This window comes from Mesorhizobium sp. B2-6-4 (genome assembly GCF_006441495.1).
GTDB lineage: Bacteria > Pseudomonadota > Alphaproteobacteria > Rhizobiales > Rhizobiaceae > Mesorhizobium.
The window spans coordinates 55,912-112,075 of record NZ_VFUE01000010.1 but is presented as its reverse complement, the minus strand read 5'-3'; the positions used below and the strand labels follow the sequence as shown (position 1 = coordinate 112,075).

Annotated in this window: 56 protein-coding genes and 1 tRNA gene (2 of these 57 running past the window's edge); 36 read left to right on the top strand and 21 right to left on the bottom strand. The window is 62.7% G+C overall.

Going from position 1 to position 56,164, the window contains the following annotated elements:
- Positions 1–239, bottom strand: partial view of an iron-sulfur cluster insertion protein ErpA gene (gene erpA / locus FJ426_RS15575; protein WP_140495759.1) — the 5' portion only. The gene continues 109 nt to the left of window position 1, outside the view; only the first 239 of its 348 coding nucleotides appear in the window; it begins with the start codon at positions 237–239; its stop codon lies beyond the left edge, outside the window.
- Positions 240–365: 126 nt separating this feature from the next.
- Here erpA and FJ426_RS15570 point away from each other — a divergent pair, with 126 nt between their 5' ends.
- The 14 genes from FJ426_RS15570 to FJ426_RS15505 all read left to right on the top strand — a co-directional run bounded on the left by FJ426_RS15570 (position 366) and on the right by FJ426_RS15505 (position 17,080).
- Positions 366–1,580: a deoxyguanosinetriphosphate triphosphohydrolase gene (locus FJ426_RS15570; protein WP_140561520.1), complete on the top strand. Its 1,215-nt coding sequence runs from the start codon at positions 366–368 to the stop codon at positions 1,578–1,580.
- 62 nt (positions 1,581–1,642) lie between these two features.
- A complete protein-coding gene (gene argS / locus FJ426_RS15565; protein WP_140561518.1) occupies positions 1,643–3,400 on the top strand; it encodes an arginine--tRNA ligase in 1,758 nt (585 codons plus the stop codon).
- A gap of 103 nt (positions 3,401–3,503) precedes the next feature.
- Positions 3,504–6,872, top strand: a complete 3,369-nt coding sequence (locus tag FJ426_RS15560) for an SPOR domain-containing protein (RefSeq protein WP_140561517.1) — start codon at positions 3,504–3,506, stop codon at positions 6,870–6,872.
- Between the two features lie 125 nt (positions 6,873–6,997).
- Positions 6,998–8,017, top strand: coding sequence for a beta-N-acetylhexosaminidase (gene nagZ, locus FJ426_RS15555; protein WP_140517130.1), 1,020 nt, complete (start codon positions 6,998–7,000; stop codon positions 8,015–8,017).
- A 60-nt stretch (positions 8,018–8,077) separates the two neighbouring features.
- A complete protein-coding gene (locus FJ426_RS15550) occupies positions 8,078–8,881 on the top strand; it encodes a ScpA family protein (RefSeq protein ID WP_140561539.1) in 804 nt (267 codons plus the stop codon).
- The gene (scpB, locus tag FJ426_RS15545; RefSeq protein ID WP_140555278.1) at positions 8,878–9,657 is read left to right on the top strand and encodes an SMC-Scp complex subunit ScpB; all 780 of its coding nucleotides are present in this window, start codon (positions 8,878–8,880) and stop codon (positions 9,655–9,657) included. Before FJ426_RS15550 ends, scpB begins: the two co-directional genes overlap by 4 nt.
- Before the next feature lie 179 nt (positions 9,658–9,836).
- Positions 9,837–10,058 carry a twin-arginine translocase TatA/TatE family subunit gene (locus FJ426_RS15540; protein ID WP_015317533.1) on the top strand — a complete coding sequence of 74 codons (222 nt, stop codon included), beginning with the start codon at positions 9,837–9,839 and terminating at the stop codon, positions 10,056–10,058.
- Between the two features lie 86 nt (positions 10,059–10,144).
- A complete protein-coding gene (gene tatB, locus FJ426_RS15535; protein WP_140495765.1) occupies positions 10,145–10,879 on the top strand; it encodes a Sec-independent protein translocase protein TatB in 735 nt (244 codons plus the stop codon).
- On the top strand, positions 10,876–11,739 hold the full coding sequence (gene tatC / locus FJ426_RS15530) for a twin-arginine translocase subunit TatC (protein ID WP_140495766.1): 864 nt from the start codon (positions 10,876–10,878) through the stop codon (positions 11,737–11,739). Before tatB ends, tatC begins: the two co-directional genes overlap by 4 nt.
- Before the next feature lie 375 nt (positions 11,740–12,114).
- Entirely contained in the window at positions 12,115–13,419 is a 1,305-nt protein-coding gene (serS, locus tag FJ426_RS15525) for a serine--tRNA ligase (protein WP_140495767.1), read from the top strand.
- Positions 13,419–14,177, top strand: coding sequence for a 5'/3'-nucleotidase SurE (gene surE, locus FJ426_RS15520; protein WP_140495768.1), 759 nt, complete (start codon positions 13,419–13,421; stop codon positions 14,175–14,177). The genes serS and surE overlap by 1 nt, the downstream gene beginning before the upstream one ends.
- Positions 14,174–14,827 (top strand): protein-L-isoaspartate(D-aspartate) O-methyltransferase, encoded by a 654-nt coding sequence (locus FJ426_RS15515; RefSeq protein WP_140551462.1) that lies wholly within the window; start codon positions 14,174–14,176, stop codon positions 14,825–14,827. Before surE ends, FJ426_RS15515 begins: the two co-directional genes overlap by 4 nt.
- Before the next feature lie 177 nt (positions 14,828–15,004).
- Positions 15,005–16,537 carry a LysM peptidoglycan-binding domain-containing M23 family metallopeptidase gene (locus tag FJ426_RS15510; protein ID WP_140825250.1) on the top strand — a complete coding sequence of 511 codons (1,533 nt, stop codon included), beginning with the start codon at positions 15,005–15,007 and terminating at the stop codon, positions 16,535–16,537.
- 237 nt (positions 16,538–16,774) lie between these two features.
- Positions 16,775–17,080 carry a hypothetical protein gene (locus FJ426_RS15505; protein ID WP_140825249.1) on the top strand — a complete coding sequence of 102 codons (306 nt, stop codon included), beginning with the start codon at positions 16,775–16,777 and terminating at the stop codon, positions 17,078–17,080.
- Positions 17,081–17,157: 77 nt separating this feature from the next.
- On the opposite strand, the gene FJ426_RS15500 is transcribed toward FJ426_RS15505, so the two are convergent.
- Positions 17,158–18,033, bottom strand: a complete 876-nt coding sequence (locus FJ426_RS15500) for an ATP-binding protein (protein WP_140825248.1) — start codon at positions 18,031–18,033, stop codon at positions 17,158–17,160.
- Between the two features lie 287 nt (positions 18,034–18,320).
- Here FJ426_RS15500 and yajC point away from each other — a divergent pair, with 287 nt between their 5' ends.
- From yajC to FJ426_RS15465, 7 genes are all read left to right on the top strand, one after another.
- Complete coding sequence (gene yajC, locus FJ426_RS15495; RefSeq protein WP_140495773.1) at positions 18,321–18,659, top strand: preprotein translocase subunit YajC; 339 nt, start codon at positions 18,321–18,323, stop codon at positions 18,657–18,659.
- 52 nt (positions 18,660–18,711) lie between these two features.
- Entirely contained in the window at positions 18,712–19,782 is a 1,071-nt protein-coding gene (locus tag FJ426_RS15490) for a hypothetical protein (RefSeq protein ID WP_140623387.1), read from the top strand.
- 89 nt (positions 19,783–19,871) lie between these two features.
- Complete coding sequence (gene secDF / locus FJ426_RS15485) at positions 19,872–22,424, top strand: protein translocase subunit SecDF (RefSeq protein WP_140517115.1); 2,553 nt, start codon at positions 19,872–19,874, stop codon at positions 22,422–22,424.
- A 29-nt stretch (positions 22,425–22,453) separates the two neighbouring features.
- The gene (locus tag FJ426_RS15480) at positions 22,454–22,843 is read left to right on the top strand and encodes an Mth938-like domain-containing protein (RefSeq protein WP_140495776.1); all 390 of its coding nucleotides are present in this window, start codon (positions 22,454–22,456) and stop codon (positions 22,841–22,843) included.
- Positions 22,844–22,868: 25 nt separating this feature from the next.
- The gene (locus FJ426_RS15475) at positions 22,869–23,684 is read left to right on the top strand and encodes a phytoene/squalene synthase family protein (RefSeq protein WP_140825247.1); all 816 of its coding nucleotides are present in this window, start codon (positions 22,869–22,871) and stop codon (positions 23,682–23,684) included.
- A gap of 82 nt (positions 23,685–23,766) precedes the next feature.
- A complete protein-coding gene (locus FJ426_RS15470; protein WP_140555290.1) occupies positions 23,767–24,201 on the top strand; it encodes a type II secretion system protein in 435 nt (144 codons plus the stop codon).
- A complete protein-coding gene (locus FJ426_RS15465; RefSeq protein WP_181176939.1) occupies positions 24,201–25,151 on the top strand; it encodes a sterol desaturase family protein in 951 nt (316 codons plus the stop codon). The genes FJ426_RS15470 and FJ426_RS15465 overlap by 1 nt, the downstream gene beginning before the upstream one ends.
- Positions 25,152–25,168: 17 nt before the next feature.
- Here the strand turns inward: FJ426_RS15465 and FJ426_RS15460 are convergent, their stop codons facing one another.
- From FJ426_RS15460 to FJ426_RS15440, 5 genes are all read right to left on the bottom strand, one after another.
- On the bottom strand, positions 25,169–25,369 hold the full coding sequence (locus FJ426_RS15460) for a type II toxin-antitoxin system RelE/ParE family toxin (RefSeq protein WP_140825245.1): 201 nt from the start codon (positions 25,367–25,369) through the stop codon (positions 25,169–25,171).
- 113 nt (positions 25,370–25,482) lie between these two features.
- Positions 25,483–25,773 carry a type II toxin-antitoxin system ParD family antitoxin gene (locus tag FJ426_RS15455; protein WP_140825244.1) on the bottom strand — a complete coding sequence of 97 codons (291 nt, stop codon included), beginning with the start codon at positions 25,771–25,773 and terminating at the stop codon, positions 25,483–25,485.
- 64 nt (positions 25,774–25,837) lie between these two features.
- Complete coding sequence (gene trmFO / locus FJ426_RS15450) at positions 25,838–27,247, bottom strand: methylenetetrahydrofolate--tRNA-(uracil(54)-C(5))-methyltransferase (FADH(2)-oxidizing) TrmFO (protein ID WP_140825243.1); 1,410 nt, start codon at positions 27,245–27,247, stop codon at positions 25,838–25,840.
- Between the two features lie 570 nt (positions 27,248–27,817).
- Complete coding sequence (locus tag FJ426_RS15445) at positions 27,818–27,958, bottom strand: DUF1127 domain-containing protein (RefSeq protein WP_013531314.1); 141 nt, start codon at positions 27,956–27,958, stop codon at positions 27,818–27,820.
- 48 nt (positions 27,959–28,006) lie between these two features.
- Positions 28,007–28,147, bottom strand: a complete 141-nt coding sequence (locus FJ426_RS15440; RefSeq protein ID WP_013531315.1) for a DUF1127 domain-containing protein — start codon at positions 28,145–28,147, stop codon at positions 28,007–28,009.
- Positions 28,148–28,382: 235 nt separating this feature from the next.
- Between FJ426_RS15440 and FJ426_RS15435 the strand changes: the two genes are divergently transcribed.
- The 3 genes from FJ426_RS15435 to FJ426_RS15425 all read left to right on the top strand — a co-directional run bounded on the left by FJ426_RS15435 (position 28,383) and on the right by FJ426_RS15425 (position 30,495).
- Complete coding sequence (locus FJ426_RS15435) at positions 28,383–29,501, top strand: DUF2157 domain-containing protein (RefSeq protein ID WP_140555293.1); 1,119 nt, start codon at positions 28,383–28,385, stop codon at positions 29,499–29,501.
- A complete protein-coding gene (locus FJ426_RS15430; protein ID WP_140825242.1) occupies positions 29,498–30,082 on the top strand; it encodes a GDYXXLXY domain-containing protein in 585 nt (194 codons plus the stop codon). The genes FJ426_RS15435 and FJ426_RS15430 overlap by 4 nt, the downstream gene beginning before the upstream one ends.
- Positions 30,083–30,276: 194 nt before the next feature.
- The gene (locus FJ426_RS15425; protein WP_140495784.1) at positions 30,277–30,495 is read left to right on the top strand and encodes a hypothetical protein; all 219 of its coding nucleotides are present in this window, start codon (positions 30,277–30,279) and stop codon (positions 30,493–30,495) included.
- Positions 30,496–30,558: 63 nt separating this feature from the next.
- Here the strand turns inward: FJ426_RS15425 and FJ426_RS15420 are convergent.
- Positions 30,559–30,643, bottom strand: a tRNA-Leu gene (locus tag FJ426_RS15420).
- A gap of 475 nt (positions 30,644–31,118) precedes the next feature.
- Between FJ426_RS15420 and tig the strand changes: the two genes are divergently transcribed.
- From tig to FJ426_RS15395, 5 genes are all read left to right on the top strand, one after another.
- Positions 31,119–32,594 carry a trigger factor gene (tig, locus tag FJ426_RS15415; protein ID WP_140495785.1) on the top strand — a complete coding sequence of 492 codons (1,476 nt, stop codon included), beginning with the start codon at positions 31,119–31,121 and terminating at the stop codon, positions 32,592–32,594.
- Between the two features lie 163 nt (positions 32,595–32,757).
- Entirely contained in the window at positions 32,758–33,276 is a 519-nt protein-coding gene (locus FJ426_RS15410; protein ID WP_140555296.1) for a hypothetical protein, read from the top strand.
- Positions 33,277–33,468: 192 nt separating this feature from the next.
- Entirely contained in the window at positions 33,469–33,849 is a 381-nt protein-coding gene (locus FJ426_RS15405) for a cytochrome c family protein (protein ID WP_140495787.1), read from the top strand.
- Positions 33,850–34,001: 152 nt separating this feature from the next.
- Positions 34,002–34,937, top strand: a complete 936-nt coding sequence (locus tag FJ426_RS15400) for a heme o synthase (protein ID WP_140555298.1) — start codon at positions 34,002–34,004, stop codon at positions 34,935–34,937.
- 312 nt (positions 34,938–35,249) lie between these two features.
- Positions 35,250–36,071, top strand: coding sequence for a DUF2189 domain-containing protein (locus FJ426_RS15395; protein WP_140495789.1), 822 nt, complete (start codon positions 35,250–35,252; stop codon positions 36,069–36,071).
- Between the two features lie 59 nt (positions 36,072–36,130).
- On the opposite strand, the gene FJ426_RS15390 is transcribed toward FJ426_RS15395, so the two are convergent.
- The 7 genes from FJ426_RS15390 to FJ426_RS15360 all read right to left on the bottom strand — a co-directional run bounded on the left by FJ426_RS15390 (position 36,131) and on the right by FJ426_RS15360 (position 42,277).
- A complete protein-coding gene (locus FJ426_RS15390) occupies positions 36,131–36,604 on the bottom strand; it encodes an aminoacyl-tRNA deacylase (RefSeq protein ID WP_140495790.1) in 474 nt (157 codons plus the stop codon).
- 190 nt (positions 36,605–36,794) lie between these two features.
- A complete protein-coding gene (locus FJ426_RS15385) occupies positions 36,795–37,193 on the bottom strand; it encodes a cytochrome C oxidase subunit IV family protein (RefSeq protein ID WP_140495791.1) in 399 nt (132 codons plus the stop codon).
- 9 nt (positions 37,194–37,202) lie between these two features.
- The gene (locus FJ426_RS15380; RefSeq protein ID WP_140495792.1) at positions 37,203–37,922 is read right to left on the bottom strand and encodes a heme-copper oxidase subunit III family protein; all 720 of its coding nucleotides are present in this window, start codon (positions 37,920–37,922) and stop codon (positions 37,203–37,205) included.
- 13 nt (positions 37,923–37,935) lie between these two features.
- On the bottom strand, positions 37,936–38,640 hold the full coding sequence (locus tag FJ426_RS15375) for a cytochrome c oxidase subunit 3 (protein ID WP_140495793.1): 705 nt from the start codon (positions 38,638–38,640) through the stop codon (positions 37,936–37,938).
- A complete protein-coding gene (gene ctaD / locus FJ426_RS15370; protein ID WP_140495794.1) occupies positions 38,637–40,406 on the bottom strand; it encodes a cytochrome c oxidase subunit I in 1,770 nt (589 codons plus the stop codon). The genes FJ426_RS15375 and ctaD overlap by 4 nt, the downstream gene beginning before the upstream one ends.
- Positions 40,407–40,427: 21 nt before the next feature.
- On the bottom strand, positions 40,428–41,312 hold the full coding sequence (gene coxB, locus FJ426_RS15365) for a cytochrome c oxidase subunit II (RefSeq protein ID WP_140495795.1): 885 nt from the start codon (positions 41,310–41,312) through the stop codon (positions 40,428–40,430).
- A gap of 284 nt (positions 41,313–41,596) precedes the next feature.
- On the bottom strand, positions 41,597–42,277 hold the full coding sequence (locus FJ426_RS15360) for a GntR family transcriptional regulator (RefSeq protein WP_140495796.1): 681 nt from the start codon (positions 42,275–42,277) through the stop codon (positions 41,597–41,599).
- Between the two features lie 215 nt (positions 42,278–42,492).
- Between FJ426_RS15360 and FJ426_RS15355 the strand changes: the two genes are divergently transcribed.
- From FJ426_RS15355 to FJ426_RS15325, 7 genes are all read left to right on the top strand, one after another.
- Positions 42,493–43,620, top strand: a complete 1,128-nt coding sequence (locus tag FJ426_RS15355) for a sugar ABC transporter substrate-binding protein (RefSeq protein WP_140561503.1) — start codon at positions 42,493–42,495, stop codon at positions 43,618–43,620.
- Between the two features lie 75 nt (positions 43,621–43,695).
- On the top strand, positions 43,696–45,237 hold the full coding sequence (locus tag FJ426_RS15350; protein ID WP_140561536.1) for a sugar ABC transporter ATP-binding protein: 1,542 nt from the start codon (positions 43,696–43,698) through the stop codon (positions 45,235–45,237).
- Positions 45,234–47,300: an ABC transporter permease gene (locus FJ426_RS15345; protein ID WP_140561501.1), complete on the top strand. Its 2,067-nt coding sequence runs from the start codon at positions 45,234–45,236 to the stop codon at positions 47,298–47,300. The genes FJ426_RS15350 and FJ426_RS15345 overlap by 4 nt, the downstream gene beginning before the upstream one ends.
- A gap of 13 nt (positions 47,301–47,313) precedes the next feature.
- Positions 47,314–48,120 carry an SDR family oxidoreductase gene (locus FJ426_RS15340; RefSeq protein WP_140561499.1) on the top strand — a complete coding sequence of 269 codons (807 nt, stop codon included), beginning with the start codon at positions 47,314–47,316 and terminating at the stop codon, positions 48,118–48,120.
- A 10-nt stretch (positions 48,121–48,130) separates the two neighbouring features.
- Positions 48,131–49,078, top strand: coding sequence for a 3-hydroxyacyl-CoA dehydrogenase (locus FJ426_RS15335; protein WP_140561497.1), 948 nt, complete (start codon positions 48,131–48,133; stop codon positions 49,076–49,078).
- Positions 49,075–50,037 (top strand): 3-keto-5-aminohexanoate cleavage protein, encoded by a 963-nt coding sequence (locus FJ426_RS15330; RefSeq protein WP_140495801.1) that lies wholly within the window; start codon positions 49,075–49,077, stop codon positions 50,035–50,037. Before FJ426_RS15335 ends, FJ426_RS15330 begins: the two co-directional genes overlap by 4 nt.
- A gap of 41 nt (positions 50,038–50,078) precedes the next feature.
- On the top strand, positions 50,079–50,957 hold the full coding sequence (locus FJ426_RS15325; RefSeq protein WP_140561495.1) for an SMP-30/gluconolactonase/LRE family protein: 879 nt from the start codon (positions 50,079–50,081) through the stop codon (positions 50,955–50,957).
- Positions 50,958–51,025: 68 nt separating this feature from the next.
- Here the strand turns inward: FJ426_RS15325 and FJ426_RS15320 are convergent, their stop codons facing one another.
- From FJ426_RS15320 to FJ426_RS15295, 6 genes are all read right to left on the bottom strand, one after another.
- A complete protein-coding gene (locus FJ426_RS15320) occupies positions 51,026–52,342 on the bottom strand; it encodes an ArgE/DapE family deacylase (RefSeq protein ID WP_140561493.1) in 1,317 nt (438 codons plus the stop codon).
- A gap of 2 nt (positions 52,343–52,344) precedes the next feature.
- Positions 52,345–53,301 carry an ABC transporter permease gene (locus FJ426_RS15315; protein ID WP_140561491.1) on the bottom strand — a complete coding sequence of 319 codons (957 nt, stop codon included), beginning with the start codon at positions 53,299–53,301 and terminating at the stop codon, positions 52,345–52,347.
- The gene (locus FJ426_RS15310; protein ID WP_246675550.1) at positions 53,298–54,224 is read right to left on the bottom strand and encodes an ABC transporter permease; all 927 of its coding nucleotides are present in this window, start codon (positions 54,222–54,224) and stop codon (positions 53,298–53,300) included. The genes FJ426_RS15315 and FJ426_RS15310 overlap by 4 nt, the downstream gene beginning before the upstream one ends.
- A gap of 68 nt (positions 54,225–54,292) precedes the next feature.
- Positions 54,293–55,279 (bottom strand): autoinducer 2 ABC transporter substrate-binding protein, encoded by a 987-nt coding sequence (locus tag FJ426_RS15305; protein WP_140495805.1) that lies wholly within the window; start codon positions 55,277–55,279, stop codon positions 54,293–54,295.
- Between the two features lie 31 nt (positions 55,280–55,310).
- Positions 55,311–56,081, bottom strand: a complete 771-nt coding sequence (locus tag FJ426_RS15300) for an ATP-binding cassette domain-containing protein (RefSeq protein ID WP_140495806.1) — start codon at positions 56,079–56,081, stop codon at positions 55,311–55,313.
- Positions 56,082–56,108: 27 nt separating this feature from the next.
- Positions 56,109–56,164, bottom strand: partial view of a glutamine amidotransferase gene (locus FJ426_RS15295; RefSeq protein ID WP_140495807.1) — the 3' end only. It continues 721 nt past the right edge of the window; only the last 56 of its 777 coding nucleotides appear in the window; the start codon falls outside the window, past its right edge; it ends in the stop codon at positions 56,109–56,111.

Below are 56,164 nucleotides of genomic sequence, written 5' to 3'. Positions count from 1 at the left end.
ATATAGACCAGCGACAGATCATCGATCAGAACCGTGGCGCCGTCCTTCTCGATGGCGACATCGTCGTCGTTGCGCGCGTCGACCAGATCGAACTTGTAGGAAAAGCCGGAGCAGCCGCCGCCTTCGACGGAAACGCGCAACGCCGTCTTGCCGGCCTCGTCCGACACAATCTTGGCGATCCGCCTTGCGGCGGCATCGGTCATCTCGACTTTCATGGCGGTCTTGGCATCCGCGCCCATGGGCGTCACCTTGCTTTCCGTTTCACATGATAGGTATGAAGCGCGAAGGGCCAAGTCAACCGGCCAAGTCAACCGGCCATAGTCTGGCGGCCAAAGTCAGGCGGCCAAAGTCAGGCGGCATCGACCATGACCAACGAGTTGGGCGACATCGGATTCGGCTATAGGCCCCGCGCGGCCTATGCCAGCGATCCGGCGCGCTCGCGCGGGCGCCTGTTCGAAGAGGTCGAAAGCCCGACCCGTACGCCGTTCCAGCGCGACCGCGACCGCATCATCCATTCCACCGCGTTCCGGCGGCTGAAACACAAGACGCAGGTCTTCATCGCCCATGAAGGCGATCATTATCGCACCCGGCTGACCCATTCGATCGAGGTGGCGCAGATCGCACGCGCTCTGGCGCGGGCGCTGCGCGGCGACGAGGATCTGGCTGAAGCGGTGGCGCTGGTGCATGATTTCGGCCACACGCCCTTCGGCCACACCGGCGAGGACGCCCTCAACGAGAAGATGGCTGATTGGGGCGGCTTCGACCACAACGCGCAATCGCTGCGCATCGTGACAAGGCTGGAAGCGCGCTATGCCGAGTTTGACGGACTGAACCTGACCTGGGAAACGTTGGAAGGCCTGGTCAAGCACAATGGTCCGCTGACCGATGCCAACGGCAAGGGCCTGAAGGGTCCGGTGCCGCAGGCGATCCGCGACTATTCGGAACTGCACGACCTCGAACTCGACCGGTTCGCCGGCATAGAGGCGCAGTGTGCTGCGATCGCCGACGATATCGCCTACAACACGCACGACATCGACGACGGCCTGAGGGCGGGGCTGCTGACGCTGGACATGCTGAAGGCCGTCTCGCTGCCGGGGACCATCCTGGAGGGGGTGCGCGCGCGCTATCCCAATCTCGACGAGGTGCGCACCGGCCACGAGCTGATGCGGCGCCAGATCACCGCCATGGTCGAGGACGTGATCAGGTCGACCACCGCCAACCTGGAACGCACCGGGCCGCGGAGCGCCGATGCGGTGAGGGCGGCGGGCGAGACGATGGTGACCTTTTCCGCCGAAATGGCCGTCGCCGAGAAAGAGCTGAAGGCCTTTCTCTACAAGCACCTCTACCGACACAAGGAAGTCATGCGCGTGCGCGCCGATGCGGAGCGGATCGTCAGGAACCTGTTCGACGTCTATTTCGCCGATCCGCGCGCCATGCCGGACGGCTGGCGCGAGGGGCTCGACCGGGCCGAGGATCGCATCAAGGCGCGCAGCGTGGCCGACTTCCTGGCGGGGATGACCGACACCTACGCGCTGAAGGAACACCGGCGTTTGTTTGACCGTACGCCGGATTTGAGCTAGGGCGGGCTCGATTTTGCCGGCCAACAAGCCGGATTCCCTGCAAAGCCGCCAGAGTCATACCCATGAACATCTTCGCCGACTTCACCGCGCGAATCATAAAAGCCGTCGAAGCGCTTGATCTGAAAGCCAGTGACGGTGTTTCGCCCGATCTGTCGCGCATCGCCGTCGAGCCGCCGCGCGATGCCAGCCATGGCGATCTCGCGACCAATGCGGCAATGGTGCTGGCCAAGCCCACCGGCCAGAACCCGCGGGCGCTGGCTGAGCGCCTGGCGCTCGCGCTGCGGGACGACAAGGATGTCGCGGCCGCGGAGGTCGCGGGCCCGGGCTTCGTCAATTTGCGGCTCAGGGACGGTTTTTGGCAGGCACATCTCACGACGCTTCTGGGCGAGGGCCGCAATTACGGCCGCTCCAGCATCGGCGGCGGCAGGAAGGCCAATGTCGAATATGTATCGGCCAACCCGACGGGACCAATGCATGTCGGCCATTGCCGTGGCGCCGTGGTTGGCGATGCGCTTGCCAATCTGATGGCCTTTGCCGGTTACGACGTGATCAAGGAATATGTCATCAACGACGCCGGCTCGCAGATCGACGTTCTCGGGCGCTCGGCGATGCTGCGTTATCGCGAAGCGCTTGGCGACGAGGTCGGCGAGATCCCGGCCGGGCTCTATCCAGGCGACTATCTGGTCCCGGTCGGGCAGGCGCTGGCCAAGGAATTCGGCCGGTCCTTGCTGCAGATGCCGGACGAAGAGGCGCTCGCCATCGTCAAGGACCGCACCATCGACGCGATGATGGCGATGATCCGCGAGGATCTGGCGCTGCTCAACGTGCATCATGACGTGTTCTTCTCCGAGCGCACGCTGCACGCCGACAATGCCAGGAAGATCCGCTCGGCGATAAACGACCTGACGCTGAAGGGCCATATCTACAAAGGCAAGCTGCCGCCGCCCAAGGGCGAGAGGCCGGACGACTGGGAAGATCGCGAACAGACCCTGTTCCGTTCGACGGCGGTCGGCGACGACATGGACCGGGCGCTGGTTAAGTCGGATGGTTCGTTCACCTATTTCGCCGCCGACGTCGCCTATCTCAAGGACAAGGTCGATCGCGGCTTCGTCGAACTGATCTACGTGCTCGGCGCCGATCATGGCGGCTACGTCAAGCGGCTGGAAGCGCTGGCGCGGGCGATCGCCGGCGACGAGGTGAAGCTCACGGTTCTTCTGTGCAACCTGGTAAAGCTGTTTCGCGATGGCGAGCCGGTGCGCATGTCCAAGCGGTCCGGCGATTTCGTGACGCTGCGCGAGGTTGTGGAGGAAGTCGGCCGCGACCCCATCCGCTTCATGATGCTCTATCGCAAGAACGATGCGCCGCTCGATTTCGACTTCGCCAAGGTGACCGAGCAGTCCAAGGACAATCCGGTGTTCTATGTGCAGTACGCTTCGGCGCGCTGCCATTCGGTATTCCGGCAGGCGAGCGAGCAGTTGGGAGAGGCCAATTTCGATCGCAACAGTCTGGCGGCTGCCGTGGCGTTGCTGACCGACGAAGGCGAGATCGGCCTGATCAGGAAACTCGCTGAATATCCACGGTTGATCGAGTCGGCGGCACTTGCGCTCGAGCCGCATCGGCTGGCATTCTACCTCTACGATCTGGCCTCAAGCTTCCACGGGCACTGGAACCGCGGCACCGATAATCCGGACTTACGTTTTGTTAAGGTTAACGACCGACAATTGACGCATGCCAGACTAGGGCTGGTGCAGGCTGTTTCGGATGTCTTGACGTCCGGCCTGACGCTGATCGGCGCCGCGGCGCCCACCGAAATGCGTTAGGTTTGACTAAAAAACCTGTCACCTTTTGCCCACATTGCGCTGGTAAGGGCCAACCCTGCGCGACGTCCATGGCGTCCGAATGAGTGCGAGTTCGGGAACAATAATGGCAGACAGAACCCAGCTGAGAATAGCCGACAACAACGACATCGCCAACGATGATCCGTTCGCGGAACTGACCAGGATCATGGGGTTCGACCCGCGCCAGCCGGTCAAGCCACAGGCGCCCGCCCAACCGAAAGCCGCCGCTGATCAGCAGGCGCAGGAGGTCGATTTCGACATCGATCTCGAAAAGGAGTTGATGGGCGACTTCGACTTTGCCGAAGGCAACGCCGCGACGGTCGCCGATGTTGATGAGCCGGCGTTCGACGCCGCCGCTACCGACGGCATGGATGACGAACTCGCCATGGCGTTCGACGACATGCAGCTCGACGATGAGCATGGTGCCGACGACGCTGTTGCCGAGGCCGCGCCAACCGTCGATGCCGCTTTCGATACGGATTTCGACGATGCGGTAGCCAGCTCTCTCGATGGCGTTTCGCCGCTCGATGACGATCTGCCCATGGCGGACGAGCTTGCGGCATCGCTCGATCAGGACTTCCGGCTTGATGACGCGACCGATGCGGCCGAGCCCGCCTTGGCCGCCGAAGTGGCGGAGCCTGTCGCGGAGCCTACCGTCGACCATGAATTCGACGATGGCTTTGCCCTTTCGCTCGAAGACGAACTGATGCTCGATGGTCACGTGGCGGAGCAGCAGCCTGAAGCGGCCGCGGCTCCGGTCGAGCCTCCCGTCGAGGCGGCGCTGAACGCGAACCATGCGGTTTCCGAAGAGGATTTTGGCGATCGCTTTGATGACGCCACGGCTTTCGACGACGGGCTGGCGGATATCGATTTCGATCTGGCTGCCGATCACTCGGTCGCGACCGATGCGCCCGTGGCTGCGGAGACGGATGCGCTTGACGCGCATGACGTGACCGCCGAGACGGCAGATGCGCACGAAATGGACGGCGTGTTCGCCAAGGCGACGGATGCGGAAGGCGAGGCGGCAGACCTGGCCGCCGATGAGCCGCTGGACGATGCTTTCGAGCAGGATTTCAACGACGCGCTTGCCGAAGCGACGGACGAGCCGGCCGCTGAGCCTGTGGCTGCCCCCGTTCATCCGGCCGCCCCGGCTATGGCCGAACCGGTGCATGCCGCCGCCGTCGAGCGTAGCCTTGAAGACGAGTTGAACGCGCTGTTGGGCGCCATGAGCGCGCGCCCGGCGCCGGTGGCCAAGGAGGAGGTCGCGGTTCAGCAGCCTGTCGCCGCGACCGCGAAACCCGACGAAGAACCGGCGGCCGGTGACCTCGACTGGAACCTGGACGAACCTGCGGCGGCGCAGCAGCATCAGGCGGTCTCGGCCGCTGACGTCGATCTTGACGATCTCATGCTCGATGAGCTTCAGGACCAGGACCTCGGCGCGCATGCCGCTGCCTCTGAAGGCGATGATTTCGAAGCGGAACTCGCCGCAAGCATCGACCTGGCCGAAGGCATCGACCGGGATGAAGACGTCGCCGCGGATCCCGCCGCGCCGGAAACTTTCCGCGACGATCCCCTCGATTGGCTGACGATGCAGTCCACGCCGCCCGAGCCGGCCCGCTCGTGGAGCCGGGTTACGCCGGTCCCACAGCCGCAACAGGCGAGTTTTACCGCCCAGCCGATGGCTTCGGCGGCCCCCATGGCCGCGGCGCCGTCTGCCGCGGTCCCGACCTATCGTGCGGCCGAGCCTGCCGCTTATGCGGCGCCGGCCGCCGCACAGCGCGAGCAGTCCGCGTTCGATGACGAGATGCCCGATGTCGAGACCGTCGATGTGCCGGAGCGCGTCGTGGCGCTTCAGGATGATCTCGACATTCCGGAATTGCACTTCGAAGAGGATGAGCCGGCCGCGTCCGGCTACGACGATCTCGACGCCGAATTCTCCAATCTGCTGACCGAGATGAATACAGTGGATGTCGCTGCGGCTCCCGCAAACACCAGCGCGTCCTATGCCGACGACTCCTACAATACCGGCTTCAAGCCTGGTTACGATGCCTTTGAACAGGGGTATGAGGCTCCCAAGCCGGGTTATCAGGCGCTCAAGCCGGGCTATGAGGGGCTCAAGCCGGGCTATCAGCCCGAGGCTCGCACCTACGCGGCACGGCCGGCGGAAATGTCTGCCCGCGCGACAGCGCCGGCGGGCTATGCCGACGCCACCAACGGCTTCGACGTCGACGACTTGCCCGGCAGCCAGCCGGTTTCACAGGCCGACGATTTTGCCGTCGACGAGCTCGACTACGATCCCGAGCTGGACGAGGCGATGTCGGTTCCTGGTCTCGCCGAACGCGAGGCCGGCGGGTCGCCGCGCAGGCGCGGCCTGCTCATCGCCGCCATTGTCGGTGCAGTCGTTGTCACCGGAGGCATCGGCGCCTTCGCGCTGTCTCCGGGCGGCCAGGGCAGCAGTGACGCCCCGGTCCTGGTCAAGGCGGACAACGCACCGATCAAGGTCAAGCCGGAAAACCCGGGCGGCGCCGTGGTGCCGAACCAGGACAACAAGGTCTATGACGCGGTGGCCAAGGGCGCCAAGCCCGCCGAGCCGGTCCAGCAGAAGCTCGTCACCAATGTCGAGGAACCGGTCGATGTGGCGGCGAAAGATCCGGCTCGCGCCGTCGATCTCTCGCCCGACCAGACCGCAGCCGGCGCGGACGGCGACAGCGGCGATGCTCCGACTGCCGTTGCGGCGCCGGCCAACAACGCCGCGCCCGCAGCCAAGTCGGAGGACCGCATCGCGCAGGTTCTGCAGGATGTCGACAAGGGCGCAAATCCCGACGTCGTCGCCGTGGCGCCGCGCAAGGTTAGGACCATGGTGGTCAAATCGGACGGGTCGCTGGTGCCGCGTGAGGATCCGGCGCCCGCCGCACCGAAAGTGGCTGCCGTGGAGCCGGTCGATCCGGCGCCGCAACATGTCGCGCCGTCGGCTCAGGCCGATGCCGACCAGACCGGCACGGTGGCGCCGGACGCCGCGCAGGCGGACGACGAGCCAGCCCTGAAACCGGTGGCCGAGCCCAAGGCGGAAGCCAAGGCCCAGTCGGCCAACACGCCGGCCAAGGTTCCGGTCGCGCCGCAGCGCCCGTCCGACCAGCCGGTCGACGTGGTCGGCGAGGTCAAGCCCGATCAGGTTGCCTCCATCAGTCCCGCGGCGCCCTCGACCGGCGGCGGTTCGTGGTCGATGCAGATCGCCTCGCAGCCGACGGTCGAAAGCGCGCAGTCGACCTATCAGGATCTGCAGCGTCGCTATGGTGGCGTGCTTTCCGGCCGCACCGCCAACATCGTCAAGGCGGAGATCGCCGGCAAGGGGACTTTCTACCGCGTCCGCGTGCCCGCGCAGTCGCGCAACGATGCCATCAATCTGTGCACCAGCTACAAGGCTGCCGGCGGCAACTGCTTCGTGTCGAGGTAGTCATTCACCTCCCGTGTCGGAGGAGAGCAGTTTGAAAACCGGCGCGGCCTCAACGCCGCGCCGTTTTCTTTTTGCACTTTTCGACGTGATTCCCTTTGGCCGCGGAAGATTCTAGACTCGTCGGCATGACCGAATCAAAATCCATGATCCTCGGCTGTGCCGGGAAATCGCTCACCCGCGAAGAAATCAGTTTCTATCGCAATGAATGCCCGTGGGCCTTCATCCTGTTTGCCCGCAACATCAGCGAGACCGAGCAGATCCGCGATCTGGTCGCCGAGATGCGCGACTGCATCGGACGCCCGGACGCGCTGGTGTTCATCGACCAGGAAGGCGGCAGGGTGCAGCGGCTGCGGCCGCCGCTGGCGCCGAACTATCCAGCCGGCGGCGCGCTCGGTGCGCTGTGGCGCGACGACCATGACGCCGGAGCCCGTGCCGCCTGGCTGATGGCGCGGTTGCACGCTTTCGACCTTCTGCGCTACGGCATCACGGCGGATTGCCTGCCGGTGCTCGACGTGCCGATCGAAGGGGCGAGCGACGTCATCGGCGCGCGCGCCTATGGCAAGGAGCCGCGCCCGGTCATCGAACTCGGTCGCGCCGCGGCGGAAGGCCTGATGTCTGGCGGCGTGCTGCCGGTCATGAAGCATATTCCCGGCCATGGCCGGGCTTTCGCGGACACGCATTTCGAACTGCCTGTCGTCGACGCTTCGATGAGCGAGCTGCAGCGGCACGATTTTGCGCCATTCAGGGAACTCAACCACCTGCCGATGGCCATGACCGCGCATGTCGTCTACAGCGCGATCGATCCCAAGAACCCGGCGACCACCTCCGGCAAGGTCATCGACGAGATCATTCGCCGCGAGATCGGCTTCGATGGGCTGCTGATGAGCGACGACACCTCGATGAAGGCACTTTCTGGGGATTTCCCGACAAAGGCGGCCTCGATCCTTGCGGCCGGCTGCGATCTGGTCCTTCACTGCAACGGCGTTTTCGAGGAGATGGCGGGCATCGCATCGCGAACCAAAGGGCTTGAGGGCAAGTCGCTTGAGCGCGCAAACCGGGCAATGACCTATATAGAAAAACGCGACGCGGCTGAAGAAACCGAGATACGCGCCGAATTCGCCACCTATTTCGATGCGGTGGCCTGACAGAGGGAAGAACGGGACGTGGCGGAAGCATTGGAAAGCAAGGCCGGGAAGGCCGCACCGATGGACCGCCTGTGGGCCGAAAGCGATGATTCCCGGCTGACCGGCGATCCGTCGCTGGTCGTCGACGTCGCAGGATTCGAAGGCCCGCTCGATCTTCTGCTGCATCTTGCCCGCAACCAGAAGGTCGATCTCGCGCGCATTTCCATCCTGGCGCTGGCCGAGCAGTATTTGGCCTTCGTCGAGACGGCGAGGGCACTGAGACTTGAGCTCGCCGCGGATTATCTGGTGATGGCGGCGTGGCTCGCCTTCCTCAAATCGAAGCTTTTGATCCCGAAGCAGCCGGGCGAGGAAGGCGAAAGCGGTGAGGAACTGGCGGCGGTGCTGCAATTCCGGCTCAAGCGGCTGGAAGCCATGCGCGATGCATCGGCGCGGCTGGTCAACCGGAACCGGCTCGGCCGCGACGTGTTCGCGCGCGGCATGCCGGAAATGGTCATCATCGAGAAGCGCAATGCCTATTCGGCGTCGCTCTACGATCTGCTCACCGCCTATGCCCAGCAGCGGCAGAAGCAGGCAATCACCAATGTCACGATCGCCAGGCGCGGCGTCTGGTCGCTCAAGGACGCCCGCGACATCCTGACCAGGCTGATCGGAAGCTTGCGGGACTGGACGGCGCTCGACAGTTTTCTCGTCCAATATCTGTCCAGCCCTGAAGAACGGCGCACCGCGATCGCCAGCTCGTTCGCGGCGACACTGGAACTGGTGCGCGAGGGCAAGATGGATGTGCGGCAGGACGAGGTGTTCGCGCCGATCTATCTGCGCGATCACCGCGCACCGGCAATCAAGGCAGTCGAGGTGGCATCATGAGCGAACGCGCCAACGCTTCGGTTGTCCCGTTCAAAGTGGACAACGAACCGGAGGAGGGCGAGGTCGACCAGGCTTCGGTTCAGAATCCGACCCAGAATCCGGCGCAGAATCCCGCCGAGCGGCTGCATATGGCGGAGGCGGTGCGCATGGCCGAGGCGATCGTTTTCGCCAGTGCCGAGCCGGTCAGCGAAAAGCAGTTGGCCGCGCGCCTTCCCGATGGCATTAACATCGCCCTCGCGATGGCCGAGCTGCAGCAGATCTATGCGCGGCGCGGCGTCAACCTGGTGCGGGTCGGTGATGCCTGGGCGTTTCGCACCGCCGGCGATCTCGCCTTCCTGATGAGCCGCGACACCGTGCAACAGCGCAAGCTGTCGCGCGCGGCGCTCGAAGTTCTGGCGATCATCGCCTATCACCAGCCGGTAACGCGCGCCGAGATCGAGGACATCAGAGGCGTCGAAACCTCGAAGGGCACGCTGGATACGCTCTTGGAAACGGAATGGGTGCGCATGCGCGGCCGGCGCAAAACGCCGGGCCGTCCCGTGACCTATGGCACCACCGAAACCTTCCTCGACCATTTCGCGCTCGAGGAAATCCGCGATCTCCCCGGCATGGAGGAGTTGAAGGGCGCCGGCCTGCTTTCGGGCCGCATGCCGTCGAATTTCTCCATTCCGCAGCCGCCAGCCGATCCGGATGCGCTGACCGAGGACGAGGATCCGCTGACCGATATCGATCTCGAGGAACTCGGCCTGCTGACGCCGCGCGTCACGGAAGATTGACCACAAGCCCCTGTTCCTGGAGGCTTTCCCGGGCTAGATGCGCCGATTGGTAGCGGACCGCATCGCCGAAAATGCGTGACATCCGACACCCTTTCATAAACTCTGTCGCGGTTGTGTTTGAATCCCAACGCGAAAACGCATAGATCATCGCCAGGGAAACCATTCGAGAGAGAGTTGCTATGGGTTCATTTTCGATTTGGCACTGGATGATCGTGCTGGTCATCGTGCTTCTGGTGTTCGGCCGCGGCAAGATACCCGAGCTGATGGGCGACATGGCCAAGGGTATCAAGAGCTTCAAGAAGGGCATGGCCGACGACGACGTTGCCGACGACAAGCGTACCGTCGAACATCGCGCCGACGAAACCGTTTCGGCAGCGAAGGAAAAGGCCAGCAAGAGCTGAGCCAAGGGTTGTTGCTTTTGTGTGTGTCGTTGTCCCAGAACCGCTTCGCACTTTTGGGCGGCATGCATTAGTCGGAACGGATAGCCATGTTTGAAGTCGGCTGGACCGAAATGCTGGTGATCGCGATCGTTATGATCGTGGTCGTCGGGCCGAAGGATTTGCCCAACATGCTGCGCACCTTCGGCCGCACGACGGCGAAGCTGCGTGCCATGGCGGCCGATTTCCAGAAGCAGTTCAACGAGGCGCTGAAGGAAGCGGAGCTCGACGACGTCAAGAAATCGGTCGACGAGCTAAGGGGGCTCAGCCCGGTTGCCGAGATCAGGAAACAGCTCAATCCGTTCGAGCAGGCGGCCGCCGATGTACGTTCCGGCGTCGACGCGGCGATGAAGCCGAAGCCGGCCGTCGATACGGCAGCGCCCGCCGGCTCGGTGCCGCAGGCGGCCGAACCGTTGAAGAACGGCGCGACCACCATGCCGGGGCCCACTGAACCCGATACCGCGCCGGCCGCGCCGATCTTCCCAGTCATGACCGATGAATCGGTGGTGGCGTCCTCAGCGCCGACAGAGCTGGCGCCAAAGACACCTGCGGCAGGGAAAGCGGCCAAGCCCGCCAAGGCTTCGGCGAACGGCGCGAAAGCTTCCACGCCTGCGAAAGCGGCGACCGCCAAACCCGCGCCAGCACCCAAAGCGCCGGCGAAGCCCGTGGCGGCGTCAAAGGCTGCCAAACCGGCAGCAGCCAAGGCGGCGACGACCAAGGCCGAGGCGAAACCGGCTCCAGCGAAGAAGCCAGTGGCCAAAAAGACGGCGGGAGCCGCCAAGTGAGCGTTTCGGACAAGGAAAAGGACGAGATCGAGAAATCCTCGGCGCCGCTGATGGAGCATCTCATCGAGTTGCGCCGCCGGCTGATCTGGTCGCTCGGCGGCTTCTTCGCCGCGTTCCTGGTCTGCTTCTTCTTCGCCAAGAAGCTGTTCAACCTACTTGTCGTGCCATTCAAATGGGCGACGCAATGGGCGGGGCTCGACCCGCACAAGGTCGAGCTGATCTATACCGCGCCGCAGGAATTCTTCTTCACGCAGGTCAAGCTCGCCATGTTCGGCGGCATGGTGATCGCCTTTCCGCTGATCGCCACGCAGATCTACAAGTTCATCGCGCCCGGCCTCTACAAGAACGAACGCAACGCCTTCCTGCCGTTCCTGATCGCGTCGCCAATCCTGTTCCTGATGGGCGCCTCGCTGGTCTATTTCTTCTTCACGCCGATGGTGATGTGGTTTTTCCTCGCCATGCAGCAATCGGGCACCAACGACCAGGTGCAGATTTCGCTGCTGCCGAAGGTGTCGGAATATCTCAGCCTGATCATGACGCTGATCTTCTCCTTCGGCCTGGTATTCCAACTGCCGGTGGTGACCAGCCTGATGACGCGCGTCGGCATGCTGTCATCCAAGGCGCTGGCCGAGAAGCGCAAATGGGCGATCGTCATCGCCTTCGTCGTCGCGGCGGTGCTGACGCCGCCCGACCCGATGAGCCAGATCGGCCTCGCCATCCCGACCATCCTGCTCTACGAGGTCGCCATCTGGTCGGCGCGGATGATCGAACGCAGCCAGGAGCGCGAGCGCCTGGCGCGGGAGAAGCAGCAATCCGAGGAAGAGGTGGCGGAAAAGCCGGCAGACGCATCCTCCACATAGGGCAGGCGCGTCGCCCCTGCGGGCTGCCGGCCTCGGAATCGGTGCGCGGCCCGGTACCGATAGGAATTTTTTCTTGACTTGGTGCCCGCCGCTATGGTACATATTCGGTTATGGTGCTGATTTGCGCCAACGACCCGCCGCCGAGGCGGGTTTTTTATTTCTGGACTGTCGCGCTATCCCTCACCACTCGAAAGCGGGCTCGCGGCCCCTGCCGTCAGCAAGCCCGATCTTGCATCGATCAGAGATGCGGTTTACCCCCTCTGGCCTGAAACGCATCGCGAAACCGACGATGCGTTTCAGGCTATATTCTTGAGCATATCGTAGCGCAAACCGCCGCGCGCTTTGGCGGCAAGCTACCGCAGGAGCTTTCAGACCATGCTTGACATCAAATGGATTCGCGACAACCCGAAGGCCCTTGTCGAGGCGCTGGTCAAGCGCTCGTGGTCGGTCGAGGAAGCGCAGTCCACCGTCGATGACCTGATCGCCAGGGACGAGGCGCGGCGCGAACATGTTACCGAGCTGCAGACCAAGCAGGAACGCCGCAACGCCGCCTCGAAAGAGATCGGCAATGCCATGCGTTCGGGCGATGCCGCCCTTGCCGAAAAACTGAAAGCCGAAGTCGGTGAGATAAAAACCTTCATCCAGAACGGCGAGGCGCGCGAGCGCGAGCTCGACAAGGCGCTGAACGACGCGCTGGCGGTGCTGCCCAATGTGCCGCTCGACGATGTGCCGGTCGGCAAGGACGAGCACGACAACGTGGTCAAGCATATCGTCGGCAAGGTGCCGACCCGCCCGAACTGGGTGAAGGAGCATTTCGAGATCGGCGAAGCGCTCGGCATGATGGATTTCGAGCGTGCGGCAAAGCTGTCGGGCTCGCGCTTCACCGTGCTGAAGAGCGGGCTGGCGCGGATGGAACGCGCGATCGGCCAGTTCATGCTCGACCTGCACACGACCGAGCATGGCTATGAGGAAGTCATCCCGCCGCTGATGGTCAAGGACGATGTTCTTTTCGGCACCAACCAGCTGCCGAAGTTCGAGGAGGATCTGTTCTTCACGCCGCATGGAGATGGCAGGCTTGGCCTGATCCCCACCGCCGAAGTGCCGCTCACCAACCTCGTGCGCGAGGAGATCACCGCCCATGAGAAACTGCCGCTGCGCTACACCGCGCTGACGCCGTGCTTCCGCTCGGAGGCCGGCTCGGCAGGGCGCGACACGCGCGGCATGCTGCGCCAGCACCAGTTCTACAAGGTCGAGCTGGTGTCGATCACCGATCAGGAGTCCTCGCTCGCCGAGCATGAGCGGATGACCGAGTGTGCCGAGGAAGTGCTGAAGCGGCTCGAATTGCCGTTCCGCACCATGGTGCTGTGCACCGGGGACATGGGTTTTGGCGCGCGAAAAACCTATGACATCGAGGTGTGGCTGCCCGGCCAGAACGCCTATCGCGAAATCTCGTCCTGCTCTGTCTGCGGCGATTTCCAGGCCAGGCGCATGGAAGCCCGCTACAAGGACAAAGACGGCAAGGGCAACCGCTTCGTCCATACGCTGAACGGCTCAGGCACGGCTGTCGGGCGCGCACTTATCGCCGTCATCGAAAACTACCAGAACGAGGATGGCAGCGTAACCATTCCTGAAGTGCTGCGGCCTTATATGGGCGGGCTGGAAAAGATCGAATCGAAATAATGCGTATTCTCCTGACCAATGACGACGGCATTCATGCCGAGGGCCTGGCGTCGCTCGAGCGCGTCGCGCGCACATTGTCCGACGATGTCTGGGTGGTGGCGCCGGAGCAGGACCAGTCCGGCTATGCGCACTCGCTGTCGATCTCGGAGCCGCTGCGGCTGAGGAAAATCGGCGAGAAGCACTTTGCCGTGCGCGGCACGCCGACCGACTGCGTCATCATGGGCGTGAAGAAGATTCTGCCCGGCGCGCCCGACCTGATCCTGTCGGGCATCAATTCCGGCGCCAACATCGCTGACGACGTCACCTATTCGGGAACCGTCGCCGGCGCGATGGAGGGCGCGTTGCTCGGCATACGCTCGATCGCGCTCAGCCAGGGCTACAGCACTATCGGCGAGGACCGCGTCGTTCCCTACGAGACCACCGAGGCGCTGGCGCCGGCGCTGCTCAAGAAACTCGTCGCGACGCCGCTGCCGGACGGCGTGCTGCTCAACGTCAATTTTCCGAACTGCCTGCCTGAAGAGGTCGCCGGCACGGTGGTCACCTCGCAGGGCAAGCTCGTACACAGCCTGTGGGTCGAGGAACGCCGCGACGGGCGCGGGCTGCCGTACTACTGGCTGCGCTTCGGCCGCGAACCCGTCGAGGGCAAGCAGGGCACCGACCTTTTTGCGCTGCGCAATCGCCTGGTGTCGGTGACGCCGTTGCAGCTCGACCTCACAGCGCATGAGATACGTGACCAGCTGAGCAAGGCCCTTGCATGAACCTGCCGATCGATGACCGAGAAGGATTTGCCGCCTTCCTGCTGCGCCTGCGCGGCAGGGGGACCGTGCCGAAGGCGCTGATCGCGGCCTTCGAGGCGACACCGCGGCGCGGCTTCCTGGCCGCCCAGTTCCATTCCATCGCCTGGTCGGACCGCATGCTGCCGATCGAATGCGGCGAAGCGATCGAGGGCGCGGACATGCAGGCGGCGGTGATCGCCGCACTCGCCATCGAAGTCGGGAATCGCGTGCTCGAGATCGGCACCGGCTCCGGTTATACGGCAGCGGTCATGTCGCGCCTGGCAGGCCGGGTTGTCACCATCGACCGCTACAAGACGCTGGTCGAGCAGGCGCGGCAGCGCTTCGAGGCGCTCGGTATCGGCAACGTCATCGCGCGCCAGGTGGATGGTTCCTCCGGTTTGGCCGCAGAAGGCCCGTTCGACCGGATCGTCGCCTGGGCCGCCTTCGACAGCCTGCCGCGTTTCCTGCTCGACCAGTTGTCGAGCGGCGGCATCGTGATCGCGCCGATCGGACCGGAGGAGGGCGAGCAGGTGCTGGCCAAGCTCACCAAGGTCGGCAGCCGTTTCGAGCGCGAGGATATCGGCCTCGTGCGCCTGCAGCCGGTATTGCGCAGCCTGGCGGCCGTTATCTAGGGATTGTCCATGTCAGCCGGCCTGCAACGGCGGCTGCGCGTGCCTCTATATGGGCAGTCTGGGCGGCCTCAAATATTTTAAGAAATTTTGCGTCTGATTCTAAGGGGTTAACTGACCAGTAACATTAACGCGCTTTAATCCTGTCCAGTTGGTGCAGAGTTTGTGCGGGTTAGTGCGATGCAACTCAGTGTTTTGAAGGCAAACAGTCGCAATTTGGCGCGGGGCTGCGCTGTTCTCCTGATCGCGGGTGCCGCGGCTGGGTGCAGCTCGCAAGTGTCGCGGTTCAACGGCGTCGACGACGTCTTCACCTCCTCGACAAACAATCAGCGCGCCATCATCAACAAGCAGGATGCCGTGCAGCAGCCCTATCCGGGCGATGTCGCGGCCGCGCCGGTCGATGGCAGCCACACGCAGTCGGTCAGCCGCTCCAGCCTCGAACCGGTTTCGACCCGGCCGCTGCCGCCAGCGGTCGCCCAGGCGCAGCCGGCTCCCGCGTTGGCACCCGCCGCCAATCCGGTGCGTGTTGCATCGGCGCCCGCTCTGGTGCGCCCGGCACCGCATGTAGATCGGACGACCACGACCGGCACGATTGCTCCCGCGGCCAAGCCCTTCAAGGATGCCCAGCCCGACGCCAAGACAGCCGGCACGCCGCATGCCACCGAAATCGTCGTCAGGGACGGTGAAACGATCTCCGGGCTGGCGCAGCACTACAAGGTGCCGGCCGACGTGATCATGAAGGTCAACGGGCTGAGCGCGACCAAGGGGCTGAAGACCGGCCAGAAGATCATCATTCCGGCCTACGCCTATTCCAGCAAGGACGAGCCCAAGATGGCCGATGCCAAGCCCGCTAATGGCAAGCGCGACGTGCCGGCCACCGCGCCGGAAAAGGTCGCCGTGCTGCCGCAGCAGCCGAAGCTTAAGGAGGGCAAATCAGCCGCGCAGGTCGATGCTTCGGCCGCAGCGAACAAGCCCAAGGACAACAAGCCCGCGCCGCAAATTGCCGCCGCCGCGCCCAAGGCCGGCGCCGGTACCTATACGGTGCAGTCGGGCGATACGCTTTCCTCGATCGCCAGGAAGACCGGTGTCGGCGTTGTGGCCATCAAGCAGGCGAACGGCATGCAGGACGGCTTGCTGAAGATCGGCCAGACGCTGAAGGTGCCGGCCGGCGGAACGGCCACGGTGGCCGCCGCAAAGCCTGCGGTGGTGGACCCGGTGACGACAGCCACGACGCAGCCGACGGCCAAGACGACGCCGTCGCAAACGCTGGCTTCCTACACGCCGCCGAAGAAGGACGCCAAGGTCATCCAGCAGGCCGAGGATGACGACGCTGTGGCGCCGGACGCCACCGGCATAGGCAAGATGCGCTGGCCGGTGCGCGGCCGCGTCATTTCCGGCTTCGGTTCCGGCAAGGACGGCGTCGACATCGCCGTGCCGGCGGGCACGCCGGTCAAGGCGGCCGAGAACGGCGTCGTCATCTATGCTGGCGATGGCCTCAAGGAATTCGGCAATACGGTGCTGGTGCGGCACGAGAATGGCCTGGTCACCGTCTACGGTCACGCCAGCTCGATCGAGGTCCAGCGCGGCCAGAAGGTCAAGCGCGGCCAGGAGATCGCGCTGTCGGGTATGAGCGGCACGACGGACTCGCCGAAGCTGCACTTCGAAGTGCGCAAGAACTCGGCCCCGGTCGATCCCTCCGGCTATCTCGAATAGTCGGGGCTATTTCGAATAGAATAAAAAAAGCGATTTGCGGGCCGCCTGACCTCCAGTCCGGCCCGCCGGCTCAGCCCGCCCCGCAAGGAGCGGGCTTTTTCAGTTGGTCGCGGGATGCACGTCGCTGTCTCAATGTATGTCATCGTTCCAAACCAGGGCCGCCGTCAGAAAAGCGGTTATCTGCATTTTAACTAATGTAGAGGAAAGTCATTCTCGACGCTCTGCAAGGAGAGTGGAATGACTGAATCTGTCGAAGAGGATGAACTTCCGTCCGCCAGCCCAACGCATCGCTGGCAATCGCATGTGCGAGCAACTGCTTTAATCGTTGCACCGGTCATTTCGATCGCAAGTGCCGTTCTGGCCGGTTATTTCTCCTATGCGGTAATCAATACCAAACCGCCCACAGACATGTCCAAGCTGGCCATTTCCATCCTGAAATCAGGTGATGCTTCACCAGAAATGCAGGCCTGGGCGACTGACGCACTCGGGATACAAACCGATATTCCGATGGTCCTGGGAAGCATAAAGCCTGTGCGGGAATGAACACGATATAGACAACCCGGCGTCCAGGGTCGGCCACGAAGCTTGTGACCGGCTCCTGCCCACCCGTTGTACCCCGCCTAGTCCTTCAACGGCTTGCCGAGCCGGCCAGCCAGGTCCTGCGTGAACTGCCAGGCGACGCGGCCCGAGCGGCTGCCGCGTGTCGTCGCCCATTCCAGCGCCTCGGCGCGCAACTGCCCAGGGTCGATGTCGAGCCCATGATGGCTGGCGTAGCCGTCGACCATTTCGAGATATTCGTCCTGCGAACATTTGTGGAAGCCGAGCCACAAGCCGAAGCGATCGGAGAGCGAAACCTTCTCCTCGACCGCCTCGGACGGATTGATGGCGGTGGAGCGCTCATTGTCGATCATGTCGCGCGGCAGAAGATGGCGGCGGTTCGATGTGGCGTAGAAGATGACATTGGCCGGGCGGCCCTCGACGCCGCCTTCGAGCGCTGCCTTCAATGATTTGTAGGAGGTATCGTCATGGTCGAAGGAGAGGTCGTCGCAAAACAGGATGAAGCGATAAGGCGCGGCCTTCAGCAGCGTCATCAGCTTCGGCAGCGTATCGATGTCCTCCCGATGGATCTCTATCAGCTTGAGCGGGCGGTCGAGTTTCGGCGAGGCGTTGATTGCGGCATGCACGGCCTTGACCAGCGACGATTTGCCCATGCCGCGCGCGCCCCACAAAAGCACGTTGTTGGCGGCATAGCCGGAGGCGAAGCGTTCTGTGTTGTCGACGAGGATGTCGCGCACACGGTCGACGCCGCGGATCAGGCCGATGTCGACGCGGTTCACCTTGCGCACCGGCTCCAGGTAACCCGGATCCGCCTGCCAGACGAAGCAATCGGCTCCGCCAAGGTCGGTTTCGGGCACAGGCGGCGGGGCGAGGCGGCTGACCGCCTCTATCAGGCGGTCGAGTTTCTGGTTCAATGCGTCGATGCTGGTATCGGTCATCTCAGGTCTTTTGCTCTGGTTCCGCGAGGGAAGGTGTGGCCGGGTTCGATCCCGACGGTTTCGAAACTCGCTGCAACCGTTTGTTACAGCGCGATCTTTTGCGAAAACCCGCTCGCGCTTTTCGCGGTCATGCTCTAACACGGGCGAACAGGCCGGAAAAGCAGCCGATTTGCCCGGCCACGCAGTTGCATTGGCAACTTTACCGACTATATTCCGGCCAAATTTCGCGGGGCTGCCAAATCCACTGAACCGTTTGGCGGCTGTTTTCAAAATTCAGGAGTACCTCGATGTTCGTGACACCGGCATATGCCCAAGGCATTGGGGCTTCTCCCGACATGTTCATCAGCATTTTGCCGTTCGTCCTGATCTTCGTGATCATGTATTTTCTCATCATCCGGCCGCAGCGCACGCAGCTGAAGAAGCGCGGCGAGATGCTGGCGGCCGTGCGCCGCGGCGACACGGTCGTCACCGGCGGCGGCTTCGTCGGCAAGGTGACCAAGGTGATCGACGACCATGAGCTCGAGATCGACCTCGGTGGCGGCACGAAGGTGACGGCGTTGCGCTCGACGATCGCCGACGTGCGCGTCAAGGGCGAGCCGGTAGCGAACCAGAACGCCAAGAAATAACCAAATTCCAGGCGGAGCGATCCGCGGACGGGGCCCTGACAAGCGACGGCATATGTCTCATTTTTGGCGCCTGAAGATGATGCTGACGTGGCTTGCCGTAGCCACGATGACCGTCTTCGACGCGTCCAACCTTTTCGCCGCCAGTCCGCATGCCATGCGGCCCGAGCGGCCTGCCGACAGTCCGGCAGTCGTTCGAGCAGGGCAAGACGGTTCGCATCTCCTGCTCCATCTGGTGGTGGCGGATGTGATCGACGGCCGGCTGAAGATTGCGCGTGGCGATGTCCGGGCGCTTCTGATGGAGGCCAGGATCGGCTACACGGGGCTTGCTGTGTCGGGCAGGACCTTGCAGGTGCGCATCACGAATCCGGCTCAGCTTGAGGCGGCAAAGACAGCGCTCAAGACGGTAACGGATGTTGCCCCGGACAGCCGCGTTCAGGAAATGACGCTGGATTCCGGCAAAGCCGGCTTGCTCAAATTCACGCTGACGGATGCGGGTTTGAAGTATCAGACCTCTAACGCGATTTCTCAGTCGATTAAGGTCATCAAAAATCGTCTCCAAGATCTGCGTGTCGCCGGCACGGTGGCCCAACCAGCGGACCAAGACGGCATACTTGTTCAGACGTCAGACATCGCCGATCGGCAAACGCTGGAAAAAATTCTCACCCGGCCTGGTCGCCTGAGCTTCCATTTGGTTGACCTTTCGATGCCGGTGAACGATGCGATCAGCGGTTCCCCGCCTGTTGGCTCGCTGGTGGTGTATACGCAGGACGATCCGCCGGTTCCTTACCTGGTCGAGAATCGGGTCATCCTCTCGGATAAGGACGTGCTCGACGCCCGCCCAACTTACAGTGGGCAGCAAAATGACGAACCGGTTGTCGTGTTCCGGTTTGGCGCCAAAGGCGCGGCACGGTTCAAACAGGTTACAACGCAAAATGTGGGCAAGCCATTGGCTGTGATCCTGGATGACCACGTGATTTCAGCACCTGTCATTCGCGAGCCCATCGATGGTGGTTACGGTCAAGTCTCGGGCAATTTCACGGTCCGGGAAGCCAACACCATCGCCATGCTGTTGCGAACCGGCCCATTGCCGGCAAGATTGACAATCGCTGAAGAAGCACGATAGGGCCGGCCGTGCTCAGAATGAGAAACGGGCCCGCGAACCGAACCGATGGCGGAATGCTGCCGCTTGTACGCCTGAACGGATAAGAACTGATGCTTTATTTCTCGCGCTTCAAGATGATCCTGATCTGGCTGGCCGTGGCCGCCACAGTGGTCCTCGCCGCGCCCAATCTCATTCCCGCAAGCACGCTGGCGCAGCTTCCGAGCTGGGTGCCCAAGCGGCAGATGACGCTCGGCCTCGACCTGCAGGGCGGCTCGCACATCCTGCTCCAGATGGATCAGAACGATCTGGTCAAGGCGCAGCTGGAGACGACGCGTGACGAGATCCGGACACTGCTGCGCGAGGCCAAGATAGGCTATACCGGCCTGGCGGGCACGGGCAGGACCGTACAGGTCCGCATACAGGACCCGAGCCAGCTCGATGCGGCCAAGACGGCACTGAAGCCGCTGACCGATCCGGTCGCCGCCAGCCTGTTCACCGGCGGCTCCGTCCAGGAGATGGCGCTGGATGATTCCGAGCCCGGCCTGCTCAAATTCACCGTCACCGACGCCGGCATAAAATATCGCACGTCGGCTGCGTTGGCACAGTCGATCGAAGTCGTCGAACGCCGCGTCAACGAACTCGGCACCACCGAACCGATCGTGCAGCGGCAGGGCGACGACCGCATTCTGGTGCAGGTGCCCGGTTTGCAGGACCCGCAAAGGCTGAAGGAAATCATCGGCCAGACCGCCAAGCTGACCTTCCAGATGGTGGACCAGTCTATGCCGGTGCAGGATGCGCTGAAGGGCCGTCCGCCGGCCGGTTCATCGATCCTCTATTCGCAGGACGATCCGCCGGTTCCCTACCTGATCGAAAACCGCGTCATCGTTTCCGGCGAAGACCTCTCCAAAGCGACCGCAACCTACAACTCGCAGACCAACGAGCCGGTGGTTTCCTTCACCTTCAACTCGCGCGGCGCGACACGGTTCGGGCAGGCGACATCGCAGAATGTCGGCAAGCTGTTCGCCATCATCCTCGACAACCAGGTGATTTCGGCGCCGCAGATCCGCGAGCCGATCCTGGGCGGCAGCGGCCAGATCTCAGGCAATTTCACGGCCGAGAGCGCCAATGACCTCGCGGTCCTGCTGCGCGCAGGCGCGCTGCCGGCAAAGCTGACCGTGATCGAGGAGCGCACGGTGGGTCCGGGCCTCGGCCAGGATTCGATCCATGCCGGCAAGGTCGCCGGCATCATCGGCTCTATCCTTGTCGTCGCCTTCATGTTCGTCGCCTACGGCTTCCTCGGCTTCCTCGCCAACATCGCGCTGGCGGTGCACGTGGCGATGATCGTCGGACTGCTATCGCTGCTTGGCGCGACACTGACCTTGCCAGGCATTGCCGGTATCGTGCTGACCATCGGCATGGCCGTCGATTCCAACGTGCTGATTTATGAGCGCATCCGCGAGGAGCGGCGCGCCGGACGCTCGGTGATCCAGGCGATCGACACCGGCTTCTCGAAGGCGCTGGCGACGATCGTCGATTCCAACGTCACCTCGCTGATCGCGACCGTGGTGCTGTTCTATCTCGGAACGGGGCCGGTGAAGGGCTTTGCCATCACCTACGCCATCGGCATCCTGACCACGGTGTTCACCGCCTTCACCTTTACCCGGCTGCTGGTGTCCATCTGGCTGCGCCGCGCGCGCCCGAAGGAATTGCCGCGGGCGCCGGTAACCTTCATTCCGCCCGGCACGAAGATCCCGTTCATGGGCATCCGCCGCTGGACCTTCGCGCTGTCGAGCCTGCTGTCGGTCCTGTCGGTGGTGCTGTTCATGACCGTCGACATCAATTACGGCATCGATTTCAAAGGCGGATCGCTGATCGAGGTGAAGTCCAAGAGCGGCAATGCCGATCTTGCCGACATCAGAGCCAGGCTCTCGGAACTGAATATCGGCGAAGTGCAGGTGCAGCAGTTCGGCGAGCCGAATGACGTGCTGATCCGTGTCGGCACGCAGGACGGCGGCGAGAATGCCGAGCAGACCGTCATCGACAAGGTTCGTGGCGAGTTGCAGGACAATTACGATTTCCGCCGCGTCGAGGTGGTGGGACCGACCGTGTCAGGAGAATTGGCCAAGCAAGGCACGATCGCCATGCTGGTCGCGCTGGTGGGTATCCTGATCTATGTCTGGTTCCGCTTCGAATGGCAGTTCGCGGTCGGCGCCATCGTGGCGACGGTCCATGACGTGGTCATGACCATAGGCTTCTTCGTTATAACCGGGCTGGAGTTCAACCAATCGTCGCTGGCGGCGATCCTGACCATCATCGGCTACTCGCTGAACGACACGATCGTGGTCTATGACCGCGTTCGCGAGGATCTCAGGAAATACAAGAAGATGCCGCTGCCGCAGCTCCTCAACAACGCCATCAACGAGACGCTGTCGCGAACGACGCTGACCTCGGTGACGACGATCCTGGCGCTCCTGGCACTGGTGCTGTTCGGCGGCGAGGTGATCCGCTCGTTCACGATGGCAATGCTGTTCGGCGTCATCTTCGGCACCTATTCGTCGATCTTCATCGCCGCGCCGCTGCTGATCCTATTCAAGCTGCGGCCGCAGGCCACGAGTTCGGACGAGGAAAAGCCGGTCGGCGGCGGCAAGGCGGTCGCGACCTGACGCGCGACCCGAAGGGCGGATCGGCAGGGATGGCCAAAGGTATCGTCATCCGCGAGGCGCATTTCCCCGGCCGCGCCCCTATCGAGGCGTATGGCAATGGCGGCTTCCGCTTCGCCGACATGTCGCATCGCGGTTCGCTTCTGTGCCTGCCGTCGGGTATCCATGGCTGGGAGCCGGCGGACCCATCTGCGCTGACGGTGGCGGATTTCGAACGGCTGCTGGCCCAGGCCGAGAAGATCGAAATCCTGCTGGTCGGCACGGGCAAGGATTTACGACCCTTGCCGGCGGGGCTTCGCGCCGCCTTGAAGACCGCGGGCATAGCCGCCGACCCGATGGCGACCGGTGCAGCGGTGCGGACATATAATGTCCTGCTCGCAGAGGATCGCGCGGTAGCCGCCGCGCTGATCGCCGTCGACTGACGTGGACCAAAAGGGCGAAATCGTCATGGGCGCCGTGCGCGCCGCCGACCATGACCGCTATCTCAGCGCGCTCTACGCGCCGACGGACAAGCGCGAAGCGCTGTTTTCGCTCTACGCCTTCAATGCCGAAATCGCGGGCATTCGGGATCGCATCCGCGAGGCCTTGCCGGGCGAGGTGCGGTTGCAATGGTGGCGCGATGTTATCGCAGCCGAAGGGTCCGAGACGGGCCATCCGATCGCGGATGCGCTGAAGGCCACGATTTCCAGGTACGGCCTGCCGAAACAGGCATTCGAGAATATGCTCGAGGCCCGGATATTCGACCTCTATGACGACCCGATGCCGTCGCGAACCGATCTCGAAGGCTATTGCGGCGAAACAGCAGCCGCGCTTATTCAACTGGCGGCAATGGTGCTGGATCCAGGAGTGGCGCCACGTTTCGCCGAACTGGCCGGTAGGGCCGGTTGCGCGCAGGCGATTACGGGACTGTTGCTCCTGCTGCCGCTGCACCGCAGTCGCGGACAGTGTTTTGTTCCGGCCGATATCCTGGCCGCGGCGGGTTCGTCTCCGGAGGAATTCGTCACCGACGATGGTGGACCAGGTGCGCAGCGCGCCGTCGCCGCCATGATCGCGCTGGCGCGGGAGCATCTCTCGGCCTTCGAGAAAGGCGCATCGGATTTGCCGGCTTCGCTGCGCCCGGCCTTTCTGCCACTGGTCCCGTCACGAGCCTACCTGACGAAAATGGAACGCGGTCCGCCGCTCGACGGCACGGTGCGACTCTCGACCATGCGCCGCCACTGGCTCATGCTGCGTCGCGCCATGGTGGGCTGGCCAGCAGTTTGACGTAAACGTCAATTGTGTTAAGGGATCGCTCAACCGGGAACTGTTGCCAAGACAACAGGCCGGCTGGAGGAGATGCCTGTCCATGAGCCTGCCCGTGCTGGTCGTGATCGTCGTATTCGGCATCGCGTTGTCGGTCGCCGCCGTTCATTTCACCGGCGGCAGCCGCAAGGCCAGGCTGGCCGATGCAGAGCAGGCGCGAGAGCGTTTTGCCGAGGATTTTCCGGATGAACCGGCGGCCGCCATCCACCTCACATCCGATGGCCGAACCGCGTTCCTGGAACTCGGGCGAGGGCGCCTTGGCATCGTCCATGCCATCGGAGATCGTTTCCTGACGCGTATCGTCACGCCGCGCGATGTATTGGCGCGGAGTGACGATGGTGCCGGGACGATTGCGCTGCGCCTTGCCGATTTCACCTGGAAAGGCGGTCACTTCACCTTCGCTAACGCTGCCGACGCGCACGCTGTGCTAAGAGTTCTTCAGCCGCAGCATCCTAGTTCGACCAAGGAGGCCGCGTGATGGGCGATTACAATTTCCCGCAGGTTACCCAGTTCGCCATCCCGTTCTTCGTTGCCGCCATCCTGATCGAGCTGTGGCTGGTGCGCACCGGCCGGGCCAAGGGCTCGTTCGAGACGCACGACACGCTGACCAGCCTGATGATGGGCACCGGCAATGTCGTCGCCGGGCTGCTGCTCGGCGTCGTCTCCTACTGGGCGCTGCTGTGGCTCTGGCAGTTCCGTTTCTTCAACCTCGGCCTGTCGATCTGGGTGTTCCTGGCGGCCTTCCTGCTCGATGATTTGCGCTACTACATCTACCACCGCATCGCGCATCGGGTGCGCTGGGTGTGGGCCGAGCACGTCAACCACCATTCCAGCCAGCACTACAATCTGTCGACGGCACTCAGGCAGAGCTGGACGGGCCTGTTCACCTTCATGTTCGTGCTGCAGGCGCCGCTGGTGCTGCTCGGCTTCCATCCGGCGGTGATTGCCTTCACCTTCGGCTTCAACCTTATCTGGCAGTTCTGGATCCACACCGAGACGATCGGCAAGATGTGGGGCTGGTTCGAATTCGTCTTCAACACGCCCTCGCACCACCGCGTCCACCACGCCACCAATCCGCGCTACCTTGACGCCAACTACGCCGGCACGTTGATCATCTGGGACCGCATGTTCGGCACCTTCGTCGAGGAGTTGGAAGAGGACCGCCCGCGCTACGGCATCGTGAAAAATCTTGGCACCTTCAATCCGCTGAAAGTGGCTTTCCACGAATGGATCGGCATGTTCAGGGATGCCTTCGCACCTGATCTGACCCTGAGCGACCGCCTGAACTACCTGATCAAGCCGCCCGGCTGGAGCCATGACGGCTCGCGCGAAACTTCCGAGAGCCTGAAAGCAGCCTATGTCAGGCGAAATCCGGGTGAGGCCGGGAAGCCCGGGCTGCGACCGGCGCGTGCCGAGCCGGCCGAGTAGCTATTTCGTAGCCCTTTCTAGGAAAGGCCGCTCGATCCGCCATCTCGCATCAATGTCTCGTAGTCGCGGCCACTGTAGAAGATGTTGACGATGCGAATGATGTCGCTCTCGATTAGATAGGCTATGACGGCGGAGTGCTCGAACGGAACGGTTCGCAGTCCCGGCACGATGTCGTCGCGCAGGCGACCGCTACGAGGTGCGTTGCCGATGTTTGGCAACGGTCTTCAATTCGGAGCACGAATCTCAGCGCCGCGTTGGGGCTTCCGCCCGACTCAACTACGTATCTGAAATGTTGGTAAGATCGTCTTTGGCACTTTCGCGATACTCGACCTCAAGCCGCCGAATCATCAATGCGGCTCGAATGTTGTTCAGCGAATTTCTTAAGCTGCTCGCGAACCTCTTTTCCGGAAAGGTTCGGCCTTGTGTCCTCAATCGAAGATTTTACCCGCGCCCTGATCGACGCCATGCACTCGGCATGCTCTTCCTCTTCGCGCTGGAAAGCGCGGAGCGCGGCGCGAATGACTTCGCTTGCCGAGCCGAAGGAACCGTCCTCGACTTTTTCGCGGATCATGCGCGCCATGGCGGGCGTGACGGTGACGGACAGTTTCTCGGCTGTTTCCATGCAATGACTCCCACTAGGCGAGTGGGATAGTATCCTACTTCCGCGGCAAGGCCAGTCAGTAAGGCTATTCCGCCGCTTGAGCTTGCGCCGGCAGTCCCAGCCATCGCCGGCAATCACCCAGCGCACGCGACGTGATCGCATGCCGCTTGGCGACCGTCTTGTCCTTGCCGCGCAGGCGTTTGCCTTCGATCTTCACCGCCTCGACAGGCGGGAACAGGCCGAAATTGACGTTCATCGGCTGGAAAGAGCGCTTTCCCGGCTCGTCGTCTGAAACAATGTGACCGCCGGTGATGTGGTTGAGCAGCGCTCCGAACGCCGTGGTGAGTGGCGGCAGCGACGGCGCGTGGCCGAGCCGCTCGGCGGCGGCGAAGCGGCCGGCGAGCAGGCCGATGGCGGCGCTTTCAACATAGCCTTCGCAACCGGTGATCTGGCCGGCGAAACGCAGGCCCGGGCGCGACTTCAGCTGCAGCGAGGCGTCGAGCAAGGTCGGCGAGTTGATGTAGGTGTTGCGATGCAGGCCGCCGAGGCGGGCGAATTCGGCGTTCTCCAGACCAGGAATCGTGCGGAAAATGCGCACCTGCTCGGCATGCTTCAATTTGGTCTGAAAGCCGACCATGTTGTAGAGCGTGCCCAGCGCATTGTCCTGCCGCAGTTGCACGACGGCGTAGGCCTTGACGGTTGGATTGTGCGCATTGGTGAGGCCCATCGGCTTCATCGGCCCGTAGCGCAGCGTCTCGACGCCACGCTCGGCCATGATCTCGATCGGCAGGCAGCCGTCGAAATAGGGCGTGCCTTCCCATTGCTTGAATTCTGTTTTCTGGCCGTCCACCAGTGCCTGCACGAAGGCAAGATACTGGTCCTTGTCCAAGGGACAGTTGATGTAGTCCTTGCCGGTGCCGCCGGGCCCGACCTTGTCGTAGCGGGACTGGAACCAGCAGGTGTCCATGTCAATCGTGTCGAAAGGGATGATCGGCGCGATCGCATCGAAGAAGGCGAGCGCATCGGCGCCCGTCGCTTCGGCAATCGACTGTGCGAGCGAGGGCGCGGTCAGCGGGCCGGTGGCGATGATGGCCTGATCCCATTCGACCGGCGGCAAGCCGGGTACCTCCTCGCGCTGGATGGAGATCAGCGGATGTGCCTCGATCCTGGCCGTCACCGCGTCGGAAAATCCGTCGCGGTCCACGGCCAGCGCCCCGCCGGCCGGCACCTGGTTGGCGTCGCCGGCGCTCATGATCAGCGAGCCGGCCAGCCGCATTTCGGCATGCAAAAGACCGACGGCGTTGTTCTCGGCGTCGTCGGAGCGGAAAGAATTGGAGCAAACGAGTTCGGCCAAGCCGTCGGTCTTGTGCGCCTCTGTGCCGCGAACGGGCCGCATTTCGTGCAGCACAACGGGAACGCCGGCTTGGGCTGCCTGCCATGCTGCTTCGGATCCGGCGAGGCCACCGCCGATGATGTGAATAGGTTTTTTGCTCATGAGCGCCGGAATAATCGCTTGGCGGGACGATTGCAATTGCCGCACCTGGAACATGCCGCGGCGGCGAAGGCGAAGGCTGCCCTGAAAACAACAACACCCGCCGGGGGAGGAGGTCCGGCGGGTGTCGTTTTGGGGGTCGACCCTCGGGAGGAGGTGAAGGCCGACCGTATTCGTCATCGCCGGGGAGGAGGTCGGCTTTGACGAAATTCCTTTCGCCGTTTGAAAAGGGGCGAAGCCTCTGGAGCAAAATTCGTTTTGCTCCGGGGAAACAACGCCCGCCGCGGGAGGAGGTGCGGCGGGCGCCGTTTGGGTGGCCAACCTTCGGGAGGAGGTGAAGGTCGGGCCTATCCGTCATCGCCGGGGAGGAGGTCGGCTTTGACGAAATTCTTTTCGCCATTTTGAAGAGGGGCGAAGCCTCTGGAGCAAAACTCGTTTTGCTCCGAGAAACAACGCCCGCCGCGGGAGGAGGTGCGGCGGGCGCCGTTTTGGTGGTCAACCCTTGGGAGGAGGTAAGGGGTGACCGTATTCGTCAGGATCGGGGAGGAGGTCGACCCTGGCGAAATTCCGTTGTTAGATCGCCTGGCGGGCGATGATCTTGATTTCGTCGCGGACGATGCCGAGATCATGCAGCTGGCGGTTGGAAAGGCGACCCAGCTCGGTAACCGTCTCGCGATAAACGCGCCAGTTACGATAGTTGCGGATCAGGTTCATTGTCATGCTCTTCTCAAAACTGGTTCGGACCATTCGCGGTCCGAAGGATTAGACCGCCTTGCGAGCGACGTAAGGAATGTCGCTGCGGCTGATGCCGAGGTCGGTCAGTTCACGGTTGCTCAGGCGGCTCAGCTCGGAAACGGTGTCCCGGTAGCGGCGCCAGTTGCGGTAGTTGCGGATCAGGTTCATGGTATTTCTCGTTTCGTCTTTTCTTGCGGATCATTCCGTTTGTGTACAAACCATAAATAGGCGGGCCCATATCGATTTAAAAGCGCTATGGCTGCATGGCAGCAATGCAAATTGTGCAATGCAACATTAACAAGCCTTCGCGGACCTGACACAAAGAAGCCAGAATCAGAAAGTGCCGTGACGTCAACGGTTTGGCAGCTCCAGCTGAAAAACCGACCAAGCAGCAGGGGGAAGCATGGCGGGCTACGCGACACGGGTCAGGTCGGACATTGCGCGATGGCTTGAGGCCGGACTGATCGACGCCCCGACGGCCGATGCATTGCGGCGCGACGTCGAGATCAACGCGCGCCAGTCGTTGAGCTTCGGTTCGATCCTGGCGATGATGGCGGCGCTGCTGTTCGGCGCGGCCATCCTGATCTTCGTCGCCGCCAACTGGGAAGCCATCCCGCGGCTGGCGCGCGTTGCCGCGCTCTTTGCCGTCATCCTTGGCGGCTATGTCGGCGGTGCGGTGTTGAAAACCCGCGACCACGCGGCGATCGGCGAGGCGTTGTGGATCGTGGCGGCGGCGGCTTTCGGCGGTTCGATCGCGCTGATCGGCCAGATGTACCATCTGTCGGGCGACGAGGCCTCGGCCTTGATCACCTGGGGCGCCGGCACCGCATTGGCGGCGGTGGCGCTGCGGTCCAACCCGCTGACCGTCGCCGCGGTCGGCATCGCCGACGCCTGGCTGTTCCTGAAAGGGTTCGACTATTTCAATCGCAGCGAATTTCCGCATCTCTTCCTCGTCATGGCGGCTGTGCTGTTTGCCGTCTCGTTCTGGACCCGCAGCCAGGCGGCGCGGCACCTGATCATCCTGTCGCTGCTCTTCTATCTTGTGCTGGTCGCCGTGGATCACGAGACGCTGCCTGTGGCGATCCCGCTGGTCATCGTATCGGTATTGTTGTTCGTGGCTTCCCTTTTCGCGCCGGAACCGGTCGACCGGATCGTGCAGCTTGGCGGCCGCTTGCCGCTGCATGCTCTGCTTGGCTTCCTCACCGGACTGGCCATCATCCAGTTCGAACTGGCCGGCGAAAGCAGCTACGACAGAGGCTTCGCCATTGCTTCGGTCGTCGCGCTGGCCGGCATTGTCGCCGCCATTGTGCTCGCGGGGCGCGAGAGCCGTGGCCTGCGCTGGCTTGCCTATCTCGGCTTCGCCTTCGAACTCGCCATGATCTATGTCGTGACCCTGCAGTCGATGCTCGACACCGCCGGCTTCTTCCTTGCCGCGGCGGTGCTGCTTGGCATCCTGGCGATCGTCATCATCCGCGTGGAGAAACGCATGAAGGATCCGGCCACCGGAGGAGCCACGGCATGATGTCCGGGAAGAGGCTCGTTATCTTGGCGCTGGTGCTGGCGCTCGTCCAGATCGGCTTTCTGGGTAGGATCATCGCCGGCCGGGCGGCGATCCTGCGCAGCGGCAAGGAAGTGCTGCTGAAGATCGAGCCTGTCGATCCGCGCGACCTGCTGCGCGGCGACTATATCATTCTCGGCTACGACATCTCGCGCATACCGGTGAAGATGATCGCCAACATCCCGGCCGAAAAACTTTCCAGCGACGACACCTCGATCGTCGTCCGTCTGAAGAAGAACGCCGACGGCTACTGGACGCCGAGCGCCGCGTGGTTCGGCGCGGCGCCGACACCGACCGGTGCCGACGAGGCCGATATTCGCGGTCATGTTGCCGGAGGCTGGGATCTTCGCGGCGAGGGACTGACGATCGCGCCGGATTACGGCATCGAACGGTTCTACCTGCCGGAAGGCGAGGGGATGGCAATTCAGAACGACATGCGGGTACGCCCGTTCGGGATCCGTCTTGCACTGGCCAGCGACGGCACCGCCCAGATCAAGGCGCTGGTGGACGGCGACAAGACGCTGTTTCAGGAGCCTCTATATTAAGGTGTGCAGGGTGGGCTGCCATCCATAGCTTGAACGGGGAGGGCGGTGCGGCCTCGAAGGCTCAAGCCTTGGAAGCTTACGTCTAATCGACCTCAGGGGCGTCCTTTACGGCGCTAGCGTCTCGCCACTGGATTGTGTTGCGTGGTAGGTATATTCTCGACGCTGGCGGTGGCATTCAGAAAGATGGAAAGCCCATGGCGACCGGGTACTTGGATCACCAGTTGGAGTGTCCTTTTTGCGGCACGATAAGGCTGCGGATTCCTGCCGATGCCGAACCTTCGACGGGCATCCGGTGCGACGACTGCGGTCAGTATCTTGGCACATGGGACGAATTGCAGGATGATTTCCAGCGCCAAGGCGGTAACGATGGCATCTTCCGCCTCGACAAGGGACGTATCAAGAAGCTCGCCTAGGCAGTGTCCTGATTTCCTGCCAGCGCCTGTGCGCTAGTGGACTATCCGATGCCATGCCGGCAGTGGTGCGCGTGAAGGGACTCGAACCCCCAAGCCTTGCGGCGGCAGGACCTAAACCTGCTGTGTCTACCAGTTCCACCACACGCGCCTCGGGCGGGCTGTAGCAGAGCCTCGGCGGCCTTGTCGAGGTCTTGGGAGTGAGGTGGAATACCGCATCGTCCTTTCAATATCGCGGCAGCCGCCAGCCGCGACCTGAGGGTCTGGCAATTCCGTCACGCCCGCACGGTCTGGCGATCCCATTAGCCATCATTCTGTCAATGTCAGGGCCGAAATGATGGTTATTCGCCTAAACGCGAAGATGGTTGAAAATTGGCCTCGCCTGTGACAAAAGGCGTGTCGAATGTGACGGGACGCGACGATCCGCTTCTGCAAAATGTGATAAGAAGTAGGAAAAACAAAGACTTATTCACATTTTGGAACGCAGTTTGGAAGAGTTTGAGCCGTATTTCAGGTCAAATCGCCAGGTTCCGTACCAAAAGCCATTCCCGGCAAGATTATACCGGCAGGCTGTGAACGGCAGAGAGCCGTTTGGCAGCCTCATTGGTGAAAACAAAGGTTTTACGATGCAGGTCACCGAAACACTCAATTCCGGTCTCAAGCGCGAGATCAAGATCACCGTGCCGGCTGGTGACATGGAAGCCAAGCTGATGGCGCGGCTGACGGACGCCAGGAACAAGGTTCGCATCAACGGCTTCCGTCCCGGCAAGGTGCCGGTGCAGCACCTGCGCAAGGTCTATGGCAAGTCGTTCATGGCCGAAGTGGTCAACGAGATCCTCAACGATTCGACCCGGTCGATCATTTCGGGCCGCGGCGAAAAAGCCGCCATGCAGCCCGAAGTCATCATGACCGAGGACGAGAAGGAAGCCGAGAAGATCCTGGCCGGCGGCGCCGACTTCGAATTCCGCCTTAATTACGAGATCATCCCGCCCATCGAGATCAAGGATTTTTCCGACATCAAGGTGACGCGCCAGGTGTTCGACGTCCCTGACGCGGAGATCGACGAGCAGGTCAAGCGCGTCGCCGAATCGGCGCGCAGCTACGAGCCGAAGACCGGCAAGGCGGCCGAAGGCGACCGCGTCACGATCGACTATGTCGGCAAGATCGACGGCGAGGCCTTTGCCGGCGGCGCCGGCACGGATCAGCCGCTGGTGCTTGGCTCCAAGGAATTCATTCCGGGCTTCGAGGATCAGCTCATCGGCGCCAAGGCCGGCGATGAAAAGCAGGTCACCGTGACCTTCCCGGAAAACTACCAGGCGGCGCATCTGGCCGGCAAGGAAGCGACTTTCGACGTCACGGTCAAAGAAGTGTCCAAGCCGGGCGAACTCGAAATCAACGATGAGACCGCCAAGAACCTCGGCCTGGAATCGTTGGAGCGCCTGCGCGATGTGGTGCGTGGCCAGATCGAGAGCCAGTTCGGCTCGATGACGCGCCAGAAGGTCAAGCGCCAACTGCTCGACCAGCTTGACGCGGCCTATTCGTTCGAGGCGCCTTCGAGGCTTGTCGAGGCCGAGTTCAACAACATCTGGGCGCAGGTCAACCGCGATCTGGAAGCGGCCGGCCGCACCTTCGCCGATGAAGAGACGACCGAGGAAGAAGCGCGCGCCGAATATATGCGGCTCGCCGAGCGCCGCGTGCGCCTTGGCCTCGTGCTGGCCGAGATCGGCGAGAAGGCCGGGGTCACCGTGTCGGACGAGGAATTGCAGCGCGGTCTGTTCGAGCAGGTTCGTCGTTTCCCGGCCAACCAGCAGCAGGAAGCCTTCGAGTTCTACCGCAACAATCCCGAGGCGCTGAACGCGCTGCGCGCGCCGATGTTCGAGGAGAAGGTGGTCGATCACCTGCTCGGGCAGATCTCGGTTACCGACGTCAAGGTCAGCAAGGAAGAGCTGATGGCCGACGACGAGGAAGCCGAGACGGCGACCAAGGCGAAGCCGGCGAAGAAGGCCGCGTCGAAGAAGACTGAAGACAAGAAGAGCGATGACGCGGAAGAGCCGAAGAAGAAGGCAGCGCCGAAGAAAAAGGCCGCCAAGGACGCCGAGTAAATCCCGAGTTGATGGAACTGACGAAGGCCGCCCCTCGAGGCGGCCTTTTTCGTTGCGAAACTGCAACAGCCAATCCGTTTCGCGGACGGTGACCATTGTCGATACCAAGCATTGATCACTATCTGCGCTCCTGCTGCAAACCACAGGGTTGTTGGAGGGGCGGTTGAGCCTATTCTTCGAAACGCGACGCGTCGTCGCCTTGGCGATCGTCCTGGCCCTTGCCTGCGATTTCGCCCAGGCCGATGCCGGCACCTGGCGCATCGGCACGGACGATGACGGCCTTGTCACGGCTTCGGTCCATGCCACCAACAAGCTGATCACCGGCGGTGGCGCCCTGAGCTATAGCCCGATCCTGACCATCGCCTGCCGCCCGGACAGCCAACCGCGCTGGACCGAATGGTTGCAATTGAACGACACCGTCTCGGCCAATCGCAAGATCACCATGTCGGTCACCGTCGACGACGACAACAAGTTCGACGAGAGCTGGTTGGTCGGCCCGCGCGGCCGCATGCTGGTGCGCGATGGCGCCGACGGCATAAAGCGCCTTACCGCCGCGAACCGGCTCCAGCTTTCGTGGCGCTTCGGGCTGCTGTCGGGGCGGGGCCACGCCGATTTCGACCTGACCGGATTTGATGAAGCGGTCAGCCAGCTCGCCGGCAGCTGCAACGCTGCTATGCCTTGATCCGCTGCGGACAACCTAAACCTTTGTAGGTCGACCTCTTCTACCTGCCGGCCAGATTCCGTGGTATATAGAGGCCGCAATTTCATATGGGAGAAGCGGACAATCTGTTCTGCCGTACAAGGCGCATCGCTGACGATGCTGGCTTATACCAGATCGTCTCAGGCGCATTTGACGATCAGGGAGGAAAAAGTCATGCGCTTAGCCGCATTTTTCGCCGTCGTGTTTGTTGCAACCTTCGTCGCTAATCCATCGCAGGCTCAGGATACTGCGGCTGGCGAGAAGGTCTTCACCAAATGCAAGGCCTGCCACATTGCGGACGAGGACAAGAACAAGATCGGTCCATCGCTGCACGGCGTCATCGGCCGCACTGCCGGTACGCATCCCGGTTTCAAATATTCCGACGCCATGATTGCGGCCGGCAAATCCGGCGTCAAATGGGACGAACCAACACTGATGACCTATCTTCACGATCCCAAGGCTATGGTCAAAGGCACCAAGATGGCGTTTCCCGGCCTCAAGAACGATGCAGACGTGACCAACGTCATCGCCTATTTGAAAACGTTCTCCAAGTGACTTTCTCCTCCGCCATGCGTCTATCCTCTCGTTCGCCGTGATCTCGTCCGAACCCGAAGGGGCCGCGTAAGCAAAAACCGGGTTTCAATTTCGCTCACGCGTGCCTTCGGTTCGGGATCATGGCCTAGGTTTCTTGCTTCCATCGGTCTGAGATGTCGACTAGGGAAAGCCGCCTCAAGGATATCGTCATCCGCCTTCCGGAAGCGACGGCGGGTGATTTCTTCGCGCTTTTAAAACCGCGGGTCATGGCGCTTGCCGTATTCACTGCTTTCGTGGGCCTAATGACGGCGCCTGGCCCGACGAATCCGGTCATCGCGGTGATCGCCATCAGTGCGATTGCGATGGGAGCAGGCGCGGCCGGGGCGCTCAACATGTGGTACGACGCGGACATAGATGCGTTGATGTCTCGCACGTCCAAGCGGCCAATCCCGTCGGGCCGCGTCGCGCCAGGCGAAGCCCTCGGCTTCGGTCTGGTGCTTTCCGCACTTTCGGTGACGGTGCTCGGCGTGCTGGTGGGGTGGCTTGCCGCATCGCTGCTGGCATTCACCATCTTCTTCTACGTCGTCATCTATACGATCTGGCTGAAACGCTCGACACCGCAGAACATCGTCATAGGTGGCGCGGCAGGCGCTCTTCCTCCGGTGATCGGGTGGGCTGCTGCCACCGGCGCCATCGGCATTGAAAGCATCATTCTGTTCCTGATCATTTTCCTCTGGACACCACCGCATTTCTGGGCGCTAGCCCTGTTCAAGGTCGGACAGTACGCCGCGGCGGGCGTCCCCATGATGCCGAACGTGGCTGGCCAACCCTCGACCAGAAAGCAAATCTTGGCCTATTCGCTGGTTCTGGCGCCAATCGGCGTGCTTCCCTGGGCCTTTGGATTCGCGAGCGGATATTACGGGACTGTCTCGACCGTCTTGGGTGCGGGATTCGTCTGGCGCGCCTGCAAGGTGCTCACCATCCCCGACAAGGAGATGAAGCAAGCAAAGGCGTTGTTTTCTTATTCGATTTTCTATCTGTTCGCGATCTTTGCAACGTTACTTGCCGACACTATTGTAATGCGTACGATCGCATCAGCCGGCCATTGACGCCGGCGCAAAACATTACGTCGGCAGTGCGCAAAAACCCAGCAGCAGCAGAACAACGACGCCAAGGCCGAGTATGAGAACTGTCCTTCCGTCCATGACCCTTCACCTTCGACTTGAGGAGAATATCGAAGAAAGGCGTCCAGAGCTAGACAGGCGACCGGGCCTTCTTACCCAACCTTCTTACAAAGCGCGACAAGTCGCTCGCATGAGAGTATATTGATCCTGGTGCAGGTCGCGGTTTGCGTGGCCAGTCATGCAGAACGGCAGCACCGTGAAACCGCGGCCTTACCAGACCTGTCTGGAGGAATGGTCATGGCAAGCTTTCACGTCATAGCAGGCGCCAGCGAGACGCTGGAGCACACCAGAATTCGCAAGATCGGTGTCACCGACCTTTTCGATGCGCTCAGGCGCGGCGTCGACGATTTCATGGTCAAACCGTCGCACATCATTTTTCTCTGCCTGATCTACCCGCTTGCGGGGGTCGTGCTTGCAGTCTGGACATCAGGCAATAACACGCTCCCATTGTTGTTTCCGCTCGTGTCCGGATTTGCGCTAATTGGTCCATTCGCCGCAATCGGCCTCTATGAGATCAGCCGGCGACGGGAAGCCGGGCTAGACGCCTCATGGAGGGCCGCCTTCGAGGTCAGGAATTCTCCGGCGCTGCCAGCCATCGCCGCGGTTGCGATCATGCTGCTTGCAATCTTCATCGCCTGGCTTTTGACTGCGCAGGCGTTTTACCAACACCTGTTCGGCCCCGCCCCACCGCAATCCTTCTCCAGCTTCATCAATGACATATTCGCCACAGGACGCGGCTGGACGCTCATCATCCTGGGGCACGCCATCGGCTTCGTCTTCGCTGCGATCGTGCTGTGCACGACGGTCGTCGCCTTCCCGTTGTTGCTCGAGCGAGATGTCGGCGCCTATGAAGCCATCCACACCTCGGTGCGCGTGGTGCTGGCGAACCCGATCGTGATGGCGGTATGGGGCCTGATTGTCGCCGTCGCCCTGATCATCGGCACGCTGCCAGTATTCGCGGGGTTGGCGATCGTGCTGCCGATCCTCGGTCACGCTACCTGGCATGTCTACCGCAAGGTCGTGGAACCGCCGCCGACGGCCGGACCGGCGCCTCGATGAACTCCCTGCCGCGCCGGCAAGGACCGGTGCGTGCAGGTTGATCAGAGCCCTTTCCGGCTTCAGTAAGCCGGATGGCTGAAGCGGGCCTGGTGGGCGCCCATAGTCAGGTTACGGAAATCCTTGCCGCTGACACGCACCAGCGTCCTGTGATCGCCGCCCTCGAAATAGATATCGGCGGCACCGCCAAGGCTTTCGTCAAGGACTACCGGCACATCGTAGGCCGCGCCGATCGGCGGAATGGCGCCGGTATCGCAATCGCCAAAGAGCGAAACCGCTTCATCTTCGGTGGCGAGTCCAAGATTCTTGTCCATGACCTTCTGCAACGCGCCGAGCTCGATCCTATGTGTGCTGGGGACCACGGCCAGCGCATAACCCAGATCGTGGTGAACGAGCACCGATTTGGCCATTATGCTGCCGGGCACGTGCGCGGCTATGGCGGCCTGCCTGCTTGTGGCCGTGCGATGATGCGCGACAGTATCGTAGGAAATCCCTTTCCGGTCGATATAGTCCTTCAGTTTGTTTGCGATTGTCATTTTGGGCGTCCCTTGCTGAGTTCGCGACGCAGGTCAAAACGCGGCAATCATTTCGCTTCCGTCGTTTCGGTATGAATAAAGATGGCCCAACCGTCGATTGTTTCAAGGCGAGGGTGGCGGCACCGGACCGCCCGCAGCATCGTCGGAATCCCTGATCGGCCATCGACAAGGTCTGAACTCCGATTTGGCGTCAGGGCCCAGCCCCGAAAAACGCCATCCGGGTGAGAAGCGTGTAATCCGCTTCAAAGACCATCATCGCCACGAATACCAACACCAGCACGGGCGGCAGGATGATTGCGTATGTCAGCGCCAGCCGTTCCCAGGCCATGTGCATGAAAATGGCGACGATGAGCCCTGCCTTGAGGATCATGAAGATCAGGATCAGCGACCATCTGAGATAGCCGTGCAGACCGAAATAATCGATCAGATAGGAGCAGGTGCTGAGAATGAACAGCCATGCCCAGACCACCAGATAAAGCTTGATCGGGTGCTCCTGATGAACTTCTGCCGGGGGGGCGCCGGTCGTCGCCGCGTCATGAGTAGCGTGCAGCGTGTGTTGCCCGAGGCCGTTTGCGGTTGCTTCAGCCATATCTGCCTCTCACCAAAGATAGAAGAACGCGAAAATGAAGACCCAGACCAGGTCGACGAAATGCCAGTAGAGTCCCATGATCTCGACGTTCTCGTAGCGGCCCCTGCGGCTGGTAAAGAAGCCGGGCCGCCCAAAGTCAAAATCTCCACGCCACACCTTTCGCGCCACGATGATCAGGAAGATCACCCCGATTGTCACATGCGTGCCGTGGAAGCCGGTGATCATGAAAAAGGTTGACCCGAACTGGGCAGCGCCCCAGGGATTGCCCCAGGGCCGCACGCCTTCGGTGATCAGCTTGGTCCATTCGAAGGCTTGCATACCGACAAAGGTCGCACCGAGTGCTGCGGTCAGAAGCATCAGGATTGCCGTTTTGCGGCGGTCGCGGCGATAGCCGAAATTGACCGCCATGGCCATGGTTCCGCTGCTTGAGATCAGCACGAAAGTCATGATGGCAATAAGGATCAGCGGAATATCCGAGCCGCCGATACGAAGCGCAAAGACCTCGCTGGGATTGGGCCACGGCACGCGTGTCGAAATGCGCGCGGTCATATAGGAGAGCAGAAAGCAGCCGAAGATGAAGGTGTCGCTGAGCAGGAAGATCCACATCATGGCCTTGCCCCATGACACGTTCTTGAACGCCCGCTGATCCGAGGACCAGTCGGCGGCGATGCCTTGCCAGCCTGCGGGCCGCGGCTCTGTCTGAGCGATATGCGTGAGTGTCTCTGCCATCCGCCCGTTCCTCCTACGTCAGTAACCCCCGGCAAATATCGATGAAAGTCGCGGCCCAGCCGGCCAGAAGCGCGAAGATGGCAAGCCAGACGAAAAGCAGGAAATGCCAATACATGGCGCACAGCTCGACGCTGAGGCGAAGCCGCGCCGGCCTTGCCCCGTTCCAAGCGCCGACGGTTGTTCTGCCCAGGCCCACCAGTCCGCCCAGTATGTGCAGGCCATGCATTCCGGTAAGCAGGTAGAAGAAACTGTTGGCCGGATTGGAAGCCAGAAAGTAGCCATCGGCAGACAGCTCGCGCCAGGCCATAAACTGTCCAATCAGGAAGGAGAGCGCCGTGAACCCGGCGGTGGCAAGGCCGAGCTTAACCATGTCCATTTGACCCTTACGCGCCGCGAGCGAGGCGCATTGCAGCGCAATGCTGCTGAGGACCAGCATGCCGGTGTTGAACCAGAGCAGCCGCGGCAGCGGCAGCGCCTGCCAGTCCGACAGCGCCATGCGCATGAAGTAGGCGCTGGTGATCAGCGCGAACAGACAGCCGACGACCGCCAGGAAGACGCCGAGGCCGATCTTGGCGGTCGGTAGCGCCGATCCTTCCATACCAACAAAATCCCCGGCCATACCTTGCTCGAGCCATGGCTTGGTCATCAGCCGCTGGTGGGAAAGCCACCATCCGGCAAAACCGGCGATCACGAGCATGAAGACCAGAATGACGCTCATGCCGGCTCCTTGGAGGGACCGAAGGAGCCCGGTACGTTTTGCGGGATAAAGTCCTCCTTGGCGCCCGGTACGCTGTAGTCATAGGCCCAGCGATAGACGATCGGTAGGTCTTTGCCGAAATTGCCATGGGCCGGTGGTGTTTGCGGCGTCTGCCATTCGAGGGTCGTGGCCCGCCACGGGTTGCCGCCGGCCTCGCGGCCATGACGGATGCTCCAGATCAGATTGAACAGGAACACAATCTGGGCAAAGCCGACGATGAACGCCATGATGCTGATGAACGAGTTCAGATGGTGGGCCGATTCTGTCATCACCGTCATATCGGTCAGTTCATTGTAACGCCTGGGCACGCCCATCAGTCCGAGGTAGTGCATGGGAAAGAAAATCAGGTAGGCGCCGAGGAAGGTGACCCAGAAATGGAACCGGCCCAGCGCCTCGTTCAGCATCCGGCCGGTGACCTTCGGATACCAGTGGTAGATCGCACCGAAGATCACGATGATCGGCGCGACCCCCATGACCATATGGAAATGGGCAACGACGAACATCGTGTCCGACAGCGGGACGTCGACCACGACATTGCCAAGGAACAGCCCGGTCAACCCGCCATTGACGAAGGTGACGATGAAAGCCAGGGCAAATAGCATCGGTATGGTGAGGTGGATGTCGCCGCGCCACAATGTCAGCACCCAATTGTAGACCTTGATGGCGGTCGGAACCGCGATGATCAATGTCGTGGTGGCGAAGAAGAAACCGAAATAGGGATGCATGCCGCTGACATACATGTGGTGCGCCCAGACGACGAAGCTCAGCGCACCGATGCCGACGATGGCCCAGACCATCATGCGATAGCCAAAGATGTTCTTGCGCGCATGGGTGCTGATCAGGTCCGACACGATGCCGAAGGCCGGAAGGGCCACGATGTAGACTTCGGGATGGCCGAAGAACCAGAACAGATGCTGAAACAGGATCGGGCTGCCGCCATTATGCTGTAATTGCTCGCCCATTTCGACGATCGCCGGCATGAAGAAGCTGGTGCCGAGCGTCCGATCAAGCAGCATCATCACACAGGCGACGAATAGCGCCGGGAAGGCGAGCAGAGCCATGACGGTCGCGGTAAAGATGCCCCAGACAGTCAGCGGCAGACGCATCAGCGTCATGCCGCGCGTGCGGCCCTGCAACACCGTCACGACATAGTTCAACCCGCCCATGGTGAAGCCGATAATGAACAGGATCAGTGAGACGAGCATCAGGATGATGCCCCAGTCCTGGCCCCCCGGTGTGCCGGTCATGATTGCCTGCGGCGGGTACAGCGTCCAGCCGGCCCCCGTCGGTCCGCCAGGCGCAAAGAAGCTCGACACCAAAACCAGCACGGCAAGCAGGTAGATCCAGTAGCTCAGCATGTTGACATAGGGAAAGACCATGTCGCGAGCCCCCACCATCAATGGGATCAGGTAGTTGCCGAAACCGCCGAGGAAGAGCGCCGTGAGCAGATAGATCACCATGATCATGCCGTGCATGGTGATGAACTGGTAGTAGGCTTCAGGCGTGATGAAGTCGAAGGTGCCGGGAAAGCCGAGTTGCAGCCGCATCAGCCAGGACAGCACCAGGGCGACCAGGCCAATTCCCGTTGCCGTCGCCGAATACTGGATGGCAATGACCTTGGCGTCCTGCGAGAAGACGTATTTCGTCCACCAACTGTGCGGATGATACAGTTCGACTTCCGCGACTTCGGCCGGCGGGATGGCATCTGCAGGGGTAATATCGACCATAGGAACACCTCCGTGTCCTTTTTAGCGGGACCCGACGGTTTCGAGCTTTGCTGCAATCCTCGAACTTGACACCGTCGTTGGACCCGACGCCTGGCTTGCCGAGCCCGTCTGCTGGGGCGCCGACAATTGCGCAAACGTCTGTTGCTGGCCAAGCCACGCCAGGTAATCCTCCTGCGTATCGACCATCACCACACCGTGCATCATCGGATGTCCTTGGCCGCAGAGTTCAGCGCACAGGACCTGGAAGGTTCCGGTTTTCGTTGGGGTGAACCAGAAGTAGGTGACCGAGCCCGGGATCATGTCCATTTTGGCGCGGAATTCCGGCACATAGAAATCATGCAGCACGTCGATCGAGCGAAGCAACATCTTGACCGGCTTGCCAACCGGCAGATGCAGATCGGCCGCTTCGACCACGACATCGTCCTGGCCATTGGAATCGCTGGTGATCACGCCCAACGGATTGTCAGCGGTGACGCCGCGGGTGTCGGACGTGCCGAGCTTGCCGTCCTTGCCGGGCAGGCGGAAACTCCATTGCCATTGCTGGCCGACAACTTCGACCACGGTTGCGTCGCTCGGAACGTTGACGAACCGGTTCCAGACGAACAGGCCGGGAACCAGCAAAGCCGTTACGCCGACCGCGGTGACAACCGTCAGCCAGGATTCGAGCCGCCTGTTCTCCGGTTCATACGCCGCCTGATTGCCTTCCCGATGACGGAAGCGGAAGACGCAATAGGCCATGAACAAAACCACGGCGGCAAAGACGACGCCGGTGATCCAGAAAGTTATGATGATGGTGTTGTCGATATAGTCCCAGTTCGAGGCAATCGGCGTCCACCACCATGGGCTCAGGAGGTGGAACAGCACCGAGCCCACAACTATCAAAACGAGTACAAGCGCGAAGGCCATGTCCCGTTCCTCCCGGCATTCCAGGGGCGCGAAGCCGTCTCCGGAAATGCCAAGTGCATCATAGCTTGATTTGGGGTCGCAATTCTAGAGCCGACTGTCTTGACGGGAAAAATCCCGCCTTGCCTGCGCCAACCCTTCGAGAGGAGCCGTCCATCACACACGGGGACGCGTTCGTCCGGCTGATGCGCCTGCGCCGGATCGTTTGGGCGAAGTCGACGGTGGGGTGTGCCAAGCCACGTCGGCAGGCCGAATTCGATCTTCGCGCCGACGAAGTTTCGTTTGTGCTATTTCAGCAGGCCGACCAGAACGTCGAAGGCGGCGTCGATGTCGGCGCGGACCGCGGCCTTGACCGCTTCCGCGTCCCGGTCGCGCAACGCAGCGAACATCTCCTGATGGTGCGCATTGGCGGTCGAATAGTTTCCGGAATCGTGCAGCATGTTGAAATAAGGACTGATCTGCAGCCACAAGTTCTCGATGATGTTGAGAATGTTCTCGGAGCCGGCCGCCCGGTAGATGGAGAAATGAAAGGCGTAGTTGGCGCGCAGATAGGACTTGACGTCTCCCGCCGCATTGGCCTGTTCGAGCGCGTCCAGATGCTGGCGCAGCCGGGCGATAGCTTGGTCGTCCATACGCTCGGCCGCCCATGCGGCGGCGATCGCTTCGATCTCGAAGCGGACGTTTCTCAGATCGACGAGGCGTGTGCGGCTGAGTGCGGGAATGCCGATCGAGCGGCCTGAAACCACCATCAGCGCGTTGGCGGCGGTCAGCCGCCGCAGGGCCTCCCTGACCGGCATCGGACTGACGCCGAAAGCATCGGCAAGGCTTTGCACCGTTACCATCTCGCCCGGCACGATGCTGCCGTCGAGGATCAATTCGGTGACATGGCGATAGACCCTGTCCTGCAAGGTCTCCTTGGACAGGGGCGCGATCTCGACACCCGGCTTTCTGAACGCCGCTCCAGCCATCTCCCCTCAACCTTCCCGCGCAAGCTGCGCCATAACCCCTATCCGGAATGCAGGCTTCCGGCTGCGGCGTCAAGCGCCCGGCCGTCGCTTCGCCGCGAGCATATTTCATCATTGATCTTTGATCAAATGGTGATACGGTTGCCGATATCGGATGGCAAGGTCACGTCTCGTGCCCTTGGGAGGCATCCGATCGTTCGGATCGGGAGGAGTTTCATATGGGTATCGGATTGAAAGCCCGGCGGCTTGTGCTGCTGGCAGGCATGGCTGCCTGTGCTTTTGGCATCTCCGCGGCCGAGGCCGCCGAAAAACACAAGATTTTTCTCAGCATGAGCTTCATCGGCAATGACTGGCAGGCCGAGGCGGCGAACATGGTCAAGGCGATGGCCGCGCACAAGAGCATGGTCGACAAGATCGACCTGCAGGTCCAGGTGGCCGGACCGAACGCGCAGCGCCAGATCCAGCAGATCAACGCCATGGTGCAGGCGGGAGCGGAGGCGATCGTGATCTATCCGATCTCGCCGACGGCGCTGAACCAAGTGGTCAAGAATGCTTGCGAAAAGGGGGTCAAGGTCTTCGCCTACGACGCCGAGATCACCGAGCCCTGCGCTTACAATGTCCATATCGACCAGGAGGAGGCTGGCAGGGTGACAGCCGAATGGCTGGCCAAGAAGCTCAACGGCAAGGGCAACATCATCGCCGTGACCGGCGTTCCCGGCACCTCGGTCGACGAGCTGCGCACCAAGGCCGCCAAGGCGGTGTTCGCCAAATATCCGGACATCAAGATTGTCGGCGAAGCGGTCGGCATGTGGAGCCAGGCGGTGGCACGCACCGAACTCTCCAAGATTCTCGCCACGCGCAGCTGGGACGACATTAACGGGCTGTGGATGCAGGTAGGCTGCTTCACCGCCAATTCGATGCAGCTCGAGGCGGGCAGGAAGGCCAGCCAGCTTGTGCCTTGCGCCGGTGAAGGCTCCAATGGCGGCCGCATCCAGATGCTGCCGGAAGGGACGGAGGTCGAGGGTGCTGCTTCTCCCTATGCACCGCTCGGCGCGCCGCGCATTTCGTATGCCTCGCCGCCTTATTCCGGCGCGCTCGCCTTGAAGCTCGCCATCGAGGCGATCGAGGGCAAGGATGTGCCGAAAGCGACAATCCTGCCGCTGCCGATCGTCACCAACGAGACGAGCAAGCTTTGCAACGAGGGCACCTGGGCCGAAATGAAGGCCGGATGCAACACCTTCAAACCGTCGCTGGTTTCCAACCCCGGCTGGTTCGCGTCGATCTTCTCCGACCAGACGCCCGAGATCGGCCTCAACGCGGCGCTCGTCGGCCAGCCCGAGGAGTAGGCTTCAGCAATCCGTGCGCGTGGGGCACTGTGGGCTCCACGCGCCCGCAAGCATGGCATGCCGGAACCGGGAATGATGACTTCAACAACGCATGTGCCGGCCATTGCCGTCAACGGCATACGCAAGGCGTTTGGCGCGACGGTCGCGCTTGACGACGTCTCCTTCGCGATCTCGCCTGGCAGCGTGCACGCTTTGCTGGGTGAGAACGGCGCCGGCAAGTCGACGCTGGTCAAGCTCCTATCGGGACTGGTGCGGCCCGATCAGGGCCAGATCAGCATCCTTGGCGCGCCGGCCGCGCTCGGTTCGCCGCGCGCCGCGCATGAACGCGGGGTGCAGACGGCGTTCCAGGAGATGACGCTGGTCCGCGACCTCAGCGTTCTCGACAATATGCTGCTGCCCTATGCGCCATCCGGCCCGACCGGATTGATCAGGCGGTCGGCCGCGCGCAAGGCAGTCGGCCGGCACATTGCCGATCTCGGTTTTTCGGTCGATCTCGACGCCGAGGTGGCGACGCTCGATCTCGCGGTCCGCCAGAAGGTCGAGATCGCGCGCGCCGTCTACCGCAAGCCGCGCATCCTGTTGCTGGACGAGCCGACCTCGACGCTTTCGGGCGGCGACGTCGAATGGCTGGGAACAATCATCGCGCGGCTCAAGGCCGCCGGAACGACGGTCGTGTTCATCACCCACCGCATGCGTGAGGTGCGGGCCTTCTGCGATACCTTGACCATCCTTCGGAATGGCCGCCACATCATCACCGCACCGGTGGCCGACATCTCGGATGAGGATGTGATCGAGAAGATCATCGGCCGCGCCCTCGCGCAGACCTTTCCGCCAAAGCCTGAGGGCGCGGCCGTCTTCGGTCCGCCGGTGCTCGGCGTGCGCGACCTCAAGGCGGGCAGAAAACTCGACGGCGCCAGTTTCGATTTGCGCAGGGGCGAAATCCTCGGCATCGCCGGACTTCAGGGCATGGGCCAGCTAGACCTGTTCCTCGCCTGCTTCGGCATGGCCGAGATCGAACGCGGCCACGTCATGGTCGACGGCCGCAAAGTGTGGCTCGGCTCGCCGGCCGATGCGCTGAGGCCCAACATGGCGATCGGGCTGGTGCCGGAGGATCGCAAGACCGAAGGCCTGTTCCTGAAATTGTCGGGCCGGCAGAATGCATCGCTGCCGGTGGTCGGCCGCTTCACCCGGCTCGGCTTGATCCGCGAGGAGGAGGAAGCACGCGCCGTGCAGGCGGCCTTCTCGACGGTCGAGGTGGACAAGCGTGCGCTGTGGACAAGGGCCGGCGCCTTTTCCGGCGGCAACCAGCAGAAGATCGCCATCGCCAAATGGCTGGTTGCCGAAAGCCGCATCCTGCTGCTCTTCGACCCGACCCGCGGCATCGATGTGGGCACCAAGCACGAGCTTTACGTGATGATGCGCGACTATGTGGCGGCCGGCGGCTCGATCCTGCTGCATTCGACCGAGATTCCCGAACTCGTCCATCAATGCGACCGCGTGCTCGTCCTCTATGACGGACGGCTGGTGGCCGAACTCGCCGGCGGCGAGATCACCGAGAGCGCGATCATGCGGCCGGCGCTGGGACATGGCGGCAATATGCTGGAGGCAGCACAGTGAGCGCGGTCGGTTCGACGGCAACCGGGCAGGCCGGATCCCTGGTGCGCCTCCTGGCGCGGCATCGCGGCGCTATTATCGCGGCGATCGTCTTTGCAGTGCTGCTCGTCGTCGTCGACCTGATCAGCGCCGGGCGGCTCACCTATTTCGATATCTCGTTCCTGTCGAGCGGCGGCGCCACCTCGGCGCTGGCGGCGATGGGCCAGACCATCGTCATCCTGTCCGGCGGCTTCGACCTGTCGGCGGGCGCCGTGGTTTCGCTGGTTAATGTGGTGCTGGCCACGTCGATGGATCCGATGGCGACCGGAACGAACGTCTGGCTGTGGACGCTGGCCGGCATTGGCGTCGGCATGCTCGTCGGGGCGTTCAACGGCTTCTTCATCGCGGTGCTGCGCATGCAGCCCATCGTCGTCACGCTGTCGACCATGTTCATCTTGCAAGGCATCACACTGCTGGTCATGGACAAGCCCGGCGGCTTTGTCTCGCCCGATCTCGGCGCCTTCTATCTCGGCGACGCGATCCCAGGCTGGTTGCCCATGCCGTTGGTCGTCATCGGCGTGGTCCTGCTGGCATGGTTCTGGCTGAAGGGCACGCGGTTCGGCACGGCGCTCTACGCGGTCGGCAGCGATCCGGACGCCGCTGCCGCGGTCGGCGTGCGCGTCGTTCTCGTGCGCTTTCTCGTCTATGTCATCGCCGGCGGCTGCTATGGGCTTGCCGGTGTGTTCATCAGCGCCCAGACCGGCAGCGGCGATCCGCTCGTCGGCAATCCGCTGCTGTTGTCGATGTTCGCCGCCGTCGTGGTCGGCGGCACGCGGCTCGGCGGCGGGCAGGGTGGTCCGTTCGGCACCGTCTTCGGCGCCTATATCCTGATGATGGTCGTCAACGTCCTGCTCGTCCTCAACGTCTCGGCCTATTATTCGACCATCGCCGAGGGCACCATCCTCATCCTTGCCGTTCTCGCGGGCTCGCTGTCGCATGGCTCCGTGCTTGCCTACCAGGTTCGCGCCTTGCGCGCGCGGTTCGCCGCATGGCGCGCCGGCATGCTGCCGTCGCAACTCGACCCCACCGACCGCAGGCTGCGCATCGCCCACAAGCCCGCCGTTCCGGGACAGGCACCCGGCTTTCGCATGCGCAATGCCGAGACGCTGCGCTACGCGCTGCCGGCTTACGTCTGCCTGGCCGCCGTCATGATCGTCACCCAGATCTGGCTCGGCCGGGCCATCTTCAATCCCACCTACTGGAACTCGTTGTTCGTGCTGTCGAGTTTCCTTGCCGTGCTTGCGCTCGGGCAGGGCGGCGTCATCCTCACCGGCGGGCTCGACTTGTCGGTGCCGTGGACGATCGGCTTGTCGGGCATCCTTCTTGCCGGCATGGTCAACGGATCGGACGCGGCACTCGTTTATGCGCTGCCGGTGGTGCTGGCCATCGCCTGTCTTATCGGATTGGCGAACGGCGTCGGCATTGTTTTCCTCGGCATCTCGCCGATCGTCATGACGCTCGCCACCAACGGCATCCTGCAAGGCTTCGCGCTTCTCTATTCGCAAGGCACGCCGGCCGGCTTCTCCTCGCCGATGCTGCGCTGGTTCATGACCGGCAAGATATGGGTAGTGACGCCGGTCGTGCCGTTCATGGTCGTCTTCGTGGCCCTTGCGGTGCTGCTGCTCGGCCGCACCGCCTTCGGCCGGAAGGTCTACGGCATTGGCAACAGCCCGCGCGCGGCCCAGCTTTCGGGCATCGCCGTCGGACGGACGCTGATCTTCGTCTATATGCTGTCAGCGCTGTGCGCGGCCATCGTCGGCGTCATGCTGACCGGCTTTTCCGGCCAGGCCAGCCTCGGCATGGGCGACGACTATCTCCTGCCGTCCATCGCCGTTGTCGTGGTCGGCGGCGCGCTGATCACCGGCGGGCGCGGTCACTATCTCGGCATGCTCGGCGGCGTGCTGCTGTTGACGGCGCTGCAGATGCTGCTGGCCGGCACGACGCTGCCTTACGCCACACGGGCGATCCTGTTCGGGCTGGTGGTGCTCGGTGCCGTCATGGCGCTGCGTGAAAGACGCATTCAATGAAGGGAATGGAATGATGAGCACGAGCGCACCCAAATCGCCCGACGAATTCCTGGCGGGGCTCAAAGGGCAACGTGTCCTGGTCACGGCAGGCGCCGGCGGCATTGGCTTTGCCATTGCCGAAACGCTGTCGCGGCTCGGTGCGCGCATCGTCGTCTGCGATGTGTCCGACGAAGCCCTGGCGGCGGCCCCGCAGAAAATGACGCTTGTCGCGGCGGTCAAGGCCGACGTGTCGCGCGACGACGATGTCGACCGGCTGTTCGAGGCGGTGAAGGAGAAGCTCGGCGGCCTCGACGCACTGATCAACAATGCCGGCATCGCCGGGCCGACCGGCGGCGTCGACGAAATCGATCCGGCCGACTGGAGGCGCTGTCTCGACATCGGCCTGACCGGCCAGTTCCTGTGCGCACGGCGCGCCGTGCCGCTCATCAAGGGGGCCGGCGGCGGTTCGATCGTCTCGATGTCGTCGGCGGCCGGCCGCCACGGCTATGCGTTCCGCACGCCCTATTCGGCGGCCAAATTCGGCGTCATCGGCTTCACGCAGAGCCTTGCCAAGGAGCTTGGGCCGCACGGGATCAGGGTCAACGCCATCCTGCCGGGCATCATAGAGGGGCCGCGCATCGAGAGCGTTATCTCGGCACGCGCCAAACAGGTCGGCATCAGCCATCAGGAGATGACCGAACGCTATTTGCAGAACATCTCGTTGCGCCGCATGACCAGCCCGTACGACGTGGCTTCGATGGTCGCATTCCTGCTGTCCGACGCGGGCATCAACATTTCAGGCCAGTCGCTCGGCGTCGACGGCAACGTCGAAACGCTTTGAGGAGCAAGCCATGGCCAGGGTTGCAATTGTCGGAAGCGGGTTCATCGGACGGGCATGGGCGATCAGCTTCGCGCGCGCCGGCCATGATGTGCGCATGTGGGACCAGTCGCCGGTCGCGGCAGGCGGCGCGCGCGACTACATAGAAGGCGTGCTCGGCGATCTCGCTTCGAATGATCTGCTGCGCGGACAGACCGCGCACGCGGTGCTCGAGCGCATCGTCGTCATGGGAGACTTGGACGCGGCTCTGGCCGGCGCCGTGCATATCCAGGAGAACACACCGGAAAATCTCGAAGTGAAGCGCGAGGTGTTTTCGCGGATCGATTCCCTCTCTGATCCGCAGGCGGTGATCGCCAGCTCCACCTCGGCGCTGCTGCCGTCGAAATTCACCGATCATCTCCCGGGGCGGCACCGCTGCCTGGTCGTGCATCCGATCAACCCGCCCTACCTCATTCCGGCGGCGGAGGTGGTGCCGGCGCCGTGGACGTCCGCCGAGACGCTCGAAAGGACGCGCGCCTTCCTCCTCGATGCCGGCCACGCGCCGCTGGTGATGAAGCGCGAGCTCGACGGCTTCATCATGAACCGGCTACAAGGGGCGCTGCTCGAGGAAGCTTTCCGGCTTGTCGCCGACGGCTATGCCAGCGTCGAGGACGTCGATATCGGCATCCGTGATGGCTTGGCGCTGCGCTGGTCGTTCATGGGGCCCTTCGAGACCATCGATCTCAACGCGCCGGGCGGCGTGCGCGACTATGCCGAGCGCTACCAGGGCATCTATTCCAATATTTTCCCGCAGATGCTGCGTCGCGTCGACTGGGCGGGCGAGGTGATGGAAACCGTCGAGTCCGAGCGCAGCAGGCGCTTGCCCAGGGAGAAACTGGGCGATCGGCAGGTATGGCGGGATCGCCGGCTGATGGCGCTGGCGGCGCACAAGAAGAAATCGGATCAGGAGTTCGGACAATGAAAGAAACCAGCCGCAAGCCCGGCGCCACGGCGGCCAGGGGCAAGGTCATCATCACCTGCGCGGTGACGGGGGCGATCCACACGCCGACCATGTCGCCCTATTTGCCGATCACGCCGGACCAGATCGCCTCGGAGGCGATCGCCGCCGCGGAAGCCGGCGCCGCGATCCTGCATCTGCATGCCCGCGATCCGGAGACCGGCAAGCCCGACCAGACGCCGGAGGCCTTTGCCCGTTTCCTGCCGCGCGTCAAGCAAGGCACCAACGCCGCCATCAACATCACCACCGGCGGCAGCCCCTACATGAAGGTCGAGGAGCGGGTGCGCCCGGCCGCCCAGTTCAAGCCGGAGGTAGCCTCGCTCAATATGGGCTCGATCAATTTCGGGCTCTATCACCTCGCCGACAAATACGAGACCTTCAAGTTCGACTGGGAAAAGCCGCATCTGGAAGCGACGCGCGACCTCGTCTTCCGCAACTCGTTCAAGGACATTGAGTACATTCTCGCGACTTGCTACGACAACGGCACGCGGTTCGAGTTCGAGTGCTATGACATCGCGCATCTCTACAATCTCTCCCACTTCGCAGACCGTGGGCTGGTGAAACCGCCCTTCTTCGTGCAGTCGGTGTTCGGCCTGCTGGGCGGCATCGGCACGCATCCGGAGGATGTCGCGCATATGAAGCGCACAGCGGACCGGCTGTTCGGGGACCAGTTCCGCTGGTCGGTGCTCGGCGCCGGCGCCAGCCAGTTGCGCATCGCCGCGCAGTCGGCGGCCCTCGGCGGCAATATCCGGGTCGGGCTGGAGGACAGCCTGTGGGCCGGCAGGGGCAAGCTTGCCAAGTCGAATGCCGAACAGGTCGTGCTGGCACGCAAGATCATCGAAGGGATCGGCATGGAGGTGGCGACGCCGGACGAGGCGCGCGAGATCCTGTCACTGAAAGGCGGCGACAAGGTCGCTTTTTGACGCGGCCAATCGCTGCGCGAGCCAACAAAGAGGAGGACGGCATGAAGATCGAAGTCGTGGTGGACGTAAAGACCACGCTGGGCGAGGGACCGCTCTGGGACGTCGAGCAGGAGCGCCTCTACTGGATCGACAGTTTCGACGGGCGCGTCTTCCGCGCGACCGCCGACGGGCGCGAGATCCGCTGCTGGGACGTGCCGATGAAAATCGGCTCGATGGCGCTGCGCAAGGATGGCAGCGGCGCTGTCGTCTCGTTGCAGCGCGGTTTCCATCTGCTCGATTTCGCCACCGGCGAGGTGACGCTGATCCACGATCCGGAGCCGGACAAGCCGATGAACCGTCTCAACGACGGCAAGGTCGACCGGCGCGGCCGCTTCTTCGCCGGCTCGATGGACACGATGGAGGAGGGGCCTTCCGGCGGTCTCTATCGGCTTGATCCGGATTTCTCCGTCACCAGGATCGATTCCGGCATCATCTGCTCCAACGGTCCATGCTGGAGCCCCGACGACCGCACCTTCTATTTCGCCGATACCTGGACCGGCGAGATCTGGGCCTATGATTACGACATCGCGACCGGTGCGGCCAGCAACCGCCGCACCTTCGTTCGCGTCGATACCAGCCGCGGTGGTGCCGCCGACGGCTCGACCGTCGATGCCGAAGGCTGCCTGTGGAATGCGCTGGTCTATGATGGAAGGCTGGTGCGCTATGCGCCGGACGGCAGCATAGACCGTATCATCGACATGCCGGTGAAGAAGATCACCAGCGCCATGTTCGGCGGACCGAAGCTCGACACGCTCTACGTCACCTCCATGGCCAAGCCGCCGCTGCCGCGTTTTCCCGGCGATGGCGTGCTGCGCGGCAGCCTGTTCGCCATCACCGGCCTTGGCGTGACCGGAGTTCCCGAGCCGAGGTTTGGTGGCTGACGGGCGGCCGCCTAGCCGCTCCCCCGGACGTTTCTCGCAAACTCTCCTGCCGCCCGCAATGAGCTAAACTACCGGCACCATTTCTCCACCGCTAAGGCGATGGCCTTCGTGCAGTCGACGAGATCGCGCACCGAAACGCGCTCGTTCGGCTGATGCGCCTGCGCCGGATCGCCAGGACCGAAGTTGACGGTCGGGGTGTTGCCCAGGCCGGTCGGCAGGCCGATGTCGCTGTGTGCGCCGAAGCCGCTCAGGGCCGGCGACAGGTCGGCTGCTTTGACGGCCTCCTGGAACAGGCCGACAAAGGGGTTGTCCGACGGGATCTCGGCGCAATCGGCATCGAGGATCCATTCGACACGGGCAGGGTGCTTTCGCAGATAAGGATCCGCCTGGCAGACATTGGCGATGTGCTCTTCGATTTCGCGTTTGACATTGCCGCCCAGCCTGAACTCGTCATGCTCGCTCGGCAGATACTGTGCGTCGATGATGATCTCGCCGCGTCCTGCCATGGAGGATGGATGTTCGCCGGCATTGATCTGGGTGACGATGATCTGGTTGGGCAGGTCCATCAGCGGGTGGTTCTTCCTGGGATCGAACATCCATCGCCGGTTGAGGATGTCGATGCCGTCGAGGATCTGCCGGCAAAGCTGGACGGCGTCGACCGGGCCGCTCGAATACCAGGCGTTCGGCGTCAGTTCGGCATGGCCGCCTATGCCGTCGATGATGATCTTGCCCCACAGAATGCCGTGACAAAGCGGTGCGATCCTGTTCGCCGTCGGTTCCGTCATGATGCCGGCGTCGGCGCGAAAGCCGCGATCGACCATGGCGAGCGACCCCATGCCGCCGATTTCCTCGTCGACGACGGTGGTGAAGACGACGTCTCCAGACAAGGGAACATTGAGCTCCTTCAGGATCTCGACGGCCATCAGCATGCAGGCGACGCCGCCCTTCATGTCGACCGTGCCGCGACCGTGCAGGAATCCATCCTTCAGGACAGGCCGGAAGGGATCGGTGGTCCAGTGCCCGGCGGCACCCGGCGGGACGACGTCGATATGGCCGGTCAGCATGATGGACCGCCCGCCGCCGGTGCCCTTCAAAACGCCGCCTAGATTGGGCCGGCCCTCGAACGTCCTGCCCTTGTTGGCGCCGGCACGTCCCTTGTATTTTTCGTAGAGTGCCGGGCCGTCCGGATCCCAGAGATCGGTCGAGAAGCCGAGCGCCTCAAGGCGCTTTTGCAGGTAGAGCTGGCAATCGCGCTCGCCCGGGCCGGCCTCCTTCGGATTCGATTTCACGATCGAGGGGAAGGCGACGAGATCGCTCAGCGTCTTCACGATGCGCTCGGCGGCTGCCTCGACGCGCGCGGCGATGGTCTCTTCCATGGAAGGCATTGTTATCTCCAACGTTGGGAAAGTCGGTCGGCGAGAAGGACGAAAACCAGAAGGGCGCCGACAATCCCCACCTGCCAGACCGTGTTGATGTTCAATTGCAGAAGGCCGGTCTTCAGCGTGACCAGCAGCAGGACGGCCGCGAATACGCCGCCGACGCCACCGCGCCCGCCAGTGATGACGATGCCTCCCAGCATGGCCGCGGTCAGCGATTCCAGTTCGAGGTTCTGGCCGATATTGGGCCTGCCGCTGCCGAGCCAGGCGAGAGAGACGAGGCCGGCCGCACCGGCAAGCGCGCCGCTCAGCACATAAAGGATGAAGCGCACGCGATCGACCGGAATGCCGACCAGTTTGGCCGAGCGTTCATTGAAGCCCATGGCGTAGATCCAGCGCCCCCAGGCCGTCGAGAGCAGCACGAGACCGGCAAGCGCGAAGCAGGGGACGGCGAGCGTAAGGAAAGGCACGGGGATGCCCATGATCGCACCGCGCCCCCAAACGAGCAGCCAGGCAGGCACGCCGGACTGGGCCGCGCCGCCGGTGACCGCAAGCGCCAGGCCGGAATACACGAAAAATGTTCCCAGCGTCGCGATGAAGGGGAGAAGGGCGAGCCCGTTCACCAGCCATCCGTTCAAGGCGCCGAGCATAGCGCCAGCCAGGATGCAGACGACCGGCAACAGAAGGGGTGGCAACCCCAGCTTCAGGGAAAGCATGGCAACGATCGCCGAGAGCGAAACGGCGCCGCCAACGGACAGGTCGATGCCCGCGCCCCCGGCCAGGACGACCAGCGCCTGTCCAAGGCCGACCAGGGCCAGGATCGTCGAAAATTGCAAAATCGTGGTGACGGTGCCGAGATTGAAGACCGAAGGCTTGAGCGCCAGCAGGCCGACAATAACGACCAGCCAAAGGCCGCACAGCAGAGCCAAAGTGAGGGCGGGGCCCTGCAGGTTCCGGATCCTGTTCATGCGCGGGCTCGCAGGAATTGGGCAAGCGGCAGCCGGTTGGAGACGGCTTCGAAGCCGAGCACGCCGATGATGAGAACACCGGTAACCACAGGCTGCCAAAGCGAGGGAACGCCGATCAAGAGCAATCCATTCTGGAGAATTCTCAGAAGCAGTACACCGAAGACCGTGCCTATCAAGCTGCATCTGCCGCCCAATATGCTCGTGCCGCCGAGAATGACCGCGGCGATCGCATCGAGCGCCAGCGTGCTGCCGATCGTCATCTCCACATTGCGGTAGGTGGCGACGTAAAACGTGGCGGCAATGCCAGTCAGGACGCCACTGATGACGAAGGTCATGAAGCGTACCTTGACCACGGGGATTCCGGACAGCCGGGCCTTTTCCTCGGAATTGCCGATCGCCAGCAGGTGCGGCCCGTAGGGGGTTCGCCGCAACGCCAGCCAGACGACCAGATAGGCGATGGCAATGACGATGGCTGGGACTGGAATGCCGAGTACGGTGGTTGCCAGAAGATTGGTGAGGCTCGAGGGCAGGCCGGAGAGCCACTGCCCGCCGAGAAGGACAAAGACGGCGGTGCGGTAGACGCCAAGCAAGCCGAGCGTTCCCACGATTGCCGGAATGCGACCGAGGACGACGACGGTGGCCGTCACGCAGCCGAGCAGCGCACCGACCGCAGGGCCAGCGATGAGCGCCAGCAGCGGATTGCCCCCGGCGCCGAGCACACGGCCGATCGCTATTGCCGCCAGACCCATGACGATGCCGATCGAGACGTCGATGCCGCCCATGGCCAGCAGCAAGGTCATGCCAAGGCCGATCAGCAGCAGTTCGACGCTGTTGCGCAGGACGGTCGCCGCATTGCCTGGCGTCGCGTAGTGGGGCGATGCGACAGAAAAGATGACGATCGCCAGGAGACAGGCGGCAAGCAAGGACCACTCCCGCCCGTTCATGGCCAAAACGCCGTTTCCAAACTGTCGCACCGTGTTCATCCCAAGGCTCAGAAGTTGAACTTGTCGACATTGTCCTTCGTGAAGACCGCCGGCGGTCCGAGCAGCAGGATGCCCTTGGCGGCATCATAGGTGGCGGGCTTTTCGAGGCCGGCGATCTTGTTTTCCGCTTCGAAGCTCTTGCCGTCGATCAACTGCTTGCCGGCCCAGACCGTGAGATAGCCCAGCTGTTCGGGATCCCACAGCACGGTGAAGCCGAAGGCGCCGCTCTTCAGGTAGGATCGCGCCGTGTTCGGGCTGCAATAGCCCGTGCCGATGACGGAGCCGATCTTACCGGCGGTTTCGATGGCCTGGGCGACGCCCGGACAGGTCGAGGATGCGACGGCGATGATGGCCTTGATGTCGGGATTGGCGGCCATGAGATCGCCTGATATCTGCGCGGCGCGCTCGGCCGTGCCGCCAGCGAATTGCGGAGCGAGCAGTTTCAGCTTCGGATATTTGGCGGTGGCCTCTTTCTGCATGAAGCCGATCCAGGCGTTGAGATTGGACGCCGTCGCCTCGCCGGAGACGATGCCGATCGTGGCGTCCTCGCCGACGCGCTTCACCAACTCATCGATGATCGTCGTGCCGAGCCCTTCGTCGGTCGCCTGCGCCACATAGACGGCACGGCCGCTGTCGGGTGCATCGCTGTCGCTGGTGAAAAGCTTGATGCCCTTGGCCTTGGCGCTCTCGACGACGGGCGCGATGCTGGACGCATCCAGCACGCTGACCGAGATCGCCTGGACACCCTGGTCGATCAGGTTCTGCACGATCTGCAACTGATCGACCGGGTTGGTGTCGACGGGGCCGGAATAGATGAAATCGACGCCCAGGTCCTTCGCGGCGCGATTGCCGCCGGCTTCCATGGCATTGAAATAGGGTATGCCGATCAATTGCGGGACGAAGGCGACCTTGGGCTTGTCGGCGGCATGCGCCGCCGTGGCGACCACGAGTGACAGCACGGAAACGGCGAGCGCTTTTTTGAGTTGAGAAAGCATTGGTTTATCCTCTCTGGAATGGACGTGCATTTCAGTTTGATTTTTCAAGCGCCCGCACGTCGGGATGAGCGCCTGTTATGAGCGAAACGACTTCCTCGTGATTGGTCTCGGCCGCCAGCCGTTCGGCCACCTTGCGGCCGCGCCGGAACACCACGATGCGGTCGGCGACCTCGAACACTTCGGAAATGTTGTGGCTGATGAGGACGACGGCACAACCGCGCGCGGCAAGCCGCCGCGTTAGTGCGAGGACCTTGCGGGTTTCTGCAACGGCTAGGGCCGCCGTCGGCTCGTCCATGATGACCAGCCTGGCATTCAGATTGAGGGCCCGGCAGATGGCCACGGCTTGGCGCTGACCGCCGGACAGGCTGCCGACGGGTGCTTCCGGATCGGAAATATGCGCGTCGAGCTCTTTCAGCAGGCCGTCGACGCGCTGGCGCATTTCCTTGCGCTTCAGGAAGGGAATACCCAAAATGGAGCGTTTCAATTCGCGGCCGAGAAAGACGTTTTCGGCAATCGACAGGTTTTCCGAGAGCGCCAGTTCCTGAAAGATCGTCGCGATCCCCGACGACGCCGCATCCTTGGGCGAGGAGAAAGCCACCGGATTGCCCTCGATGAGAAGCTTTCCATCGCTGGGCGGATGGGCGCCCGCCAGGATCTTGATGAAGGTGGATTTGCCGGCGCCGTTGTCGCCGAGAAGCGCCAGCACCTCGCCGGAGCGGATTTCCAGGTCGACATCGGCAAGCGCAGTCAGGGCGCCGAAGCGCTTTGCGATATTTCTGGCGACAAGAAACGGTTCTGTCATGGCGGTTCCCCGGCGGTTGCTGGTCGGCTAGACGGCCTTGCTGACCCAGCGCAGCACGTTGGTCCAAAGACGCGCATAGCCCG

Bases quoted from the DNA above. Each gene is read 5' to 3' on its own strand.
- FJ426_RS15570 (WP_140561520.1), top strand. From the start codon at position 366: ATGACCAACGAGTTGGGCGACATCGGATTCGGCTATAGGCCCCGCGCG.
- argS (WP_140561518.1), top strand. From the start codon at position 1,643: ATGAACATCTTCGCCGACTTCACCGCGCGAATCATAAAAGCCGTCGAA.
- FJ426_RS15560 (WP_140561517.1), top strand. From the start codon at position 3,504: ATGGCAGACAGAACCCAGCTGAGAATAGCCGACAACAACGACATCGCC.
- nagZ (WP_140517130.1), top strand. From the start codon at position 6,998: ATGACCGAATCAAAATCCATGATCCTCGGCTGTGCCGGGAAATCGCTC.
- FJ426_RS15550 (WP_140561539.1), top strand. From the start codon at position 8,078: ATGGACCGCCTGTGGGCCGAAAGCGATGATTCCCGGCTGACCGGCGAT.
- scpB (WP_140555278.1), top strand. From the start codon at position 8,878: ATGAGCGAACGCGCCAACGCTTCGGTTGTCCCGTTCAAAGTGGACAAC.
- FJ426_RS15540 (WP_015317533.1), top strand. From the start codon at position 9,837: ATGGGTTCATTTTCGATTTGGCACTGGATGATCGTGCTGGTCATCGTG.
- tatB (WP_140495765.1), top strand. From the start codon at position 10,145: ATGTTTGAAGTCGGCTGGACCGAAATGCTGGTGATCGCGATCGTTATG.
- serS (WP_140495767.1), top strand. From the start codon at position 12,115: ATGCTTGACATCAAATGGATTCGCGACAACCCGAAGGCCCTTGTCGAG.
- surE (WP_140495768.1), top strand. From the start codon at position 13,419: ATGCGTATTCTCCTGACCAATGACGACGGCATTCATGCCGAGGGCCTG.
- FJ426_RS15515 (WP_140551462.1), top strand. From the start codon at position 14,174: ATGAACCTGCCGATCGATGACCGAGAAGGATTTGCCGCCTTCCTGCTG.
- FJ426_RS15510 (WP_140825250.1), top strand. From the start codon at position 15,005: ATGCAACTCAGTGTTTTGAAGGCAAACAGTCGCAATTTGGCGCGGGGC.
- FJ426_RS15505 (WP_140825249.1), top strand. From the start codon at position 16,775: ATGACTGAATCTGTCGAAGAGGATGAACTTCCGTCCGCCAGCCCAACG.
- FJ426_RS15500 (WP_140825248.1), bottom strand. From the start codon at position 18,033: ATGACCGATACCAGCATCGACGCATTGAACCAGAAACTCGACCGCCTG.
- yajC (WP_140495773.1), top strand. From the start codon at position 18,321: ATGTTCGTGACACCGGCATATGCCCAAGGCATTGGGGCTTCTCCCGAC.
- FJ426_RS15490 (WP_140623387.1), top strand. From the start codon at position 18,712: ATGTCTCATTTTTGGCGCCTGAAGATGATGCTGACGTGGCTTGCCGTA.
- secDF (WP_140517115.1), top strand. From the start codon at position 19,872: ATGCTTTATTTCTCGCGCTTCAAGATGATCCTGATCTGGCTGGCCGTG.
- FJ426_RS15480 (WP_140495776.1), top strand. From the start codon at position 22,454: ATGGCCAAAGGTATCGTCATCCGCGAGGCGCATTTCCCCGGCCGCGCC.
- FJ426_RS15475 (WP_140825247.1), top strand. From the start codon at position 22,869: ATGGGCGCCGTGCGCGCCGCCGACCATGACCGCTATCTCAGCGCGCTC.
- FJ426_RS15470 (WP_140555290.1), top strand. From the start codon at position 23,767: ATGAGCCTGCCCGTGCTGGTCGTGATCGTCGTATTCGGCATCGCGTTG.
- FJ426_RS15465 (WP_181176939.1), top strand. From the start codon at position 24,201: ATGGGCGATTACAATTTCCCGCAGGTTACCCAGTTCGCCATCCCGTTC.
- FJ426_RS15455 (WP_140825244.1), bottom strand. From the start codon at position 25,773: ATGGAAACAGCCGAGAAACTGTCCGTCACCGTCACGCCCGCCATGGCG.
- trmFO (WP_140825243.1), bottom strand. From the start codon at position 27,247: ATGAGCAAAAAACCTATTCACATCATCGGCGGTGGCCTCGCCGGATCC.
- FJ426_RS15445 (WP_013531314.1), bottom strand. From the start codon at position 27,958: ATGAACCTGATCCGCAACTATCGTAACTGGCGCGTTTATCGCGAGACG.
- FJ426_RS15440 (WP_013531315.1), bottom strand. From the start codon at position 28,147: ATGAACCTGATCCGCAACTACCGCAACTGGCGCCGCTACCGGGACACC.
- FJ426_RS15435 (WP_140555293.1), top strand. From the start codon at position 28,383: ATGGCGGGCTACGCGACACGGGTCAGGTCGGACATTGCGCGATGGCTT.
- FJ426_RS15430 (WP_140825242.1), top strand. From the start codon at position 29,498: ATGATGTCCGGGAAGAGGCTCGTTATCTTGGCGCTGGTGCTGGCGCTC.
- FJ426_RS15425 (WP_140495784.1), top strand. From the start codon at position 30,277: ATGGCGACCGGGTACTTGGATCACCAGTTGGAGTGTCCTTTTTGCGGC.
- tig (WP_140495785.1), top strand. From the start codon at position 31,119: ATGCAGGTCACCGAAACACTCAATTCCGGTCTCAAGCGCGAGATCAAG.
- FJ426_RS15405 (WP_140495787.1), top strand. From the start codon at position 33,469: ATGCGCTTAGCCGCATTTTTCGCCGTCGTGTTTGTTGCAACCTTCGTC.
- FJ426_RS15400 (WP_140555298.1), top strand. From the start codon at position 34,002: ATGTCGACTAGGGAAAGCCGCCTCAAGGATATCGTCATCCGCCTTCCG.
- FJ426_RS15395 (WP_140495789.1), top strand. From the start codon at position 35,250: ATGGCAAGCTTTCACGTCATAGCAGGCGCCAGCGAGACGCTGGAGCAC.
- FJ426_RS15390 (WP_140495790.1), bottom strand. From the start codon at position 36,604: ATGACAATCGCAAACAAACTGAAGGACTATATCGACCGGAAAGGGATT.
- FJ426_RS15385 (WP_140495791.1), bottom strand. From the start codon at position 37,193: ATGGCTGAAGCAACCGCAAACGGCCTCGGGCAACACACGCTGCACGCT.
- FJ426_RS15380 (WP_140495792.1), bottom strand. From the start codon at position 37,922: ATGGCAGAGACACTCACGCATATCGCTCAGACAGAGCCGCGGCCCGCA.
- FJ426_RS15375 (WP_140495793.1), bottom strand. From the start codon at position 38,640: ATGAGCGTCATTCTGGTCTTCATGCTCGTGATCGCCGGTTTTGCCGGA.
- ctaD (WP_140495794.1), bottom strand. From the start codon at position 40,406: ATGGTCGATATTACCCCTGCAGATGCCATCCCGCCGGCCGAAGTCGCG.
- coxB (WP_140495795.1), bottom strand. From the start codon at position 41,312: ATGGCCTTCGCGCTTGTACTCGTTTTGATAGTTGTGGGCTCGGTGCTG.
- FJ426_RS15360 (WP_140495796.1), bottom strand. From the start codon at position 42,277: ATGGCTGGAGCGGCGTTCAGAAAGCCGGGTGTCGAGATCGCGCCCCTG.
- FJ426_RS15355 (WP_140561503.1), top strand. From the start codon at position 42,493: ATGGGTATCGGATTGAAAGCCCGGCGGCTTGTGCTGCTGGCAGGCATG.
- FJ426_RS15350 (WP_140561536.1), top strand. From the start codon at position 43,696: ATGACTTCAACAACGCATGTGCCGGCCATTGCCGTCAACGGCATACGC.
- FJ426_RS15340 (WP_140561499.1), top strand. From the start codon at position 47,314: ATGAGCACGAGCGCACCCAAATCGCCCGACGAATTCCTGGCGGGGCTC.
- FJ426_RS15335 (WP_140561497.1), top strand. From the start codon at position 48,131: ATGGCCAGGGTTGCAATTGTCGGAAGCGGGTTCATCGGACGGGCATGG.
- FJ426_RS15330 (WP_140495801.1), top strand. From the start codon at position 49,075: ATGAAAGAAACCAGCCGCAAGCCCGGCGCCACGGCGGCCAGGGGCAAG.
- FJ426_RS15325 (WP_140561495.1), top strand. From the start codon at position 50,079: ATGAAGATCGAAGTCGTGGTGGACGTAAAGACCACGCTGGGCGAGGGA.
- FJ426_RS15320 (WP_140561493.1), bottom strand. From the start codon at position 52,342: ATGCCTTCCATGGAAGAGACCATCGCCGCGCGCGTCGAGGCAGCCGCC.
- FJ426_RS15315 (WP_140561491.1), bottom strand. From the start codon at position 53,301: ATGAACAGGATCCGGAACCTGCAGGGCCCCGCCCTCACTTTGGCTCTG.
- FJ426_RS15305 (WP_140495805.1), bottom strand. From the start codon at position 55,279: ATGCTTTCTCAACTCAAAAAAGCGCTCGCCGTTTCCGTGCTGTCACTC.
- FJ426_RS15300 (WP_140495806.1), bottom strand. From the start codon at position 56,081: ATGACAGAACCGTTTCTTGTCGCCAGAAATATCGCAAAGCGCTTCGGC.